The organism is Flectobacillus longus (genome assembly GCF_030056705.1).
Lineage (GTDB): Bacteria > Bacteroidota > Bacteroidia > Cytophagales > Spirosomataceae > Flectobacillus > Flectobacillus longus.
In genome coordinates this window covers 1-45970 of sequence record NZ_JASHIC010000041.1, presented here as the reverse complement: position 1 = coordinate 45970, position 45970 = coordinate 1, and the positions used below count along the sequence as shown (strand labels likewise).

The following is a 45970-nucleotide window of genomic DNA, read 5'->3' as shown; positions in this document are numbered from 1 at the left end:
TAGTTATAGATCTTTGTTAAATCGCTTCGACACAACGATTTCAAGTTGGATGGGGTTTAACTTTATAGCATTCATTATCATGGCAATTAAGAAAATTAAAAAGTCAAGATGACTTCAATGTTAAAATGTGTTTCTGGCAAAAAAATATAAATATTTGCTTCTAATAAGTATAGTTTATTGCCTGAAGCGTAATCATGAAATGGTTTAAGGAGTAACACTAAAATATACTGTTTAAAAAAGTATTCTAAAAAAACACCTGAAAATACTACATTTAGCCCGCTCTATACCGTTTGATTGCAAATTTTAATTAAAATTATTACAAAGGCATTTAGTAAATACGGAAATCTTTTTGTTTTTTTGGCATGGATTTTTTTTAGTCCAAATTATATTAAAATAAGAACACTGTCCCTTTTATTAATCTTAAACCCTTTAATCAATTATGTCCCAAACAGTTAATAATAATCGATTGTTTTTGGCGAGTTGCTTTGCACTAATCACTACTTCAATGGCATTTGGTATCCGTGCGGGTGTACTCACACAGTTAGGTGATACTTTTAAGCTCGATGCCGAACACTTAGGTTATGTAAACCAAATGGCTTTCTTAGGTTTTCCGATTGCAATGATTATCGGTGGCCCACTTTACAATGTATTAGGTCCTAAAAAAATTATGTGGGTGGCTTTTGCTACGCACGTGTTAGGGTTAGTGATGACCATTTTCGCAAGTGGTTTCTGGACATTGTTGATTTCGACTTTCTTTGTTGGGTTTGGTAATGGAACCGTTGAGGCTGCCTGTAACCCAATGATTTCTGATATGTACGAAGGCAATCAAAAAACCAAAATGTTGAACCGTTTCCACATGTGGTTCCCTGGAGGTATCGTTATTGCGAGTTTGATTTCTGAATTTATGACTTCGGCTGGTATGGGCTGGCAGTTGCAAATTGGTATTATTTTGATTCCTGCTGTAACTTATGCTGCTTTGATTTTGGGACAAGCATTTCCTGAAAGCCAAGACGAGGGTGCTGCTTCTACAGGTCAAAACTTCAAAGCGATGCTTTCGCCATTGTACTTATTCATGTTGGCATGTATGGCTTTGACAGCTATTTCAGAGTTTGGTCCTGAGCAATGGATTGGTCCAGTATTGGGTCATGCAGGAGCAAGTCCAATGTTGATTTTGGCTTTGGTAACTGGTTTGATGGCAGTAGGTCGCTATTTTGCTGGTCCAATTGTACACAACCTAAACCCAACGGGCGTATTGTTAGGTTCGGCTATTTTTGCTACTATTGGTGTAGTTTTGATGAGCCAAGCTGAGGGTGCAATGGTATATGTATCGGCTGTAATCTTTGCGATTGGTGTATGTTATTTCTGGCCAACTATGATTGGTTTTGTAGCTGAATATCTACCTCGTACTGGTGCTTTTGGTATGTCAATTATTGGTGGTATGGGTATGTTCTCTACCTCAATTTTCCAACCAATCATTGGTAAATGGTTGGATGACGAAAAAGCTGCTGCTGCTGCCAAAGGTTTGACGGGTCAAGAGCTTGATTTAGCTGCTGGACAAGCAACTTTGGACAATATGGCGGTATTCCCATTCATTTTGATTATCGCTTTTGCCGTATTGTATTTTATTATGCGCAAACAAACTCCATCAGGAGCAAAAGCACATTAAGAGTAATATTATCATAAACACCAATGCCGTAAGTAGATGTCTGCTTACGGCATTGGTGTTTATGGTAAAGATAAAATAGAATATTTTGATTACACGAAAGATACAGCTTACATTTTATGTAGGCTTTTCTTTTGCTTGACTGAGCGTTTTCTTGAAGTAGCTGGAAGGGTATTTTGAAAAAATCTATATAATTAGCGAACTATAATTCCCTAAAAAGAAACCCCACCAATATCATATCGGTGGGGTTATCTGTGCTAACAATCGCAATATTTAAGAGTAGTTTGTTTTATGCCTAGTTTAGAAGTAAGCCAAACCCGAAACGGTAATAAATAATCAAATAATGTCTTCTTGCTAGTGAATTTATTATCATTACTTTAGATAATAATGGCATTAGCTCCTCACATTTTTAGTAAAAAATCTTGGTAAAGACCAATGAAATAAGTTCGTAATACTACTGGTTTTAATAAAAATCAAAGTGCTCAAAATACCTGAGGTAAGTGATGCTATAATGACCCCAATTTTGATAAAATCTTTTACCTGTGAATGAAGGTAAGAATGCTCTGTCATAAAGATTGCCATGGTTACACCTGTGCCTGCCAATATTCCCATTCCTAAAATATGTATCCAATTAATGTTGGGAGGAAGCTGTGCTATATTCAAACGAACAGCAAGCCATGTAGCAATCATAATCCCAACAGGTTTACCTAGTAGCAGCCCAATCAAAACACCTGTTACATGAGATTCCTGTAAGAATTCTAAGCTTTCAACATTGATAATAACTGCTACATTGGCAAATACAAATAGCGGAACTATCAGATAGTTTACAGGCATGTAAAGCCATCTTTTTAGCTCTTCTATTCGATTAATAGGGATAGAAAGGGCTGTAAAGATTCCTGATAAAGCAGGTGGTAATCCTGCTTGTACCATATTCCACCAAACAAATACTCCTATCAAAAAGTAAGGAATAATGTGAGTGGGTTTAAAATATCTTAATCCAAATAATGTCAGCACACTTAGTAAGGTGAGAACGATTTTTAGGCTTGCAACGGTTGGTAAATAAAATACGACTAATAATGAAATAGCTAATAAATCGTCTATAATAACAAGAGCAATAAAAAAAACCTTAATAAAATTGGGTACTTTATTTCCCAATAGTTTTAATATGCCTAATGAAAATGCAATGTCTGTAGTAGTGGGTATAATCCAACCAGCATAGTTACTTTGTTTTTGATTAAAAAAACAAAAAATAACAATCGGAACAATAAGTCCTCCGATAGCTGCTATTAATGGCAAATTGGCACGTCTATAAGTTTGTAATTCACCATAAACAAACTCTTTTTTCAAATCGAGACCAATCTCTAACATAAACAATGTCATTAATCCTTTATTGATAATATCTAGTGAGGAAATACCTCCCAATTCTGGTATTAATGGTGATGACCAGAACTGAATGTAGGCTGTCCCACTAAGAGGAATATTTGCAAATAAAAGAGTCAAAAACAAGGCGTTGAGTAGTAAGAATCCACTTAGTTGACCTGTCTGCTCTATCTCAACAATAGGGCTCGACACCTCCTTGATAGGCTCAACTAAAACTTTGTGGATACGCTTTTTCATTTATATTTGGCAAGCAACTAAAACATGCCCTTAAAGATTACTAGCTCAAAAGTAATCGTGTCTCAACAGACCTGAATACTTGTAAAATTATATGAGAATAGAGTGATGCAAAGTGTTTTAAACACCATCTCTTCAAAATTACTAATTGCTCGGTTGTACATTCTTGTAAACCTTTCTGTAATTCTTTTTTAAATAATAGAGGCGAAAAACTTACCTTTTTTAAAATCAACTTAATATAGTTTAAGCGAGAAATTTTCGTTCTCTTCACAGTTACTTCCATAAGTCAATAAATTTAGTAAATTGATTTTAGGAGAATTTCCTAATAAGACAAATAGGTAGAGTCATTGCATAGGCGACACAAAATCAATAGCATGTTTGTTGATAAGAAAGCACAAAAAAAGCTTAACAAAGAAGTAAGGGGGCAACTGAGATATCAGACGAGAGCCAGTCAGTAAGCTAATGCCTCATATCTGCCTGCCCCACAACTTCGTTAAACTTCAACATATATTTCTCTTTCCGCTACAAAGTTGTAACTATAAAGTTAAAACTTTCTTAGACAGATATTAGAAAATGCTTAGAATGTGATATTACTTGGCAAAATGAGGGTAAAAGTAGTGCCAATATTAGGCGAAGACTTGACATCGACGGTGCCACCGTGCATACGAGCAATGCGTTCTACCAACGAAAGCCCAATACCATAGCCTTTGATGTCGGCAGTTTGGCTACTTCGGTAAAATGGTTGGAAGATATAAGATAAGTCAGACTCTTGAATGCCAATTCCTTTGTCTTCAATGGCTATTTGAATTTCATCAGCAAGGCAGCGTAGGCGGATAATGGCTTTTTTATCAAATGAAAATTTGCAAGCATTTTCTGCTAAGTTAACAATTGCCGTTTTTAATAAGGCTGAGTTACCCAACATACAAAGCCCATCAGGATCTTCAGGGAGCTCATCAAAAAGAATATCTATTTGATATAAAGCATTACTTTTGGTCAAAAGCCCACGAACTTCCCATAAAAGTTCATCAACACGAACTTTGTCAACAAGCAAATCTTGCTTAGCACCGTCAACCTTGGTCAGTTTTAGCAAATTTTGGGTGAGGGCAATGAGCTCTTGAATATCGTCCAGAACCGAATACATTGTTTTTTGATATTCTTGGGGCGTACGAGTTTTGATGAGACTAACTTCTAATTGCGAAGACATTTTGGTCAAAGGGTTCCGAAGCTCGTGTGAAACATTCGAAACAAACATCCTTTGAAGCTTAAAGGTATCCTCAACACGGTCAAGCAGTTGGTTGATGGTATGTGTTAGGGTGTCAATTTCATCTTGGTTATCTTGTTGGGTAAGCCGTAGGTGCATATTTTTGGGAACAATACTATTGAGTTTTTGACCCATATCGTCAATCGGAGCAATAGCCTTGCCTGCATAATACCACCCTGCTGCCGAAACCCAAAGAATAACAATCAAAAATAATAAGACCATGATGAGCCTCATTTGTGCCAAAAACGCTCTCCCATAATCATCAACTGCACTTGCTACAATAAAATAAGGTTCAGGTGTTTGCGCATAGTATAAACCTACCCCGTGATATTTACCATCTTTAAAACGATACTTTTTTTCCAACTGAATCTTAGTCATCAAGTCTTCTGTAAGAGGTAGCCCTTTGCGATCGTTGGTGGTAAAGACCTTTTTTTTGTTTTGGTTATAAATCGTGATATTCTCGCTGTGAAGAACGTTTTTGTTACGGTCGGTAATGGTTCTCAAAAGGGTAGAATCAACATCGTCTACCACAAAATAGAGTTCAGCCGTAGTTTCGGTACGGTTGGAAAGTCGGCGATAAAAACTTTCGCTCAGGTAATATTGCGTATAAAGGTATATCGACAACAACACCGCTAGGAGTATTGTTGAAACGATAAAAATAAATCTTATGGTAAGACTAACCCTTATTTGCATATTATTCTTTCTTCAGTACATAACCCATTCCAAATACGGTGTGAATAAGCTTTGTATCAAAGTTTTTATCGATTTTTTTACGTAAATAATTAATATAAACTTCCACAAAATTAGTGCCTGTATCAAAGCCAATATCCCAAACATTTTCGGCTAATTGTACTTTTGATAGTACTCTGCCCTGATTGCGCATCATATATTCCAATAAAGTGAATTCTCTTGCAGTAAGTTCAATTATTTGCTCATCTCTAGTTACAACTTTGGTATCAAGATTCATTTCTAGTCCCTCAAATTTAAGTGTTTGATGAGTCATTAGAGTACTTGACCCTCTTTTTGTGAGTGAGCGGACACGTGCTAGTAGTTCAACAAATTGAAAAGGTTTAACCAGATATTGGTCTGCCCCTGAGTCAAAACCATTTACTTTATCTTCTGTTTCACCAAGCGCAGTTAGCATCAAAATTGGTGTTTGAATTCCTGATTCGCGAAGTTCGCGTGACAGTACAAAGCCGTTAAGTCCAGGCATAATAATATCAGTAATAATCAATGAATAATTATTACGCATAGCCAACTGTCTGGCAATGAGTCCATCATAAGCAATGTCTACCTCATAAAGGTTTTCTTCAAGACCTTGTTGAATAGCATGTAAGGTTTTTGGTTCGTCTTCAACAACTAAAATTCTCATAGTTTTAAAATTTGATTGATACTAAGTAAAAGAAGTTAAGTAATAATGCAATCTTATTTTGCATTATTACGCTTTATGCAATAGGCAGAATGTGACCATTCTTTCATAAGAAACACTTTTCAACTTTTAGCCTATGGCATAAAGCATAATGCCTGATACTGGTAAAATTATACAATTTCACCAATGGCTTCATCATTGAAACTGCTCGAATTCCCTTTTTTCTCAGCAGTCATAATTCCAAACATCATTAATACACTGGTAATCAGAATGACAAAAAATAAAATACCATTGTTAAATGTATTGAGCTTGAACTGCTGTGGAATACTATAAAATAACAATATAGTAATCAAGCCCCTTGGCATAAGTAATAACTCTGGCATGGTGTTTTTTTGAGATTGAATAAATCGAAGAAAAATAAATCGAATCACAAGTAAAGCTAATACCACCATTGACCCTGTTACCCAAACTTCTTCTTGACTAAAAATACTAACATTCATTGAGTACCCAAAGAGTATAAAAAAGAAAGTTCTAATCAAAAATGCTGTTTCGGCAGTAATTGATTTGAGGTTATTTTCTACTTCATCAAACATGTGTTGAGGTACTCCTTCTACAATGATTTTGGGACGAATGATTTTTCGGTTATTGATAAATAATCCAAAAAATAAGATAATCAACAAAGAAGGTAAATGCAATAATTTACCCGCCGCATACAGTACTAATAATACAGCAAACAAAAGAAAATATTTCAGATGCAAGGTAATCCTAGACAAAAGATAAATTAATCCAAGTGCAACTACCACTGAAAGCAGCAACGACCAAACAATATTGAACCCATACATGATACCCGATTCTAATGAGATACCTTCTTCGGCAATGAGATAATTGAAAAATAAAATCCCTAAAATATCCGAAAAAGATGCTTCGTAAATAATGAATTCTCGTTTATGTGGAAGTAAGTTTTCGACACTCGGAATCACAATTGCGCTACTTATAATCGACATGGGTGTGGCATAAACTAGGCAGTTACGAAATGTTTCGCCCGTTGCTTGCTGTATAATCAAAGCAATAGAAAAAGAGGATGCCAGCAATATAAGTAAGGCAGCAAAAAATGCTTGGGCAATCATTTTGGATTTATCCCGACTAAGTTCCAAGTCAAGACTCGCCTCCAAAATAATCATAATTAACCCCACTACGCCCAAAATTTCAACCGTCTTGTTGACAAACGTAGTTGGCAATAAGTTTTGTCCAAAAAACTGCCCGACCAGAATACCCGTTCCTAGAAGTAATAACACCGACGGAATCGCAAATTTCTTGGCTATAAGATTAAAAATATACGATATAATTACACCGCCCGAAAGCAATAAAACAATTTCATACGTATTCATAAATGTAAGATGGTTAATAGTGAAGTGAAGTGGTAATTAGAGGTTACTAGTATATTCATTATTTGCAGGTACTTATAATCATACGAATACCCACAGATATACGATTAACTTAACCTTTCCTGTTACTTAGAATCTATTGTGTAAAAACAAGCAAATACTTCCTTAAGTTTTGGTTTAAGAATATCTAAATGCTTCATAGCATGCAAGAAGTCCACATTTGTTTTAAAAATCGTTAAGAAAAAATTAGAAATTACTTAGAGAGGCTTAGGTAAATGGGTTCCTATAAATTTATTAAATCTTTATAAAAGACATACACAAAGATTGGTAAATTTGGTATCTTGAAAGTTTAAATAGTGGCTTTTGAATGACTAAGCCTTATTAAATCGTAGCATAATGAAAAAAAAACTGTATCAGTATGGGATTTTGTTAGGACTTCTTGCTTGTGTAAGTGCTTGCCGAAAAGATATGCGTTTATTTGATAAAGAAGTACGCCCAACCTTAGAAGAGTATGGTAAACAAAATCCTGAAACAAAGCTACAAGTAACTACACGTTTAGGAAACTTCACGATACAACTATACGAAGGCACACCGTTACACCGAGCCAATTTTGTTCGTCTGGTAAAAGGTGGTTACTATACCGATTTGTTCTTTTATCGAATTGTCTATGCAACAGCTATTCAAGGAGGTGCCGAATGGATGTATCGCCTCGACTATGATTTGCCAACTGAAGTAGATACCTCCAAGTTTAGACACAAGCGTGGAGCAGTTGCCATGGCACAATATGACCCCAGCATGAATCCCGAGGGTAATACGTCTCCCAGTGAATTTTTTATTATTACCAATGCGGAGGAGGCTCGCAAATTTGACGGAATTTACACCGTAGTAGGAGAGGTAACAGAAGGAATGGAAGTGGTCGATAAAATCAAGGAAGCAAGAGCTTTCAACGAAAAACCTGTGGATCCTGTAAAATTTTCTATTCGTATTTTAGATTAGGTATAGGAGCAAATAGACACAATTTTTCCCAAATTTAGAGAATAGCGAATTTCTTCTTAAAAAGAATCACTCATTCACAAAATCACTAAATTTGGGATGACTCATGTTTGATAAATAGCCTATCATATACGCTTCATCAAAGTTCTAATTGGTTTAAAAGCCAATGGGCTCTCGTTGTTTTTGCTGAAGAATACGATAAGCTTCTAAATATAGTTGCTGCTCAAATTTTTCTTTCCAAAATTTGAGTTCTATTTCCAAGCGGAGATTTTCGGATTTTAGATATTTGTTTTCTTCTAACAAAGTGTCTATTTGTGGAGATACGCTCAATTCGTTTTCTTCCCAAAGTACAGGAATATCTAGTACTTTAGATAAATCTTGAGCACGTTTGATACTAAGTTCCGTTTTACCACGCTCAATATCGCCATAAGCCGTAGTTGAAATTCCCAACATATCGGCTACATTTTCTTGGGAAAGCCCTTTGAGTACACGAGCTTTTCTGATTTTATCAGGAATAGAATCTTGTTGTTTCATATACATTGTTAGGTTGAGTTGAATATCCTTAACCAAGAGATTATAGTTGGTAGCTCAGTTAAATTTTGTCAAAAAATATCATGTCTGTTATCTACTGCACAGTTAGAAGGTTTAAATTATATAATCCTTTGATTTACAAGAAAGTATTTTTAAAACTTTTTGCAGAGTAATAAAAATCATAGTGAAAAATCGTATTTTCCGAGAATTTATCTGAAAATCTGATTAGGTTTTTTTCATAGATTTTGCATCTTTGTTTAAAAGAACTACCTCTTAGTTGCAAAACACTGTAAGATGACTTGAAAGTTCAACGACGATTTGCCTCGAACCATTTTACAGATTTTGAAGTTTACAGTTTAAAATAACGGTTATAAAATTATGTTTCACAAAGATTTAAGTTCAGAAGAATTCAGAAAATATGCTGTTCATCACAGAGGTTTGAATGGCTTGGCAGTAGATCAGTACATGAATCAGATAGGTGGGCAGAGCCGTCCATTTATTGAAGACATGACTCAATATATCATTGAAGAGCGCCCAATGCGTTTTGCTCAAATCGACGTATTCTCACGTTTGATTATGGACCGTATTATTTTTATGGGCGTGCCAGTAGATGATTATATGGCCAATATCATTGTAGCACAAATGTTGTTTATGGAGTCGACAGACGCTCGTAAAGACATTATGATGTATATCAATAGTCCTGGTGGGTCGGTATATGCTGGTTTGGGTATTTATGATACCATGCAGTATATCCGTCCAGAAGTAGCTACGATTTGTACATCATTGGCTGCGTCTATGGGTGCAGTATTGTTGGCTGGTGGTGCAGCAGGCAAGCGTTCGGCTCTTCCTCATGCACGTATCATGATTCACCAACCATCGGGTGGAGCGCAAGGTCAGTCTCGTGATATTGAAATCACTGCTCGTGAAATCGTGAAAATCCGTAAGGAATTGTACGAAATTTTGGCACAACACTCAGGAAAATCATTCGAAGAAATCGAACGTGATTCTGACCGTGACTACTGGATGCGTTCAGAAGAAGCTAAGGAATATGGTTTGATTGATGAGATTTTAACTCGTTAATCTTCGAAAACTTGAAGTGCTGAGTGATTTACAGAAATTCTGTTATTCCCACAAATCACCATATAAATGCTTACTCCTTTACGATAGGGGTAAGCATTTTTAGTATAAATTCAGTACTTTTGTGAATGGTTGTACCAAACAGTTGCCTGAAGTATGTTGAAACAACTGCCATTGCGGGAACCCTTCTTTTTCAAATTGTATTTTACAAGAGTTGAGATATCGTAACAATTACACAACTCTCTTATTTTTTACATAGAATGAAACAACAACAACAGCCTCATTGTACGCTATGTGGTCGTGGCCAAAAAGATGTGCCATTGCTATTACAAGGTATGGAGGGTCATGTATGTAGTGAATGTGTCACTCAGGCTTATCAGGTAGTTCAGCAAGAAGCAAGTCCTTCGTCACGCAGCTTTAAGGGTGATAAAAAGAAAGGTGGCGCTCGCTTCGAATTGGTAAAGCCAATAGAGATGAAAAAGTATCTTGACCAATATGTAATTGGACAAGATGAAGCAAAAAAACACCTTTGTGTTGCTGTTTATAACCACTACAAAAGATTGATGCAGCCTAAAACTGATGATGATGTACAGATTGAGAAATCTAATATTATCATGGTGGGCGAAACAGGAACAGGTAAAACGTATTTGGCTCGCACGATTGCCAAAATGCTTCAAGTTCCATTCTGTATTGCCGATGCCACTGTGATTACTGAGGCAGGTTATGTGGGCGAAGACGTAGAAAGTATCTTGACTCGTTTGTTGCAAGCAGCTGACTATGACGTTGCCAAAGCCGAAATGGGAATTGTCTTTATTGATGAAATAGATAAAATTGCACGTAAATCTGACAATCCATCAATTACACGTGATGTATCGGGTGAAGGTGTACAACAAGCGTTATTGAAATTGTTGGAAGGTGCTGTCGTAAACTGTCCGCCACAAGGAGGTCGTAAGCACCCAGAGCAAAAAATGATAGCGGTAAACACCGAAAATATCTTATTTATCTGTGGTGGTGCTTTTGATGGTATTCAACGTCACATTGCTAATCGTCTGAATACTCAGCCAGTAGGCTTCAAAAAAGGAGCTAACTTTGTAGATGAGTTTGACGAACAGAATTTATTACGTTATGTTTCTTCTCAAGATTTGAAATCATTTGGTTTGATTCCCGAATTGCTGGGACGTTTACCAGTACTCACTTCTTTGAATCCTCTGGATGCAGAAACACTACTTTCGATTTTGAAAGAGCCCAAAAATGCAATTACGAAGCAATACGAAAAGCTCTTCAAAATGGAAGATATAGATATTCATTTTGACGACGATGCTTTGCAGTATATTGTTGAACAAGCAATGGAATTCAAATTGGGTGCTCGTGGGTTACGCTCCATTTGTGAAGCAATTATCACCGACGCCATGTTTGAGTTGCCTTCGCAAGATGAAATAAAAGAATTTAATGTGACGCTTGAATATGCTAGATCGAAGTTTGAAAAAACGGCTTTGCATAGAATGAAGAAAGTTGCATAAAAAATAAATTGCGAATCCCCGAACACATTGTTTGGGGATTTTTTGTTATATAGTAATATTAGCTTTCGGACTTTGGGTAAAAGGTTTTGGGATTGAGTATTTTTAAATTCATAGTCTTTTTTTCGATTTCGGATTACAAATCCTATTTTATAAACAATTAAAGAATGAAGGTATTTCCAAAATCAGAAATCCCCAATAGCTAATAGTCATTCAATTATTCTCAAAACATAACGGACATGATACAGAAAAAAATAGTAGTATTATTACATGGGTTTGGTGAGGACTCGACTGTATGGTTGGGAATAGTACCTTACTTACAAAAGAGTTTATTGGTATTTACGCCAGATTATGCCAAGGAAACTACCTTGAAAACAATGGATGATTATGCCGATTTTGTAGCACAACAGTTACAAGAGGCAGGCGTGAATCAATGTACCCTGATTGGGCACTCGATGGGAGGGTATGTTGCATTGGCATTTGCTAAGAAGTACCCCGATATGATTTCAGGTTTGGGGTTATTTCATTCTACAGCTTATGGAGATTCTGAAGAACGAAAAGCGCTACGTTTGAAAAATGTTGATTTCTTGAAAACACATGGTACCGAGGTTTTTATCAAAAACTTTACACCAAATCTTTATAGCGAAGAGTTTAATGCTCAAAACCCAGAAGTTGTTCAGAAACATATCAATTATTCGTCTCAGTTGCCAGTAGAAGCATTGATGGTGGCTATGGATGCTATGCGTATTCGACCAGACCGTAGAGAAGTATTGGCTAATGCTAAATACCCTATTATGATGATTATCGGCAAAAAAGATAAAAGTATTCCAGTGGAAGATGCGCTTGAACAATTGTCTTTGGCTGGTAATACTAGTTCATTGGTACTTGATACTGTTGGGCACATGGGGATGTACGAAGAACCAGAGGAATGTGTAAGATTTATCAAGAAATTTTTATTGAAGTAAGTGATATGTTACAAGTATATATGTTATGGGAAAGTTACTTCTGTTGAAGCTTAACACGAATTTTACTTTAAAAGTAACAATATGACTATTTCTTAAGCAGTGATTCCACTTAGGGGGTGAATTTATTCACCCGTGATGAAAAAGTTTAAACAGTATTGTTATTCTTAAACGCCAACAAAAATTGAATATCTCAAATATTTTGCTCATGGCTGAAAGCAAATAGCCAAATACTCAATAAAAAAAAGCTGACTCTTTCGAGCCAGCTTTTTTATTACTGTACTTTTCAGGAATTAGAATTTATCCCAGAAAAGTTTTGTATTGATTTTATCAGAACCGATAGCCGTTGAAGCAGCTTTCCAGTTTACGTTGTTCAGAGTTTGTTCTCCTACAGGATACGTAAAACGAGTTGGAATATCAGCATAAGTTTTGTTAGCAGGCACATTGAAGATTGGATAATCCAAACGTCTCCATTCTGTCCAAGATTCAAAACCACGGTTATATAATGCAATGTACTTTTGAGTAGCAATTTTTTGCTTGTAAGTACCAGTTGCAGTAGCATAAGCTACTGTACTTTTTGCAAGATACTCTGTAATAGCCGCATCGCTCATACCCCAATAGCTCATCGAAGCTTTGATACCTTGGTTATAGAATTGTTCGGCAGTACCACCTACATTATAACCACGAGCCGCTGCTTCAGCAAGGTCGAATGAAATCTCTGCATAGTCCATAATCAAACCTTCTAAGTCTGGCTGTTGGAATTTTTCGCCAATAGCTGAGAAGTTGGTATAGTTACCACCAGCAGCATACGGACCACCCACATATTTGCCATCTAATTGACCGAAGAAAACAGCACGACGTGGATCCGACAAATTATTCATCAAGTCAACTACTGTATTAGCAGGCACATAATCCTTACGACCACTCTGAATCAAGTCAACCCAGATAGGGTTTGTATTTGGTACTGAAGCATAATACTTTAACGCAGTGTTATCACTGTTTGAAGTAAATACACCTTTTACAGCTGATTCAACCATTGTTTTTGATGTAGTAGCATCAACGTCAGCTAAAGTCAAACCCATTTTCACTTTTAAGCCATAAGCAAACTTCAACCATTTGGTCATGTTGCCACCATATACTAAGTCAGCAGCACCAAAAGAACCAGCAGAAGTATTGATACCCGCAATAACAGCATCCAAACGCTTCGCTAAGTCAGCATAGATTGTTTTTGCGTCGTCGTATTTAGGGTTAACATTTTGAGGATCTAAAGATTGAGAATAAGGAACATCTCCAAATGTATCTACCAATTTTTGGTAAGAATAGATGTTCAATAATTCAATAAGAGCCAACTTGTTTGCCTTTTCGATAGTTTGTTGGGCACCAATTGGAGTTTCAGCAGTAACTAACGCTTTAGTCTCTTTCAAGTTGTTCAAGATGTTGAAGTAGAAACGCAACCATACAGCATCAGGAATTTTACGAGTAGCAATATCGTAGTTACTTTCGTCTGTATAAGTAGTTTCAGTCCATTGCTGAGCAAACAAACGGAACACGTTACGGTTCACGTTTGTGTTCACCATTTGGTCAAAAAGGTTTGTTTCTGCTGCGGCAAATACGGTAGCAGATGGCACAGAACCCGAACTTGGGTGTTTTTTGTCGGTATTCAAATCTTCGAGATTGCTCTCACAAGACATCGACAACAGTGCTATAGATAGGAATGTTACAATTTTTTTCATTGGAATAATATCGTTTTTCGTTTGATAAAAACCTTAAATCAATAAGTTGTAAAGGTTTTGATTAGAACGAGAATTTAAGGCTTGCTCCGATTTCTCTTACTGAAGGATATACACCTGATTGGAAACCAGAAAGGTTACCTGATGTCAACCCATCTTCTGGGTCAGCATAAGGCAAGTTTTTGTGGATAATCCAAAGGTTACGACCTACTGCAGACAATGTAGCACCTTTAATGAAGTTGCTTCCGCCGAATAGATTTGCAGGTAATTTATAAGAAACAGTTACCTCTCTCAATTTAACGTAGCTAGCATCATAAACGAAAGCACCAGCAGGGTTTCTTCTATAACCAAAGATACCGTAGTTTTCGCCACTTACACGGATAGTGTTTGCAGTACCATCAGCTTTCACACCTGGATATATCCAGCCACCACCATCATTGTTTGAAGCACGTACAGATACTCCTTTGTCGTTCAATACGTCTGTTTCAGCATACAAACCTGTAGCTAAACCATAGTATTGGTCAAGAGAGAATACGCTACCACCTTTTTGAATATCAATCAAGAAACTGAAAGAAAGTGCCTTGTAATTGAAGGTATTAGTAATACCCATTTTCCAGTCTGGAGTGATGTTACCAATTACGCTAGTTGCATCAGATTGTGCATAGTAACCAGTTGTAGCAACTACTTTTTGTCCGTTTAAGTAAACAAAGTTAGTTCCTTTCAATACACCATAAGGCTCGCCCACAGTAGCGTTCAATGTAACACCACCTTGGAAAGAACCTAACTGCAAGTTGCTTACGCCATCATACAATTCAACCACTTTGTTGCGGTTCAAAGTAAAGTTAGCATTCAATCTCCATGAGAAATCGCCAGTTTGAACTGGTACAACAAACGCCGACAATTCGATACCTTTGTTTTCGATAGTACCAGCATTTACGTATTTTTTGTCATAACCAGTAGCTTTTGAGATAGAAACAGGCATGATTTGATCCACTGACAATGTACGATATGCTGTAACATCAAATCCTAATCTATTTTTCAAGAACTTCATTTCTAAACCAATTTCAGCACTTTTTGTACGTTCTGGCTTCAAGTTAGGGTTGTTCAATACAGAACCCGTTACGAATAATGTTTGTCCACCGAATGAGTCTCTTGTATCACCGTTCAAGTTGGTTGGTTTTACGTAGGTATTCAACAAACTCAATGCAGGAGCAGTGTTACCTACTTCAGCATAGTTTACACGAACTTTACCAAAGCTCAATGCAGGCCAGCTTTCTCCTAATTTGTTAGAGAAAATATAGCTCAAAGAAGCAGATGGATAGAAATAAGTGTTGTTTGATACAGGCAAAGATGAAGAAACATCACGACGAGCTGTAAGGTCTAAGAACAATTCATTGTTGTAGCCCAAAGATCCACTAGCAAAAACACCCTCTTGGTAAATAGCACTTACGTTTTCTGTTGGTGCACTAGCAGCTGATGCAGAGTTTGCTAAAGAATAGATTCCTGGTACAACCAAACCACCTACTGTAGTTGCATACATTGTGCTAACTTCAGTTTTACGAACGTTGGCACCAATCATACCTTTCAAGTTGAATTTCTCTGACAAATCTTTGTGATAGTTTGCAAAGAAGTCATAGTTCATCTCTCTGAAGGTACGATCATAACGAGAGTATTTAGCAGTACCGTTGTTGTTAATAGAACCAACTGCTACGCGTTCCTCTTGTTGTTCTGTATAAGTATCCATTGAGATACGACCTAGTACATCAATATCATTTGTGATTTTGTAAGTAGCTGTTACGTTACCAAAAACACGGTTTCTCCAGTCTGTTTCGTAGTTATTAGCACGTTGCCAGTAAGGGTTATCCCAGAAGATAGGCTTAATGTCACTAGGGTCAGTCCAGTTCCAAGTAATGTTTTGTCCAGTTCTATCAAAAGCTGATTTCAAATCTAAGATATCAACGTTTGTTTGATACCATTGACGGAAGCTAGACATGATGTTGTCTGAATAACCATTGCTATAACGACCTTTTGCATCTTGACGAGCAAAGTTGATATTTGTCGTAATTGTAAACTTTTTGCTGAAATCGTGGCTACCAGCAAACGAGAAGTTATTTTTCTGAATGCTAGAGTTTGGAAGAATACCAGTTTGGTCAAAACGAGTATATGATACACGGTAAGAACCGTTTTCGCTACCACCATCCAAAGAGATAGTTCCGTTGAATGTTTTTGCGTCGTTGAAGAATTTAGCAGGGCTGTTTTGAGCAGCTACCCATGCGCTAGTTTTACCATATTGTGGTGACGATGGGTCAAATGAACGCCAGTCATACACTTGTTTGTTAGGGTCAAATTTAGCACCCCAAGAAGCATCTTCTGACATAGGAACAACAAGATCGTCTATTCCATCACCGTTGATATCTCTGTACAAGAATTTAGCACTAGGATCTTCATAGTAGTTACCATAACCACCACCGTAGCTAGATTGGTATTTAGGGAAAGTAGATTTGTCGATAGACCCTACAGAATATCCCATGCTCACGTTTACTCCTAATCCTTGGTTTTTCTTACCTTTTTTAGTCGTAACCATTACAACACCATTGGCAGCTCTTGAGCCATAAAGGGCAGTTGCAGCAGCACCTTTCAATACGTTGATCGACTCGATGTCGTCTGGGTTAATATCTGAAGCAGCGTTACCGTAGTCATAACCACCACCACCTTGAGCTGTCGAAGAGCTAGTAGTGTTTGAGTTATCGATAGGTACACCATCCACAACGAACAAGGCTTGGTTGTTACCAGTCAATGATTTGAAACCACGAACAACGATGTTTGTCGATGCACCCATGTTGTTGTTACGTTTGATTTCAACCCCTGATACTTTACCAGACAATGAGTTGATGAAGTTACTTTCCTTGGCAGTACTTACTTGGTCGCCTTTAACTTCTTGAGTTGCATAACCCAAAGATTTTTTGTCACGAGATACACCAAGGGCTGTTACAACAACCTCTGAAAGAGTGGAAGTACTAGGAACTAGCTTTACATCAATGACAGATTGAGAACCAACAGCCAAAGTTTGTGCGTTGAATCCAACTGAAGAAAAAATCAGGGTTGTGCCACTACCCACAGAGATACGATAAGTACCATCTGTAGTAGAAGTAGTACCTTTTGAAGTACCCTTCACTGAAATACTTACGCCTGGGATAGGAGAACCGTCTTCGGATGAGGTTACCTTCCCTGTAATTTGCCTGTCTTGAGCAAATGTGCTACCTAACTGAGCCAACAATAGCAAAGCGGTTAGCAGTAAGAGTTTTCTCATAATGATTATTGGTTAAATTGTTGGTAAAAACTTTTTATATACACGCTTTCTTGAAAAGGCGTGAATAGTGGTTCAAGCATATAATTATCACTATCATACCACAGGCAAATAGTGAAGATTATTCATTTTATTAATAATTTATATAAGAGCGGTAAAGTTAGAGCTCAAGCTCAACTTGCAGATAAGAGGAAATAAATAGTTAATTACTAGCAACAAAATCAGCTAGGTATGACGCTAGTGGTGCGATAAATCCTGAAAAGCGTTAGGAAATTTGCTGTACGGAATTACATCAGGGCTGAAGTCAAACCCTATTCCATGAGATTTTTTAGTCAAAGAAGACGTTGTGTCCACTTTTAGTTTGATTGACTCTAGTGTAAAATTTTTCAAAATAATATACTATTTAGTTAATCTAGCATTTTCAAATAATGTAGGTTATCCGAAAATGCTATAGTTTCTTTTAGTTTTGTTTCGATGAAGTTATTCTTCCAAAGATGTTAACTCAAATCGCTCGCCATCAAAAAGGCCAAGGTCTGAAAGCTTTAAATTTGGAATAACTAGGAGAGCCATAAATGAAAGACTCATAAAGGGTGATTTCAATGTGGTTCCTAATTCTTTTGCAAATTTATCAATTTCCGAATAATTATTTGCTATATCATAGCCATTTTCTCCTGACATAAGTCCGGCAATGGGTAATGGAAGTATTTTATTTTGTCCATTGCCCGATACTGCCGACACCCCACCTTGTACCTCAATAATTAGGTTTACAGCGTCAGATATTGCTTTTTCGTCGACACCAACTACCACAATATTATGTGAATCGTGGGCTACAGAAGAGGCAATAGCACCTGATTTTAATCCGAAATTTTTTATAAAACCAATAGCAGGAGAGGTATCTTTATAGCGATTTACTACCGCAATTTTCAAAATATCACGCTCAACATCCGAAACAATCTCACCATTTACGACCTTCGCTTGGTGTTCTGACTTCAAAGTTATCAATTGACCGTCCAGTACTTCTATGACTTTAATCATAGCATTATCAGGATTTTGCGCATTTATTCTGAAATCTTCCGAAGTTTTCAATGTACAGTTGAATTGATTTTGTAGTTCACTGTCAAGATTTGGAATAAAGGATACGCCATTTTCTGCAATTTTTTCTCCATTCAGATATGTTGCCAAAATGTTAAAGTCATCAGGATTGTCTATCAATACAAAATCGGCAGGATCATTTGCTCGCAACAAACCTACAGGCAGTTGATAATGTAATGCTGGATTGATGCAAGCCACTTGTAAAATCTCAAACAATGAATCTGGGTATAGTGCAAGTGCTCGTTTCACTAGCTCATTGATATGCCCTTCTACCAAATTGTCAGGATGTTTATCATCAGAACAAAACATCATATTGTGGTAGTGCTCTGGTAATAATCCAATCAAAGCATCAAAATTCTTTGCCGCAGATCCTTCACGAACAAGAATCTTCATGCCATATTTGAGCTTATCGAGCGCTTCTTCGGCTGTAAAGCATTCGTGATCTGTTTGACAACCTGCTTCTATATAGCGTTTGGCTGCTTCTCCTCTTAAGCCAGGAGCATGACCATCAACAGGTTTGTTGTATCGTTGTGCCAAACTAATTTTAGACAACATATCAGGGTCGCCGTGTAGTACACCCGGAAAATTCATGACTTCGGCCAAATATCCAACTTCAGGATAATTATCAAACAAATAAGTAATGTCTTCGGGTGTAATAGTTGCTCCCGCAGTTTCAAAAGTGGTAGCTGGTACGCATGATGGCGCACCAAAACAAAACTTAAATGGTACTTGACGGGCATTTTCAATCATGTATTCTACGCCTTTAACACCCAATACATTGCCAATTTCGTGCGGGTCGGATATTGTAGAAACAGTGCCATGAACAACCGCAAGTCTAGCAAACTGTACAGGCGTAAGCATGGAGCTTTCGATATGCACGTGTGCATCGATAAAACCAGGGATAATATATGGCGTATTAGGATGAGCTTTTGAAGCTAATTCAATGATTTCTTTGATATGACCGCCTTCAATTGTAATTTGACAGTACGAAATATTTCTATCAAGTATGTTGATGAGGTTTGCTTGAATCTGCATAAGACTATAATTTTGATATTCAGATGTTTATAGAGTAAATGAGTTTAATCAACTTTGGAGATTCTCACAACTCTGGTTCAAGTTACTTATCTTTGTACAAAATATCTATTCAATGAAGAAAATCATTATTGCTCTCGACGGCTATTCAAGTTGTGGAAAAAGTACCACCGCAAAGCGTGTGGCTGCTCAATTAGGATACGCTTTTATTGACACCGGTGCGATGTATCGTGCGGTTAGTTTGTACTTCTATGAGCATCATATTAGCCTTACCAATCCTAAGGAAATCGAGAAGGCACTTAGCGATATTCATATTACATTTCAGTTCAACGAACATCGTGGCGCCAGCGATGTGTACTTAAATGGATTGAATGTTGAAGACGAAATTCGTAAAATGTATATTTCACAAATGGTAAGTGAAGTAAGCGCTATTACTATAGTACGTAAAGCCATGGTAGCTCAGCAACAGAAAATGGGTAAAAGCCGTGGCGTAGTAATGGATGGTCGTGATATCGGGACAAAGGTATTTCCTGATGCCGAAGTAAAAGTGTTTATGACTGCCGACCCTGTGATTCGTGCCGAAAGACGCCAATTAGAGCTTTTGCAAAAAGGAGAAATGATTGACCTTGAAGAGATTTTAGAAAATCTTAAAAAAAGAGACATTATCGACTCTACACGTGAAGAAGGCCCTTTAGTACAAGCTGAGGATGCTATTTTGATGGATACCTCCTTTATGACTTTAGAAGAGCAAGTGGATTTTGTGATTCAGTTGCACGATGCAAGAGTGGCATTGTTAGATTAATAGTAAAATATTGAACAATGTAATCTTCTAAAACCAAACAATACGATTGATAGTTAGTACTTTAAATAACAAAACCATTGATGCCGAATGATTAAGAAGCTTTCTGCATCAATGGTTTTTAGTTTTTATGAAAAATTTAGTTTTATAGTGACTATCTATCTTCTGAAAAACCTTTTTCTAGAACTAATACTTTATAAATGACAACAAAACATTACGATTATTTATTGGTAGGACAAGGACTTGCGGGATCTTTATTAGGGTATAGCTTGGCAAAACGTGGATGCTCAGTCATGGTATTGGATAATTACGAACAACCGTCATCTTCGCGAGTTGCTGCTGGCATTTACAACCCTGTTACTGGACGGAAACTTGTAAAAACATGGTTGGCCGATACGATATTTCCATTTCTCAAGACATACTATACAGAACTAGAAGAGAAATTAGGAGAAAACTTCTTTCATCCAATGCCGATGTTTCGTCCGTTTCCCAATCAAGAAGTAAAGGATTTTCTTTTGCAAGAAACGGCTGTGGCAAATTATGGCGATTTTGGGAAATATCACACGCCCGACGAATCACTCAAGAGTGTCGTAAGAAGCGAACTAGGTGGAGTAATTACCAATCATTCTGGTTGGGTAGATTTACCGCGGATGTTGGATGCTTTTCGAGAATATTTTGAAAAAAAGCAATGTTTGCTGCAACACTTATTCGATTATCAGGGTCTTCATCTTGAAAACAATACTTACCAAGTAAGTAACGAATTGACGCTGACCTACAACAAGTTGATTTTTTGTGAAGGTTTTTATGGACGAAATAACCCATATTTTTCTTGGTTGCCATTCAATCCTGTAAAAGGAGAAGTATTTCGAGTAAAATTTAAAGAAGATATTTCATTGAATGAAATGGTTAATCAAGGAGTATTTGTGATACCACTTCCCAATGGGCGTGCTAGAGTAGGCGCTACTTATAGCTGGCATGAACTGGATTGGATACCCACCGAAAAAGGAAGAGGGGAGCTTCTAGATAAATACAGTAAGCTCATGCTTGCTGATATCGAAGTAGAAGAACATCTTGCAGGGGTACGTCCTGCTACCAAAGACCGTCGTCCCATTGTAGGGTTACATCCAATATACCCTAATTTGGGAGTGTTTAACGGACTTGGCTCCAAAGGCGTTTCGTTAGCACCGTATTTTGCCGAACAATTTGTTGACTTTTTGGTCAATAAAAAAGAACTTGACCCAGAAGTCAATATAAATCGTTTTGGTTCGTTATATTTAGGCCAAAAGCAATCTTAATAAGTTGCCCTAGGCGATAAGCAATGAGCGCTAGGCTTGGATTCATGAAGGATAATCCAAGTAGTCTGACTTTTCGGATACCACCTAAATCTAAGCTTTTAGTAGCAACAATACCCAAGCTGAATCAACAATGAAAAAAACTATACTAGTACTATCTCTGCTAGCCTCGTTTTATGCTGATGCCCAAACTACTTTTCCCACTCAGGAGCAGTTTGGGAAAAATAGAATTCAATACCGCCCATTTCACTGGAAAGTTTTAAGTACCCAAAACTTTGAGGTATATTACTATGAAGGTGGCCAGCAAACTGCAACATTAGCGATTCAAATGGCCGAATCTGAATTCGACCGTATTACCGACGTGCTGGGTTATTCTCCGTTTAATCGTACAAAAATTTTTGTGTACAATGCCACTTCTGACCTTAATCAAAGCAATGTCGGTTTAAGCTTGTCGAGCGAAAAAGAAATTCGTGAAGAAAACTTGGCTAAATCTCGTGTTGAAATCGCTTATTCTGGAAATGCAGCTATATTTCGCAAAGAGCTCACTCGTGAGATTTCTAGGGTGTTTATTCATGATATGTTGTACGGAGGAAGCATCAAAGAATCTCTCCAAAACTCCTTGTTATTGAGTGTACCAGAATGGTTTATTTCAGGTATTTCACAATACATTGCCGAAGGTTGGAGTACCGAGTTGGATTCATACATGAGTGATGCAATTATCAATAAGTTTATCAAACGCCCTAACCAAACCGCTGGACGTGAAGCGGGCTTAATAGGGCAATCGGTTTGGAACTACATTGCTGAGCGCTATGGTCGTGAAAACATTTCCAATATTCTTAATCTAACACGTATTATTCGTAATGAACAGACTTCCATTTCTAGTACACTAGGCATGCCTTTTTCTAGATTTCTAAAAGAATGGAGAGAGTTTTACGCTAGTAATGCCGAAACCACAATAACCAATTATACGCTTCCTCAGTACGACTTTAAGATAGGACAACAGGCCTTGAATGCCCCCAATCGCCTTAACCAATTCAAAATAAGTCCTGATGGTAACTTTTTGGCTTTGACTCGCAACGATTTAGGTCGTTCGAGCGTGGAAGTAATTAATCTTAAAACAAAACGTAGCGAAACTATCTTATCAAGTGGTTTCAAAACACTCAATCAGTCAATTGACCATACTTTGCCTTTAGTATCTTGGACAAAAGGCGGTTCGTTGGCGGTTATTTTTGAAGACCGAGGAGATATGATTTTGTATCTGTTTTCGGATATTACTGAAAAAGATCTTTCAGGAAAGTTACAGACTAAAAGAGTCCTAAAGAATTTTGCTCAAATCAGTGATTTCGATGTTTCGGATGGCGGTACACAAATCGTATTTAGTGCCGAAAGTAAGGGACAAAATGATTTGTTTTTGATGGATATTGCTCGTTCGTCGATAAGCCAATTGACTAATGATTTATATGACGATTTGAATCCGCAATTTGTTGGAAGTGCAGGGAAAGTCGTATTTGTCTCTAATCGTCTTAAAGATTCTTTAGAGGTAGACAAAGGAACTCATAAGTCCGTGTCAAATCCTTTCAAATTGTTTTTGCATGAAGGAAAACCAAAGACAGAGACAGTAAAGATTTTAGTTGATTCATTAGGAAATATTTCTCGTCCTGTGGTTGCTGATGGCAATACAATCTATTTTTTGAGTGATGAAAAAGGTATTCGTAATATTTATAAACTAATTGCAGGCGAAAATTCTCCTAACCTAGTAAGTGCTTTTCGTACCGATATTGTAGATTTTGACTATTCTTTGTCTAGCAATAGCTTGGCATATCGTTTTATCGATAATAATCAAGATATTATTGCATATCAGAAAAATGCAGATTTGGGTATTAAATCTAATATCCCATTTACCAACCGTAATGTCAGGTTGTTTGGGGCACCAATTGTCAATACAACCAAACCAACCAGCTCTGGTACAAAACCTGTAGAAGTTACCAAAGACGTGACTAGCCAACCAAGTATTAAGCTATTGCCTGGCGAAATAGATACAGATAATTATCAGTTTGATGATAATGCAACGGTCAAATCGCCTGCATCAAATACGACAGATAAAAAGAATGATAGAAAGGCTCGCACCGAACGAATTTTGTCATCTAAGCAAGCCAGAAAAGATAATATCAAAATCAAAGGCCCAACCGATTATAATAATGCTTTTGTAGTAAATGGTACAGAGACAGATTTTGTAGTTGATCCACTACCACAGCGAGGATTTGGGCTGAATGCTAATCTGAAGATGAATGATTTGTTGGAGAATCATTTATTGAAAACGGGATTGTTTTTAACACCTAATCTCAAAAACTCAGACTTGTGGGCAGAATATTCGTATCTAGCACAAAAGATTGACTACTCTGTAAGATTTGATAGAAGAACTACCAGCGACGACGGTGAAGTACAGGATACCAAATACCGTTTGAATAAAGTAACTTTTAGCGCAGCATATCCTATCAATACTAATTCAAGAATATCAGTTTCAACTAATTTTATTACGACTCGTTATTATGAATTTGACTTAAATACGAGTGTAATTGCACCATACTTGCCTACTATCAATGCCGATTATGTAGGAGCAAGAGCTGAGTATGTGTATGATAATACGATTAGTCATGGACTGAACCAATTAGAAGGTACACGATTTAAGGTTCGTTATGACCACTACTCTGGTGTAACGTCGGCATCTGATGGATTTGAGAAAATCAACATCGATTTTCGTCATTATATTCGACTTGGAAAAGGAACAATTTTAGCATTACGTGGAGCAGGAGGGCATTCTTTTGGAAATGCGCCAAAGGCAACTGTAATGGGTGGTGCCGACAATTGGATTGGTCGTACTTATGAGGCTACTAACAACAAGAATAATCCATTTACCTCAAGTTCCATCGAAAAAGATTTATTCTTTTTAGATTATGCAACGCCTTTAAGAGGTTTTAATATGAATAAAATTTCGGGTAATAGCTTTATGGCATTGAATGCCGAGATTCGTTTCCCAATAGCGAAGTACTTGTACTCTGGACCAATTTATTCGAATTTCTTTAAAAATTTACAATTAACTGGTTTTACAGATGTTGGTACTGCTTGGACTGGTGTTGGCCCTTTTTCTCGAAGAAATGCGTTCAATACCTATGTATTACCCAATCTTACTCCAGCACAAATTGCTAATGGTGAAAATATACCATTTCGAGCAACAATCACCGACTTTCGTAGTCCATTCTTAGTAGGCTATGGAGTAGGGGCACGAACAACATTTTTGGGCTATTTTGTGAAGTTTGATGTTGGCTGGGGATTAGAAAACAAAGAAGTAAAAGCACCAATCTCTTATTTGACTTTAGGATATGATTTTTAATCTAGATTTTACTTGTAGAGACGCAATGCTTTGCGTCTAAAGAGGTGTCATGTTGAAATATAGTATGAAAACATGAGTCTTCCCGAATTTTTATGATTGGGATTATTCTCCAAGTTTTTATCAAAAAAAGGGGGCGAAAAATATTTTTCGCCCCCTTTTTTTGATAAAAACTATGCTAGAAATGACTTGACTTAAGACGCAATCATTGCGTCTCTACTGATGGAATACAAATTTTCACATAATCACTCACTCGCTAAATTCGAGATGACTCATGTCTGTTTTATTAGTTTTTGTGAGAAATTTGAGCTTCATAAATTTGAAACAATCTATCTCCACATGAGTTTTTGATGAGTTTTGTTGGCCAAATCTTGACTCCTTTTTGCTCTAAATAATGAATAAAAGCGTCTGATTTTTTCTCTTCCATTGTGACATTATAGTCATATCTTGTTTTTTTAGCAATATCTGTGGCTATAGCTTGTACAATAATCACAGGTTTGTCGGCATTGAAGAAGTCTTGATTTTTGACCCACCATTTTGATAGTTCAGAAGGATAAGGGAACAGTCGATAAGGCTCTGAAAATTTATTTCTTTTGTTATCAATACCTAATAACTGAGTGTGTGTACCCCAATCTGTAGAGATAACTAAGCGATTTTTGTCTTTAGTAACATACGATATGACTTCATTTATTTCTGGTATGAAAATTTCAGTGACACAACTTTGGTTATGAATGTTTTGAAAGAACAAGATATTTGTAAAAATATTCCAACCCACTCCAACCATCGCTACTCCAACAAAGGGTACAAGTCCTCCTAGGTATTTTCCAAGTTCATAAAAGCTACTGAGTACAATAATGGGAAGCATAGGGTACATCACAAAACTATGCCAAACGTGCGTTGCAGCAGGAGTAATAATGTATTGTAGAAAAATTAGCAATATCAACAAAAGTCCTTGTGTATGTGACGAGTGGAATGCAATACGTCTTTTCAGATATAACCAACAATTGGTAAGTAGACAGCTTAGTATAACCACATTCATCAAGGTAGAAGAAAGAACCCCTGCAATACTCCAGCCAAAAACCTTGAAAATACTATTTTGTAAAAGCAGATATTTGGTTTCTTTTAAACAAAATGATAAACGCTGTTTTAAAGCAACAAGAGTTAAGCCTTCTCCTTGTCCATCGATATGGAGTTGTTTTAAGGTAAATAAAAATAGAAACACAAATGCCATATAACCAAGCCCATAGCGGAAAAGATTAGATTGTAGCAGACCTTTGAAATCTGATTTTTTAAAGATAAGCACCATACTTGGAGCTTGCTGTAGCACATATACACCAAACACGGCATTGGTAAACCAGATAAAATTAAATTTATTATACACTCCTACAAACATCAGAAAGAATATCACTAGTCCGTAACGAAACCAATGTTTGTTGGGGTATGTTAACCATTGGAGGATTAATAATTTGATAAATAACTCAATACAAGAAGGGCCTTTGTCGAATCTTTGTAAAGTAAGAAATGTTAAATCAACAGATAAAATCAATAGCGTAGCAAGAGCTATACTATTATTGAAATATTTTGCTGTAATCTTATAACTAAGCCACAAGTTAACACAAGCTAAGAAAAGCATTGGTAATCTAACACTGAGTGTACTTACACCAAAAACTTTAAAAATAGGTATATAAATCCATGCTTTTAAGGCGCCAATATAGAGATAGCACAGAATGACCCAATCTTTAATTTTATAGCTTACAAAAGTCTCTCCATCAAGGTCGCCTAGCGCAGCATTAATAAAAAGGGTCTCATCGTATTCCAATCCGAAATACTGTAGTTTGTATAGCCCTAAAAAGATAAAAATAAGACTTGAAAAAGTGATAATGGATTTACTTAGTGTCGTATGTTTATTTAGCATAAAAGTGTAAGTATATAGACTGATGTTATTAGTCGCTTAGATTTATTGAAAAACACGCTAAACGTTAAATATAAATTGTATTGCGATGAAGGGTTACGAATCACAAAGATATTATACGTTGAATCTATTACTACAATAAAGCTTACAAAAACACTTGAAAATAAAGGAGATTGCCAATACTTCCTTCATGAGGCGAATTATGTTGGCATTTACTTATTTCTAAATTTTAAGAGGAGATTCAGAAAATCTTTCCGAAATTTGACCTCAAAATAAAAGTTAACCAATTTATGCAATTTGAAACAATCGAACTAACGTCTATTGTGCCAGTTTTGGCCAAGACACATGCGGCTTCGGCGGAAGTACGAAGACTCAGCGACCAACAGAAAAAAGACATTCTCTATCGTTTGGCAGAGGTATTGGTAGCCAATACTGCACAAATTATTCTAGAAAATGCCAAAGATTTGTTACGCATGGACCCCGCAGACCCCAAGTACGATCGTTTGATGCTTACCGAAAAACGTATTGCTGATTTGGCCGAAAGTATGAAGGATGTTGCTAATTTGAGCGATCCTACAGGCGAATTACTTTTGTCTAAAGAATTACAAAATGGCTTAAAAATTAAAAAAATAGCAGTGCCAATGGGCGTTGTTGGGGTAATTTTCGAATCTCGCCCAAATGTAACAGTTGATGTAACTGCACTTTGTTTGCGCTCGGGTAATGCTGTAGTATTGCGTGGAGGTTCGGACGCCTTCGATACAAATACTTATTTGGTAAGTCTTATACATGAAGTTTTACGTGAATTTGGTGTCAATACAGATGCAATAACACTATTGCCAACCAATAGAGCTTTTGTGAAAGAATTACTAACAGCCACACGATTTGTAGATTTAATTATTCCTCGTGGGTCGGAGTCATTGATTCAGTTTGTACGCCAAAACTCTTTAGTACCAACTATCGAAACTGGCGCAGGTGTATGTCATACTTATGTGGAAAAAACGGCTGATTTGACTAAAGCTACCGAAATCGTAATTAATGCCAAAGTTTCTCGTCCGTCGGTATGTAATTCTTTAGATACAGTTTTGGTAGATGAAGCAGTTGCTGAAACATTTTTACCAAGCTTAATCGAAGGATTTAATAAATGGAATGTAGAAGTTTTTGCAGATAATACAGCTTACAAAATTTTAGCTGAAGCTGGTTTCAAGTCTTTACAGGAAGCTACAGAGGCAGATTTTGGACGTGAGTTTTTAGATTATAAATGCTCTATTAAAGTTGTTTCGGGCTTAGAGGAGGCATTAGACCATATTACTAAATATTCTTCTCGTCACTCTGAGGCGATACTTTCACAAAATACGGAACTTTGTCAGCGATTTGTACAGGAAGTAGATGCCGCCGCAGTATATACCAATGCCTCTACGCGTTTTACTGATGGCGGACAGTTTGAACTAGGTGCAGAAATCGGTATTTCGACCCAAAAACTTCATGCCAGAGGACCATTCGCACTCGAAAAACTCGTTACCGAAAAATGGATTGTAGAAGGTGATGGTCAGGTAAGATGGTAACCAATGAGTGAATTGAGATTGAGTGATTATTTCTTATGATCTATCAGTAGAGACGTAATGTCTGCTGGGATGTAGTATCAAAAAGGCGTTCGAAAAACTCATTTCGAACGCCTTTTTTGATACTACAATATAAAATATGACTTGGCTCCAGACGTAAAGTATTACGTTTATACAAGTAAAATAAAAAAAATCACTCATTCACTCAATCTCAATTCACTCAATTAAAGATGATTCATGATTTTGAATCCCTCGTTTGTCAAATCGTCTTACAATTCCTAACTTGCATCTATGGAAAACTTCGTAGTCTCGGCTCGGAAATATCGCCCTGCTTTGTTTGATTCCGTAGTGGGTCAATCTCATATTACAACTACTCTCAAAAATGCTATCCGAACCAATCACTTGGCTCAGGCTTTTTTGTTTTGTGGGCCTCGTGGTGTTGGTAAAACTACCTGTGCAAGGATTCTTGCCAAAACGATTAACTGTCAAAACCTTACGCACGATGCGGAGGCTTGTGGCGAGTGCGAATCGTGTAAAAGCTTTCAAAATAATGCGTCTTTCAATATTCATGAACTAGATGCGGCTTCCAATAACTCTGTCGACGATATTCGTAATCTAATCGACCAAGTACGTTATCCACCTCAGTCTGGACGATATAAAATTTATATCATCGATGAGGTTCACATGCTTTCGACAAGTGCCTTCAATGCTTTTTTGAAAACGCTCGAAGAACCACCTTCGTATGCCATTTTTATTTTAGCAACTACCGAAAAGCATAAAATTCTTCCTACGATTTTGTCGAGATGTCAAATTTTTGACTTCAATCGTATTCAAATCGGAGATATGACCAAACATTTGGCCAATATTGCCGCCAAAGAAGGTATCATTGCAGAGTGGAGTGCCCTCGAATTGATTTCGCAAAAAGCCGATGGTGGTTTGCGTGATGCTCTTTCGATGTTTGACCTCAATGTGACGTTTTCCAAAGACAATACTTTACATTATGCTGAGGTATTGGAAAATCTCCACATTTTGGACTATGACTATTATTTCAAAATGACCGACGCTCTCATGGAGTCGAAGGTGGCTGAGGCGTATCTACTTTTTGACGAAATCTTAAAGAAGGGATTTGATGGGCATCAGTTTGTCGTAGGACTATTAGAACATTTCCGAAATCTTTTAGTGTGTAAAGACGCCGTAACGATAAAATTGTTACAGGTGTCGGAGAGTGTTCAACAAAAATATTTAGAGCAGTCGGCTAAAGCTAATTTTTCATTTTTGGCGTCTGCATTGAGCATTGGGTCTCAATGTGACTTGAACTATAAGTCAGCCAAAAACCAAAAATTACATGTAGAAATCACTTTGCTTAAGTTGGCGCATATTCCTCATGTGCTCAATTTGAGCGCACTCCCTGCTGTGGAGGGTGGGGCTGCGGGAAAGCCTAATACTGATAGCTCTGCTGTGGTTCAGCAGCCTATCAGTTCGCCTGTGGCTACGTCTCAGGGTACAAACGCTGTTCCTGCTCAATCAAGTAATACCCCAGCTGAATCTGTTCCAACCAACACTGCACCAATAGGAAGTATTCCTAAGGTAAATCTTGGAGGACTAAAAAGTACTGCTAATCTGGGAAAATCTGCTGTAGCAACTACCAAAGTACCTTCGGCGCCAATGCCAGTACTGGAAGAAATGCAAATAGTACAGAACAAAACGTTTACGAAAGAACAACTTAAAGTACAATGGGATTCTTTTGTGCAGTGGTTGAAATCTCGTGAGCGTTTTAGTGAATTTGTGATTCTCAATAGAGACTTTACACTAGAAGGGACTACAATTCATTTGGCTGTCGATAACGAAATTCAGGTAGAGTTACTCACAACAGCTTTGCGTACCGAGGTACTTACACATTTACGTAAAGCCATGCAAAATAGTACGATTCACATTGAGGTATCGATTTTGAAAGAAGAAGAGAAACCAATGATTTATACACAGGCTGAAAAGTTTAAGTTTCTAGCTTCTAAAAACCCTGCGCTTAACGATTTGAGAAATGCCTTAGGTTTAGATTATGACTATTAAGGATTAATTTTTTAACAGTTTAGACACTGATTTCAACTATAGTCCGATACTTAGTATCGGGCTATACAATTTTTCTAAGAATGAGTATCAGGAAATAATAAATTAATAATAGAGCTTCAATACAAATTGATTATATCCTTCTGATGATAAGTCTATTCTAATAACTTCCTTTTATTCCTATCTGAGCCATTCTAATAATTACCTACAAACACAACCGTCTCATCGCTAATTTCCTATTCTTTCTTCTTTTTTGAAAAAAAACTAATCAAATAGTTGTTTAACTAAAATTTTAGTTTTAATTTCAACTCAATAAAAAAAGAGTACTCAAACAACAGGTATCTAATTATAAGTAATAAAGCAGTAAGGAAATATCTTTTGGACTCTGAGGTGTTAGATTAATGAAAATCAAATTTTTCAAATTCCTCAATTCCAAAATGTTATATTGAATTTTGCATGCCAGCTTATAAACTACAATTATGCAAGAAATAGACAAAGAGTTAACTCGTGCCGAAGAGCAGATTATGCAGGTACTTTGGCAAATCGAAAAAGGCTTTGTGAAAGATATTCTAGATTATCTACCAGAGCCAAAACCTGCTTATAATACCGTTTCAACAATTGTTAGAATTCTTCAGGAAAAAGGCTTTGTGAGCCATAAGGCCTACGGCAAATCCCATGAGTATTTTCCTGTAGTAAGCAAAGAACAGTACAGTACTTTTGCAACCGAAAAATTGGTTGAAGGCTATTTCGAAAATTCCTTTTCAAGTTTGTTTTCTTTCTTCTCTAAAAAAGGAAAAATAGACGTAAAAGAAGCTGACGAGATATTGAATTTAATTAATAGCATGAAAAAATAGGAGTTTAGTGTATCAAAACACCAAGGTTTCGATGTTTAAGCTCTAAGCATAATAATCGAAACCTGATAACCAAATGCTAGGCTATGGCTGAAATTTCTACATCCGACAAAGGGGGCTCGCGTCGCTCTCGACAATCTACACGTGTTGATATGACACCGATGGTTGACTTAGGTTTTTTATTGATAACGTTTTTTATGTTGACTACAACCTTATTAAAACCCGTTACAATGCAGTTGAGTATGCCAGAAAAAGACACAACTGAGTTTCCTGATATTCGAGAAAGCGAAACGTTAACTGTGATTTTGGATAAAGAAAATAAAGTGTATTATTACCAAGGAATCCCTACTGACCCCAACGTTGTGCTTAAATCAACTGATTTTTCGTACAAAGGAATCCGTCAAATTTTATTTAATTATAAAGCTAAAATTGGAAGAAACTTCACGGTAGTGATTAAGGCAACTGACCAAGCTCATTATCGTAACATGGTAGATTTGTTAGACGAACTGACTATTACCAATAATAAGCAGTATGCCATCGTTAATACATTGACAACCAACGAACAGAATTTATTATCGCTTCAATCTCGACCATCAATTTAACATTAACTGCGTATGAACTGGCTGCACTATTTACTCCAAGTGAATCTGTATCTGATTCTATTCTATGGATTTTACCATATCGTCTTGCGTAAAGAGACTTTCTTTTATCTCAACAGAGCTTATTTGTTGGCATCATCGGCCTTGGCGTTTTTTATTCCGATGTTGCAGTTTACTTGGATACGTGAGCAATTGGTGAGCGATAGTGTGTATCATACCATGAAGTATATCTATGACCCACAAATGTATTATACACCAACCGAGACTTTTGTGCAACAAGGCTGGACTTGGGGAGATATGATTGCTGTCGTATATATAACAGGCGTTCTTATTGGTATCGGTCGAATGGGACTTCAAATGGCTTATTTGGGAAACCTATTACGAGGGAAATCCCAAAAGAAAAATGTTAATAAAAATGCCTTTTCTTTTTTCAACTTCTTATTTGTAAGTAAGGATATGCCTATGCGTGATGTGATTATGCGACACGAGCAAGTTCATATTCGTCAATTGCATTCGGCTGATATTATGTTATTTGAGCTGTTAGCGATATTTAATTGGTTCAACCCCGTTATTTATTTATACAAAAAAGCAGTTCGTTATATCCACGAATTCATTGCTGACGAAATCACCAGTCAATGGGAAGAATCTAAGGAAGAATATGCGATGTTGTTATTTCATGAGCAATTTGGTGTACAGACTGTCCCTTTGACCAACAATTTTTTTAATGATTCTATGCTGAAGCAACGCATCCAAATGTTGATGAAAGACCGTTCGGAAGCAGATGTTCAGTGGAAATACTTGTTAGTAATACCTTTACTAGGGACGATGTTAATTTTGGCATCATCTAACTTGAGAGGTTCAGAAATGGAACAAAGTCTTAATACCAAATGGAAGGCGATTGTCGAAAAAGGAGGGCAACCATACGGCCCAAGTAAAACAGGCAGACAAGTATTAGCCGAATCAGGAATCAGTATTTCGAGTGCGACGATTATCAGTCCAGCTTTAGCCGAAGAACTACAAATGGAAGCCGATTCTATTATGAATGGCGTTGACCATCAGCCAGAGTTTAATGGGGGTATGCCTGCTTTTGTGGACTACTTGCGTGCCAATTTGAAATATCCAGAAGAAGCCCAAAAAGCAAATATGGAGGGAAAAACATATATCCAATTTGTGGTAAACAAAGACGGCTCTGCTGAAGATTTTAAAGTGCTAAAGTCTGCTGGAGAACCACTTGATAATGAAGCTTTAAGAGTATTGAAGTCTGTTCCAAAATGGGTTTCAGGAACGCATCAAGGCAAATTAGTAAGATGTACTTTCGTCGTACCTATTTCGTTCAAAAAAGCATAAACATAGTAAGTTGTTTTACACCAATATAAGCTTTAGGTCATAAGCTGTATGCATTAAGCAATCAATTATACGATAAACTTAGCTTACAGCTTATTGCCTAAAGCAACCTGAGTACAACTTCACCTCTTTTGAGGTATTTTTTTACTAAATTATAACTAATGAATTAGTTCTGCTATTGGAAAAGTGTGTAAGCCGTCAATAACTAGTTCGAGGCTTTGTCTCGGACTAGCTATTGCTTCAGTTTTCAAACTGTTAAGAAAATGAGTCTAGTACAAAGTCTTGAACTTGTTATTTCGAATAAAGGCATTTTCCTGTTTCTAAAATCTGAAATCTGTAATAGTTGTGAAAGTCCTAATATTGAGTAATCGTGCAAAATAAAGTTGCATTAATACGCTTTATGCAGTAAGCATTAGGCAAAAAAGTTTCTATTACTTCATGAGAAATACTATTTAACTTTTAGCCTACCGTATATAGCTTAGTGCCTAAAGTATAAAAGTGTTTTTAAAAAAGCATGAATACATTTTTGGCCTAATGCTTACGGCTTATAGCCTAAGGCATAAGTAGTACACCAACCTCTTATGAGGTAATTTTTTTCAATACAATAACTAAAAATTTAGTTTTAAATTCTTTTAAACTTCTCAATATCATGAACAGTAACTCATCAAATCAACAACACGAGACTTTAGATGATATTATCTTCGAAGGTCGTAATAAGCTATATGGTGCTTATTTTCTAAGACAAGAGTACAAACAGATTGTCAAAAGAGCCACTTTGATTGGAGTAGGGGCATTTGGGTTGGCATTATCGACTCCTTTTATTTGGGCATCACAGAACTCACGGGATAAACGTGAGGTAGAAATCACCTTACAAGATGTAAAACTACCACCTGCGGAGGAAAAGAAAATAGAATTGCCAGAGCCACCCAAACCTGAAACACCTGTTGAACCTGTAAAACAAATCAAGTATCTGGCACCAGAAATTGTCACCGATGAGAGAGAAATCGAATTGCCTCCAACACAAGAGGAGCTAGCCGACAGTAAGGCTGCGATTGGTCCTGAAAATGTGGACGGTGCCGAAATCGAAATGCCTCCAGTCGACCCTGATTTTGCCAATACAAAGCCTGCCATAGAAGCGCCTGTGCATGTCGAAAAAACTGAGGAGAAAGAGTTTATAGTCGTTGAACAAATGCCCGAGTACAAAGGTGGAATGAGAGCTTTGGGTGATTTTTTGAGCAAAAATCTGAAATTCCCATCTCAAGCTCAGCGTGCGGGTATTAGTGGAAAAGTATATGTTTCCTTTATAATTTCAGGCGACGGGAGTATCTCTCAACTATCTGTAGCTAAGGGAATTGGATTTGGATGTGACGAAGAAGCTATGCGAGTAGTGTCGAAAATGCCTAAATGGATTCCAGGGAAACAGTCAGGTCGACCCGTTTCTGTACGCTTTACTTTACCGATTACTTTTCAGATTATGGAGGAATAGTTCTAATTTGAAAACGTATGAGTTTTACACCTATAAAATGTCAGTTCTATACTGTTTTTAGTAGATAGATTAGTTAAATTATAATTATTTTAATATAATTATTAATTAATTGTCTGGTTGTTAGGTTTTTATGAAAATATTTTTTGAATATTTGCGATAAATTTTTATCTTAGTTAAATAGATAAAGTACAATTCGAGTGTTTGGTAAAGACTATTTCACTCATTCGCAAAAGAAAAAAGAAATCTAGAAATAACTCCTAAAAACTTATTATCATTATGGCAATTACAAAACAGTATTTGAAATCAAAACCAGTATGTAAAGTAACATTTGCAGTTCCTGCCGATGCAGTAAACGGTGCAAAAGCAGTGAACGTGGTAGGTGAGTTCAATAATTGGGATGCCTCGGCTACAGCCTTGAAAAAACAAAAAGATGGTACTTTTAAAGGTACGCTTGAATTAGAAGCTGGAAAAGAATTTCAATTCCGTTATTTATTTGATAGCGCTATTTGGGCAAACGAAACAGAAGCTGATAAGTTTGTTCCAAACGGTATCACTTCTGACGAGAATTCGGTAGTAGTATTGTAATCATTCGAGCAGTAAGAAGGCGCCTCTTACTGCTCGAGTTGTTTACAGGAATATACATAGTAAATAAGGTCGTTTGCAGTCAAACTGTGTTGGCCTATTTACTATACTTTGACAAAGATTTTTTTATTGTGCATGATCCAAAGTATGCCACACCATAAGCTTACGAGGATAATTGCTCCTGCAAGGGAAGCATTATAGGGGCTATCAAACCATGGCGTAATCCATGATTTGTATAACCAGACTTGAAGATTGACTTCTTCGCCTTCGGCATTCTGTAGTTTTATCATGCGTAAAATACGCGGAATCAGACCCGATAAGAAGAATACTGTGATAGCGTTGACACCGTACACCACGAATGGCTTGGTCCATCGTTGGTGGCCTTTGACATCAATAAGCCAGTACAATCCCACCCAAAAGCAAGTTGCCATACCAGCAGTCCAACACACGTATGAGCTTGTCCATAAGGACTTATTGATGGGAAATCCCGCACTATCCCAAGCCCATCCGACTAGCATGCCCATGCATCCTATTAGACAGAGATTGAGAAGTTTTTTACTAACTTCTTGATCTCTGTTTTGCATATAATACCCTGCCAACATACCTGCAATACCATTGCCAATAGCTGGTAAACTACTCAAAAGCCCTTCAGGATCCCAAACTTTTGCCGCTTTATAAAGATGAGGAATACCCAAAATCATGCGGTCAAAATAGGCTCCAATGTTAGTTTCAGCATATAAATTGGCAGCGCCAATGCCTGGCACAGGTACCATTGTCATAAGAATATAATACAAAATCAAAATACCAGCCAATACTCCTATTTGAGTACGAGGTTTGGTATAAAGAAAAAGGATAGAGCTAAAGAAAAACACAAGACTTATGCGTTGCAAAACGCCCATGATACGCACTACCGATATATCAAATTTTGGAAAAAGTGATAAAAATAACCCTAATCCAAAAAGTTTTAAACTACGCTCAAGTATCTTCAGAAGGGTCTTCGAATCGGGTTGTTTATCTTTAAACGCATAAGAAATAGATACACCGACGATAAAAAGGAAGAAAGGAAATACCAAATCCGTAGGAGTGCAACCATCCCAAGAAGCGTGTTCGAGAGGCCAATAGATATGTCCCCAATCGCCTGGGTTGTTGACCAAAATCATCATGGCTACCGTGAGCCCTCGAAAGGTATCGAGCGAGAGTAAGCGTTGTTTCATAAAATGTTGTTAGAAGTGCAATTCTAAGATAGTTGTTATTGAGTGATTTAGCGAATGGTGGTTTAGTGATTTTTGAAAAAATCTAGTTTTTCAAAATCACTAAACCACAACTCCTTCATTCACACTTACTCACTTTGGGTGCTATTTCAACCTTCGAAATCTGTAACTCTGGCTTAAACTGCAATATCCATGCGAGCACTTCGTCCATCACGGTCATATTGAGCGAGTATTCGATAAATTGCCCTTTTTTGATAGCAACGACCAATTCGGCCTGTTTGAGCAGGTCGAGATGATGCGAAATGCTGGGTTTCGACATATCGAATTGCTCGGCGATTTCACCAGCATTGAGGTCTTTGTCTTTGAGGAGCTCCAAAATTTCGCGACGTGTGGGGTCGTTGAGAGCTTTGAATAATGTATTCATAAAAGGATAATTAACGACGTTTTTTAGTCCACTCGACTATACCTTCTACCAATTGAGGTGCTAAAGGTAAATCTGGATTTTGATAATTTCGTTGTGATTCCTGAGGGTCTAGTGTACCTAGTTTTAGTACATGGTTCATTTGTGGAATCATCAAATAAGTAGACTTTGGAGCAGCTTGATGTAAAGCTTGTCCTTCTTTTTCACCAACTTGAATATCGGCACTGCCTTGAACAATCAAAATAGGCGTTGTGATTTTAGTGATTTCCTGACTAGGATTATAACGCAGCCACGAAATCATATACGGCTGAATACTCGTGCGAAACAAGCTAAAAATCACCATGTTTTGCATGAGTTTGGGAATTGTTTTGCCTTGTTTGAGTGTTGCCAAATAATTTTTGACAGTATCTTTCACCGAATCAGGAATGGTTTGTGGACGAAGTTGCTCGTTGATTACCTCATCTATGCTTTGGGCAATACCAGATACCGAAATATAACCATCTACCTTTCTTTTTTGTGCTAAAAGCATTCCTAATAGTGAACCTTCCGAATGTCCAAGAACAAGCACTTTACTAAATCGAGGATCTTTGCGAAGTGTATCCAAAAATTGAGCTGCATCGTCGGCACCTGTTTCAAAACGCATATCTATTTCTTTGACGGCCGTATTACTACTTTGTCCAATCCCTCGCTTGTCATATCTTAAGCTTGCTATTTGATTTTTTGCCAAACCTTCTGCCAGTAATTTATAAGATTGAGCCTTTACGCCCAAAGGATTATTGCCGTCACGGTCTGTGGGGCCAGAACCTGCGATTATTAATACGACTGGCATAGGTTTGGTGGCTTGAGGAATCAACAAAGTACCTTCAAGATTACCTTTGGTTTGTGGTAAAACCACGATTTGTTCTTGATTTTGGGCAAAAAGGTTGAACTGGGTAAATGCAACCGTCAGCCATAGATAGATAAGTTTTTTTGTCATGATAAGAAAAAGCTTGAGCATTCGGGTTTTAGCTTACAGCCTTATTGTTAAGCTATGAATACTGAATTGAGGCTTGTTGATTTATATGTAAGTGTTTGATTTTAAATTGTTTGTTGTTTGGTTGATATGCTTGCTGATTTTATCAATCAGCGCCATATTTTTTTCGAAAAACGATTTTTGCATACCAAAAACTAATAATCATTTTCGAAAAATTAATCATCGAAAAAATAACGACGAAAAGAAACCCTTTTAAAGGTACAAAACTAAAAACAATCAAAGTTAATCCTGTCACAATACTTAAGCGAGCCAGAAATCGCAAGGTTTTTTTGCCAACATATTCATCATCTGCGTATACACTTATACCTCGGAAGGCAAAGGCACTATCCCAAGGGAGTCGATTGATTTGATTGCCGTATATGAGGAGGTGAATCCCAATCGGAATTATTGATAAGGTTTGAAGACTAGAAGGTTGGTCTATGAACCAAAGCATTCCTGATAGAGAAAGAAGGTGAACTATACAGGAAGAAATAAAGATAACTTTATGAATTTTTACTTCTATTTCATTCGGTTCATTCGAAAATATAGATGCCATAGAAAATATAATTCCGAGTATTGTTCCTAAAGAATACCCAAGTATATGAGAAGAATTATCAGGAATTTTTTCTAACAAATACCAATACAAATAACTAGATAGAATCAAGTTTGCAACAAGAAGTGTTTTTTCGGAAATCGTAAAGTATTTCATCTTTAGTAAAATGTATGCTGATAGTGAATGATTTATTAAAGGTGCTCTATTTTATTGAACAAGTAGCTTATTGATTTTCTGCTACGGCTACTCATCCATCAACTGAGTAAAGGCATAAAGTAAGACAAACGCAGAGATATAATACATTATACCGAAGATAATCAACGCTGGAAGAGGCGTTAAAAAAATAAACAGAATGAGTCCCCAGAAACCTAAGCCTACTCGCATTTTACCTTCTAAACGGTGAGAGTTTTGGAGTTTCTCATCTCCATAAGGTTGCATCCAAAAGTCAAAACTATTAGTATCGAAATGGTATAGAGATTTGAAGTTGCCATATAAAATCAAATTTGTACAGGCTATTAATCCCACAATTTGAAGTAGGTCAATATCTTTTTTTAACATATAAATCCAAGCTGACATGACTATCAAAAAATTGATACTTCGAATAAATCGAATGATTTGGAAGTTTTTTTCTGGGACTTCTTCAATAGAATATTTTCGAAAATTAAGGGTGTAATTCAGAATTCCACCTATAACAAAAGGAATGTATAGATACCAATCATAGGTTTTTATGAGAGAAGAGTCATAATCAATGCCGAACGGAATGAGGTGTATTCCAATTAATAATCCCTCAAATAAGTGAGATTTTTGCATAGAATTTATTTGTTTAAATATTTAGATAAATGTCTAAATATTATTTTGAATATCCAAAAAGAATAGAAGGAAAATTTATGAATAAGTAGTGTTCTGTGATTATAATCATCACACTTACATTTTCAAATTATCAAATCTTCAAATTGTAAGAATCCCCCCAAAGCCCCGTCAGAATACAATAAGTTTTTCTGTATATTAGAACCCTCAACTATTTAACGCCCTTTTACCATGCAAAGACGTGATTTTACCAAAAATCTATTAGCAGCTTCTGCCGTAAGTACTCTTTCGAGCGGTGTTTTGGAAGCAAAAAATACTTCGGCTCAACCTGCTTTCAAACTCAAATATGCACCTCATTTTGGAATGTTCGAAAATTCCGCAGGCAAGGATCCTATCGATCAACTTAAATTTATGCATGAAATGGGTTTTCGTGCGCTTGAGGATAATGGCATGATGGACAGATCCGTAGAAGTACAAACAAAAGTGGGAGAGACCATGGCGAAGCTAGGAATGACCATGGGAGTTTTTGTGGTAAACTTTGATAACTGGCCTCTACAAACCTCTTTGGCTTCGGGTAAAAAAGAATGGCGTGATAAGTTTTTGCAAAGATGTAAAGAAGCCGTAGAAGTTGCCAAACGTGTAAATGCCAAATGGATGACCGTGGTGCCAGGGAATTACGACCGTAGTATCCCCATCGGAATCCAGACTGGACATGTAATTGAGTCATTGCGTATGGCAAGCGCCATATTCGAACCGCATGGCTTGGTGATGGTGTTGGAGGCATTGAGTGATACCCCAGATTTGTTTTTAAGAAATTCAGATCAAACTTATATGATTTGTAAGGCTGTCAATAGCCCATCGTGTAAGTTTTTGTTTGATATGTGGCACATGCAGCGCAACGAAGGACATATTATTTATAACATTGACCAAACGTGGGATGAAATCGGTTATTTCCAAATTGGCGACGAGCCTGGGCGTAAGGAACCAACCACAGGTGAGATGAATTACAAGAATATCTTCAAACATATTAATGCAAAGTCACAAGCTTCAGGACGAGACTTTGTTTTTGGCATGGAACACGGCAATTCAGTAAAAGGCAAAGAAGGTGAAATCAAATTGATTGAAGCCTATCGTGCTTCTGATTTGTAAGGTGATCTAAATTGAGTGATTTAGTGGTTTAGCGAATGAGTAATTATTTTTAAGATAAATTTCTCTTGCATTAAAGCATCAAAAAAGCGGTCGAAAATTGTTTTTTCGACCGCTTTTTTGATGCTTTAATGCAAGTATTACTCATAGAGACGCAATCATTGCGTCTCTATGAGTGAATACAAATTGTGACATAATCACTCATTCGCTAAATCATTAAATCACTAAATTAGGGATGACTCATACACTTTTCAAAACTCCACACTCCAAATTCAGCACTCAATATTCCTACTTAGTTTGCTTTTACACGGTTAGATTCCGATTCGGAGCCTGTTTGACGTGAGCGACTTGCTTTTAATTTCTGATTACCAAAGCTATAGCTAAACCCTAATCGAAGGTTTTGCGATGCTTCACGGCTGAAATATTTGAGATTAATGTCTTGGTATTCAATAAGTCCTCTTGTTTTTTCAGTGTAAAATACGTCGTTCATAGCCAATGAAATCTTGCCTTTTCCTTCCAATACCTTGTACTGTAAACCAATCGTTAATGCTCCTAATGGGTTTAACGTCAAGAACTCTTGTTGCGAACGAGTCATATACCAACCGCCCATTTCCATGCTTAGTTTGTTGGTAAATTTGGCGTTAATGTTAAAGTACGCCAACCAGTTTACGCGAGACTGATCAAAAGTACCTCCTAGATAATTGGCATTATAGGCATTGTATATCAATTGATTACCACCGTATCCCGAAATTTTCTTTCCAATTTTGATAGGGAAGTTTAGTTCTACAAAGTAGTTTTTGTAAGTCGCTAAGTTTTCGGCAGTGGTATAAGTACGCTTTGTAGCAGGGTCTTGCTTGGGCGCATTATCCACTATGACATCGTTGGTATTGTTGTAGCCAAGCGCAAAGAATGGCTGTCCATCAAATGTCAACTGCAACTTGATTTCGTTGGTCAACTGGGGTTTCAACAATGGATTTCCTCTTGTAAAAGTCAGAGAGTCAATCTGGAATTCAAATGGGTTTTGTTGTTGATAACTCGGGCGGTCGATACGACGGGTAAATGAGGTCGTAACGGCCAAGCTTTTGTTTAGTTTATGCGTCAAGAAAATACTTGGGAAAAACTGCCAATAGTTACGTTCCAACACATTTTTGTTTTCGACCTGACTAAAACCTGTTGCAACGGTTTGTTCTGTACGCAAACCCGTTTGAAGTTCCCATTTTTTACCAAAACTGGTATTGTAATTGACATAAAGCGCATTGATGTTTTCTTTATAGTTAAAAACATTGCTTCGTTTGGTATCCAACACCTGTTCACGATAAAAACGCAAATCGTTGTCAATCGTCGCAAAACTCATTTTACCACCAGCTTCCAACTTGCTGTCCTTAGAAATAGGATGTGTATAGTCCAATTTCGCTGTCATAAATTGAACAGGATTATCCACACTCTGTGAGTTATTACGACGTAGACCGTTATCCAAAATCGTAATCAAGTTCTGATTTTTGAGTTTGTATTGCACATAATCCAAATCCACATTGAGTTCACGACCTGTACTATCAAAAGTATGTTTCCAGTTGAGGTTATAACCAATATTATTACGAGTCGTAGGTTGGTCGTTAAGGGTTTCGAACTGACTAGTCTGTTGTTTAGTTTCTGTCGAAAATACTTTTGTAATAGCTGTACTGTTGTTGCTACCCGAACGGTCAAAACCTGTGAGTAATATCCCGATGGTATTTTTCTTATCTAAATAATAATCAGCACCTAGACGTGCATTATGAACTTTGGCATCGCCAGGATTCATCATGATATTCGAAAACTCATCTTTACCAATTACACGGTCAATTTGGGTGAGTTGAAAAAACGTTCTGTCCGAATACGTATAGCTTCCAAATACGTTCCACTTGCCTTTGCGGTGATTGAGCGAAAAGTTGGGAGAATATCCGCCAAAAAAGTCATTTTTACTACGATTTACGACCGTATTATCAACCATTGCACCTCTAAAGTTGAGGGCAACCGAGCCGTTTGTGCCAAGATTAGCATTGCGTTTCATAATAATATTAATCACAGCACCACCTGCGGCATCATATTTGGCAGAAGGATTTTTGATTACTTCTATTTTTTCGATGCTATTACTTGGCAAGTCTTTCAATACCTGATTCATATCGGTGTACTGCGACGGTTTTCCATCAATCATAATAGATACCGAAGCTTTACCCGCAATCGTGATGCGGTCTTGAGCAATAATTAGCCCAGGTACTTTTTGTAAAACCTCGATAGCAGTGCTTCCCACAGAGGCAGGACTATTAGCCACATTTACGACTAGTTTGTCTGCTCTTTGTTCTAAAAAAGGCTTTTGTGCGGTTACTGTTACCTCATCTAAGGTCTTTGAACTAGTTTTTAACGTAATAGTTTCGATTGTAACAGGTGATTGGTCGACCGAGAAAACAGCACTAAAGGCTTTTTGATAGCCCATCATCGAGATACTAATGAGGTAGCGACCTTTATTGACTGATTCGAAATGATAAACCCCAGCAGCATCTGTCAAATTGGCTTTTACCATACTCGAATCTTTGGCTGAAAGTAACGCGACGGTAGCAAATTCGGCAGCTTGATTTTTTTCGTCGAAGACTTTACCCGAAATTTTTTGTTGAGCCAAAGCTCCAAATCCACAAAAGATAGATAGTAGTAGTGTTTGTAATAGTTTCATTGGTTTAAATTTGTTAAAAGCACGTAGCCAAGCTCACTTGTAGGTTTAAAGAAGTTTAGATAAAAAAACTATGGCAACTAACGATAGGGCTTGGCGATGTGGCGGAATTTTAGCGCAAAAGTTCAATAGAAATCGAAGATTCGGTGTAGCCAATTACTGCTCTTGAACCTAGTACAAATGTTCCATAAAAGCACTTCAGTAGCCATATTGCCAACCTGATGTTAGCTGCGGTTATTTTAGGTAGTCAAATGTATTTTCAAGTTTAAATTTTGGACTTCTTTTCAAAAAATCCATAAAGAAAGCAGTGTGAGTTCCTCCCATTAAAATAAAAACTCTATCATCTTTTGTCATTGGAATTTGATTTAGATTAGAAAACATTACTAAATTTCTATGGTAAAATTTTCCTGCTTCGTCCGCTCCTTGAGAATTATTTTTACTTGAATTGTATAATAACAAATCCGCATTAAAGTTTATAAGACTTTCCAAATATTGAGGATGATTATTCAATTTGAATAAATCATAAAAAGGAATTCCTTTTTCAGGATTTTTTGAATCATTTTCATCACTTAACACGGAATATTTGTTTAATGTAGTTGTATCTACACTATTCACAACATTAATATTGTAGTTATACTTTTCTTTAAAGTCGATTCCATAAATCTTTTTTGCTCCACTAAGTCTTCCAACTTCATAAGCTAACAATTCTATTTCGTCTGGATTTACAAACTTTCTCTTTGGATTTTTTAGATAATCTGAATATGAGATTTGTCTTAAACTATCATTTTTAGGTAAATCTTCAATAACAATTATTGTCGGCTTAAATTCAGCTAACATCTTAGCTAATTTTTTAATTTCTTGCTGATTTTTTTTGTTGTTTTCATCAAAATCTGTTGCGTTTGCATCAGAAGTTTCACCCATGTGAAAAGTTGCAACATTTAATACAGGTATTGCATCATCAAATTTAGTCTTGTATATATTTTTCTTTTCGTAAGGTACATTTTGTGCAAAAATGTTTATAGTTGTCACAAAGAATAAGAATGTCAAAAGCTGTTTCATTTTATACAGGTTTGTTTTATAATCGCCGCTAACAGCTACTAGATGCACTATTATAAAGAAAGGTTGCAACCTCTGTAATAAAATTAGTAACTTGAAGAAAAGAAATATAGATAGCTAGGGGGTAATATTGCGACTTCTATGTTAGCAGTTTCTACTCAATTTAGGAACTCTCTGGAGGAATAATTGTTTATTCTATAGAACTTATAGATTAAATTTCTAATTTTAAAAAAATAAGTTTCTGACGATAGATAAAGGGAGTAAATATCCGTTTACAGTCTATTCGTAAGAGTAATAAAAATTACACGACAACTAAAATCTAAAATATGAAATTGTATAAAATTGTAGCTTCAGCGGCGTTAGCTATAGTAAGCTTTGGTGTTACAAAAGCACAAGTAGCCCCCAAGCAAGGAGTTTGGAGGGGAACATTTAGTTTGTTTGAAGGAAAAGAGTCTCCATTCAATTTTGAGTTAAAAGGCAAAGACGCCTATTTATTAAATGCTTCGGAGCGATTTGAGCTAAAAGGCGTTACACAAAAAGGCGATTCATTATTTATTCCAGTAGAGGTTTTTGATGCTGTCTTAGCAGCCAAAATCGAAAGTCCAACTAACTTATCGGGCGTATTCAAAAAAGGAGCTGTTCGTATTCCATTCAAGGCATCACAAGGTAGTCGTTATCGTTTCTTCGAAAAAGTAGCGCCTTCGAAAGCAAGTTTGGCAGGTAAATGGGAAGTGTATATGGGTACAGCTACTACGCCAGTGATTGGAGTATTTGAACAAAAAGGACAAAAAATTACAGGAACGTTCCTATCAAAAACAGGGGATTACCGCTATTACGAAGGTGATATCAAAGGTAATGAGTTTTATCTTTCTGCCTTTAGCGGTTCAAGTCCAGCGTTGATTATTGGTAAAATTGAAGGAAATACAATTACTGGTCAAAGTATTGGTGCTACAAGTTCACGACCATTGAAGGGCACTAAGAATGACCAAATAGAATTACCAGATGCGTATTCATTGACTAAGGTAAAAGATGGGAAACAATTTGATTTTACTTTTCCAGATGCCTTTACAGGGCAAAATATATCATTGAGTGATGCCAAATACAAAGGCAAAGTGGTGATTGTAACGATTTTGGGTAGTTGGTGTCCAAACTGTATCGATGAAGCATCATATATGGCACCATGGTACAAAGCCAACAAAAACCGTGGCGTAGAAATCATTGGTTTATCTTTTGAACGTAAAAATGATCCAGCTTTTGCCAAAACTCGTTTAGAGGCTTTGAAAAAACGTTTTGACATTCAGTATGATATCTTGTTTGCAGGTTTGGCAGACACTCAATACGCTTCGTCAGTATTGCCTGCTTTGTCAGAGATTATTTCTTTCCCAACTACTATTATTGTAGATAAATCTGGGAAAGTCGCTAAAATTCATACAGGATATTCAGGTCCAGCAACAGGAAAATACTATGATGATTTTGTCAAAGAATTTAATCATGAAATTGATGAATTATTGAAGCAAGATTTGTCGACAGGAAAATAGTGATGAACTGTATTAAAAATCAAACTTTCAGGCAAATATTATTTTGTGAGCGCAATTTTATTTGCCTGAAAATCATTCTGAAACACAGTATTGTTTTTGACGATAGCGAAAGCTTG

The 45970-nt window shown here is 36.8% G+C and carries 33 protein-coding genes; 17 read left to right on the top strand and 16 right to left on the bottom strand.

Features of this window, described 5'->3' with window-relative positions; genetic code table 11:
* Nucleotides 1-439 precede the first annotated feature (439 nt).
* Nucleotides 440-1666, top strand: coding sequence for an MFS transporter (locus QM491_RS24100; protein ID WP_283330112.1), 1227 nt, complete (start codon nt 440-442; stop codon nt 1664-1666).
* Nucleotides 1667-2056: 390 nt separating this feature from the next.
* On the opposite strand, the gene nhaA is transcribed toward QM491_RS24100, so the two are convergent.
* The 4 genes from nhaA to QM491_RS24080 all read right to left on the bottom strand — a co-directional run bounded on the left by nhaA (nt 2057) and on the right by QM491_RS24080 (nt 7295).
* A complete protein-coding gene (gene nhaA / locus QM491_RS24095; protein WP_283330111.1) occupies nt 2057-3280 on the bottom strand; it encodes a Na+/H+ antiporter NhaA in 1224 nt (407 codons plus the stop codon).
* A 574-nt stretch (nt 3281-3854) separates the two neighbouring features.
* A complete protein-coding gene (locus tag QM491_RS24090; RefSeq protein WP_283330110.1) occupies nt 3855-5231 on the bottom strand; it encodes a HAMP domain-containing sensor histidine kinase in 1377 nt (458 codons plus the stop codon).
* A gap of 1 nt (nt 5232) precedes the next feature.
* Complete coding sequence (locus QM491_RS24085; protein ID WP_283330109.1) at nt 5233-5910, bottom strand: response regulator; 678 nt, start codon at nt 5908-5910, stop codon at nt 5233-5235.
* Between the two features lie 167 nt (nt 5911-6077).
* Nucleotides 6078-7295 carry a cation:proton antiporter domain-containing protein gene (locus QM491_RS24080; RefSeq protein WP_283330108.1) on the bottom strand — a complete coding sequence of 406 codons (1218 nt, stop codon included), beginning with the start codon at nt 7293-7295 and terminating at the stop codon, nt 6078-6080.
* Between the two features lie 393 nt (nt 7296-7688).
* Between QM491_RS24080 and QM491_RS24075 the strand changes: the two genes are divergently transcribed.
* The gene (locus QM491_RS24075) at nt 7689-8288 is read left to right on the top strand and encodes a peptidylprolyl isomerase (protein ID WP_283330107.1); all 600 of its coding nucleotides are present in this window, start codon (nt 7689-7691) and stop codon (nt 8286-8288) included.
* Nucleotides 8289-8441: 153 nt separating this feature from the next.
* On the opposite strand, the gene QM491_RS24070 is transcribed toward QM491_RS24075, so the two are convergent.
* Nucleotides 8442-8819 carry a helix-turn-helix transcriptional regulator gene (locus QM491_RS24070; RefSeq protein WP_283330106.1) on the bottom strand — a complete coding sequence of 126 codons (378 nt, stop codon included), beginning with the start codon at nt 8817-8819 and terminating at the stop codon, nt 8442-8444.
* A 375-nt stretch (nt 8820-9194) separates the two neighbouring features.
* Between QM491_RS24070 and QM491_RS24065 the strand changes: the two genes are divergently transcribed.
* The 3 genes from QM491_RS24065 to QM491_RS24055 all read left to right on the top strand — a co-directional run bounded on the left by QM491_RS24065 (nt 9195) and on the right by QM491_RS24055 (nt 12375).
* Nucleotides 9195-9896 (top strand): ATP-dependent Clp protease proteolytic subunit, encoded by a 702-nt coding sequence (locus QM491_RS24065; protein ID WP_283330105.1) that lies wholly within the window; start codon nt 9195-9197, stop codon nt 9894-9896.
* A 257-nt stretch (nt 9897-10153) separates the two neighbouring features.
* The gene (gene clpX / locus QM491_RS24060) at nt 10154-11413 is read left to right on the top strand and encodes an ATP-dependent Clp protease ATP-binding subunit ClpX (RefSeq protein WP_283330103.1); all 1260 of its coding nucleotides are present in this window, start codon (nt 10154-10156) and stop codon (nt 11411-11413) included.
* Between the two features lie 236 nt (nt 11414-11649).
* A complete protein-coding gene (locus QM491_RS24055; RefSeq protein WP_283330102.1) occupies nt 11650-12375 on the top strand; it encodes an alpha/beta fold hydrolase in 726 nt (241 codons plus the stop codon).
* A 290-nt stretch (nt 12376-12665) separates the two neighbouring features.
* Here QM491_RS24055 and QM491_RS24050 read toward each other — a convergent pair whose 3' ends face one another.
* The 3 genes from QM491_RS24050 to ade form a co-directional block, all read right to left on the bottom strand.
* Entirely contained in the window at nt 12666-14105 is a 1440-nt protein-coding gene (locus QM491_RS24050; RefSeq protein WP_283330101.1) for a SusD/RagB family nutrient-binding outer membrane lipoprotein, read from the bottom strand.
* 61 nt (nt 14106-14166) lie between these two features.
* Entirely contained in the window at nt 14167-17412 is a 3246-nt protein-coding gene (locus QM491_RS24045; protein WP_283330100.1) for a SusC/RagA family TonB-linked outer membrane protein, read from the bottom strand.
* Between the two features lie 477 nt (nt 17413-17889).
* Complete coding sequence (gene ade, locus QM491_RS24040; protein WP_283330099.1) at nt 17890-19536, bottom strand: adenine deaminase; 1647 nt, start codon at nt 19534-19536, stop codon at nt 17890-17892.
* Nucleotides 19537-19648: 112 nt separating this feature from the next.
* Between ade and cmk the strand changes: the two genes are divergently transcribed.
* From cmk to QM491_RS24025, 3 genes are all read left to right on the top strand, one after another.
* Nucleotides 19649-20335, top strand: coding sequence for a (d)CMP kinase (gene cmk / locus QM491_RS24035; RefSeq protein ID WP_283330098.1), 687 nt, complete (start codon nt 19649-19651; stop codon nt 20333-20335).
* Nucleotides 20336-20532: 197 nt separating this feature from the next.
* Entirely contained in the window at nt 20533-21627 is a 1095-nt protein-coding gene (locus QM491_RS24030) for an NAD(P)/FAD-dependent oxidoreductase (RefSeq protein WP_283330097.1), read from the top strand.
* Between the two features lie 130 nt (nt 21628-21757).
* Complete coding sequence (locus QM491_RS24025) at nt 21758-25015, top strand: hypothetical protein (protein WP_283330096.1); 3258 nt, start codon at nt 21758-21760, stop codon at nt 25013-25015.
* A gap of 283 nt (nt 25016-25298) precedes the next feature.
* Here QM491_RS24025 and QM491_RS24020 read toward each other — a convergent pair whose 3' ends face one another.
* Complete coding sequence (locus QM491_RS24020) at nt 25299-26927, bottom strand: ArnT family glycosyltransferase (protein WP_283330095.1); 1629 nt, start codon at nt 26925-26927, stop codon at nt 25299-25301.
* A gap of 287 nt (nt 26928-27214) precedes the next feature.
* Here QM491_RS24020 and QM491_RS24015 point away from each other — a divergent pair, with 287 nt between their 5' ends.
* The 7 genes from QM491_RS24015 to QM491_RS23985 all read left to right on the top strand — a co-directional run bounded on the left by QM491_RS24015 (nt 27215) and on the right by QM491_RS23985 (nt 35412).
* On the top strand, nt 27215-28486 hold the full coding sequence (locus tag QM491_RS24015; protein WP_283330094.1) for a glutamate-5-semialdehyde dehydrogenase: 1272 nt from the start codon (nt 27215-27217) through the stop codon (nt 28484-28486).
* Between the two features lie 288 nt (nt 28487-28774).
* A complete protein-coding gene (locus QM491_RS24010; RefSeq protein ID WP_283330093.1) occupies nt 28775-30550 on the top strand; it encodes a DNA polymerase III subunit gamma/tau in 1776 nt (591 codons plus the stop codon).
* A gap of 476 nt (nt 30551-31026) precedes the next feature.
* Nucleotides 31027-31401, top strand: coding sequence for a BlaI/MecI/CopY family transcriptional regulator (locus QM491_RS24005; protein WP_095161546.1), 375 nt, complete (start codon nt 31027-31029; stop codon nt 31399-31401).
* Nucleotides 31402-31484: 83 nt separating this feature from the next.
* Entirely contained in the window at nt 31485-32000 is a 516-nt protein-coding gene (locus tag QM491_RS24000) for an ExbD/TolR family protein (protein WP_283330091.1), read from the top strand.
* A gap of 12 nt (nt 32001-32012) precedes the next feature.
* On the top strand, nt 32013-33344 hold the full coding sequence (locus tag QM491_RS23995) for a M56 family metallopeptidase (RefSeq protein WP_283330090.1): 1332 nt from the start codon (nt 32013-32015) through the stop codon (nt 33342-33344).
* A 646-nt stretch (nt 33345-33990) separates the two neighbouring features.
* The gene (locus QM491_RS23990) at nt 33991-34827 is read left to right on the top strand and encodes an energy transducer TonB (RefSeq protein WP_283330089.1); all 837 of its coding nucleotides are present in this window, start codon (nt 33991-33993) and stop codon (nt 34825-34827) included.
* A gap of 276 nt (nt 34828-35103) precedes the next feature.
* Complete coding sequence (locus QM491_RS23985) at nt 35104-35412, top strand: isoamylase early set domain-containing protein (protein WP_166550393.1); 309 nt, start codon at nt 35104-35106, stop codon at nt 35410-35412.
* A 101-nt stretch (nt 35413-35513) separates the two neighbouring features.
* Here the strand turns inward: QM491_RS23985 and QM491_RS23980 are convergent, their stop codons facing one another.
* From QM491_RS23980 to QM491_RS23960, 5 genes are all read right to left on the bottom strand, one after another.
* The gene (locus tag QM491_RS23980; RefSeq protein WP_283330088.1) at nt 35514-36623 is read right to left on the bottom strand and encodes an acyltransferase family protein; all 1110 of its coding nucleotides are present in this window, start codon (nt 36621-36623) and stop codon (nt 35514-35516) included.
* Between the two features lie 115 nt (nt 36624-36738).
* Nucleotides 36739-37044: an autorepressor SdpR family transcription factor gene (locus QM491_RS23975; protein ID WP_283330087.1), complete on the bottom strand. Its 306-nt coding sequence runs from the start codon at nt 37042-37044 to the stop codon at nt 36739-36741.
* A 10-nt stretch (nt 37045-37054) separates the two neighbouring features.
* Nucleotides 37055-38017 (bottom strand): alpha/beta hydrolase, encoded by a 963-nt coding sequence (locus tag QM491_RS23970; protein ID WP_283330086.1) that lies wholly within the window; start codon nt 38015-38017, stop codon nt 37055-37057.
* A 142-nt stretch (nt 38018-38159) separates the two neighbouring features.
* Nucleotides 38160-38762, bottom strand: a complete 603-nt coding sequence (locus QM491_RS23965; RefSeq protein ID WP_283330085.1) for a hypothetical protein — start codon at nt 38760-38762, stop codon at nt 38160-38162.
* Between the two features lie 87 nt (nt 38763-38849).
* On the bottom strand, nt 38850-39416 hold the full coding sequence (locus QM491_RS23960) for a hypothetical protein (RefSeq protein ID WP_283330084.1): 567 nt from the start codon (nt 39414-39416) through the stop codon (nt 38850-38852).
* A 228-nt stretch (nt 39417-39644) separates the two neighbouring features.
* On the opposite strand from QM491_RS23960, the gene QM491_RS23955 reads away from it, so the two are divergent.
* Nucleotides 39645-40562, top strand: a complete 918-nt coding sequence (locus tag QM491_RS23955) for a hydroxypyruvate isomerase family protein (RefSeq protein ID WP_283330083.1) — start codon at nt 39645-39647, stop codon at nt 40560-40562.
* Nucleotides 40563-40851: 289 nt separating this feature from the next.
* Here the strand turns inward: QM491_RS23955 and QM491_RS23950 are convergent, their stop codons facing one another.
* Nucleotides 40852-43263 carry a TonB-dependent receptor domain-containing protein gene (locus tag QM491_RS23950; RefSeq protein WP_283330082.1) on the bottom strand — a complete coding sequence of 804 codons (2412 nt, stop codon included), beginning with the start codon at nt 43261-43263 and terminating at the stop codon, nt 40852-40854.
* A 231-nt stretch (nt 43264-43494) separates the two neighbouring features.
* Nucleotides 43495-44319, bottom strand: coding sequence for a DUF5694 domain-containing protein (locus tag QM491_RS23945; protein ID WP_283330081.1), 825 nt, complete (start codon nt 44317-44319; stop codon nt 43495-43497).
* A 323-nt stretch (nt 44320-44642) separates the two neighbouring features.
* On the opposite strand from QM491_RS23945, the gene QM491_RS23940 reads away from it, so the two are divergent.
* A complete protein-coding gene (locus QM491_RS23940) occupies nt 44643-45854 on the top strand; it encodes a peroxiredoxin family protein (RefSeq protein ID WP_283330080.1) in 1212 nt (403 codons plus the stop codon).
* The last annotated feature ends 116 nt before the right edge of the window (nt 45855-45970 follow it).

Excerpts from the sequence above, each read along its gene's own strand:
- QM491_RS24100 (WP_283330112.1), top strand. The coding sequence starts at position 440 with ATGTCCCAAACAGTTAATAATAATCGATTGTTTTTGGCGAGTTGCTTT.
- nhaA (WP_283330111.1), bottom strand. The coding sequence starts at position 3,280 with ATGAAAAAGCGTATCCACAAAGTTTTAGTTGAGCCTATCAAGGAGGTG.
- QM491_RS24090 (WP_283330110.1), bottom strand. The coding sequence starts at position 5,231 with ATGCAAATAAGGGTTAGTCTTACCATAAGATTTATTTTTATCGTTTCA.
- QM491_RS24085 (WP_283330109.1), bottom strand. The coding sequence starts at position 5,910 with ATGAGAATTTTAGTTGTTGAAGACGAACCAAAAACCTTACATGCTATT.
- QM491_RS24080 (WP_283330108.1), bottom strand. The coding sequence starts at position 7,295 with ATGAATACGTATGAAATTGTTTTATTGCTTTCGGGCGGTGTAATTATA.
- QM491_RS24075 (WP_283330107.1), top strand. The coding sequence starts at position 7,689 with ATGAAAAAAAAACTGTATCAGTATGGGATTTTGTTAGGACTTCTTGCT.
- QM491_RS24070 (WP_283330106.1), bottom strand. The coding sequence starts at position 8,819 with ATGAAACAACAAGATTCTATTCCTGATAAAATCAGAAAAGCTCGTGTA.
- QM491_RS24065 (WP_283330105.1), top strand. The coding sequence starts at position 9,195 with ATGTTTCACAAAGATTTAAGTTCAGAAGAATTCAGAAAATATGCTGTT.
- clpX (WP_283330103.1), top strand. The coding sequence starts at position 10,154 with ATGAAACAACAACAACAGCCTCATTGTACGCTATGTGGTCGTGGCCAA.
- QM491_RS24055 (WP_283330102.1), top strand. The coding sequence starts at position 11,650 with ATGATACAGAAAAAAATAGTAGTATTATTACATGGGTTTGGTGAGGAC.
- QM491_RS24050 (WP_283330101.1), bottom strand. The coding sequence starts at position 14,105 with ATGAAAAAAATTGTAACATTCCTATCTATAGCACTGTTGTCGATGTCT.
- QM491_RS24045 (WP_283330100.1), bottom strand. The coding sequence starts at position 17,412 with ATGAGAAAACTCTTACTGCTAACCGCTTTGCTATTGTTGGCTCAGTTA.
- ade (WP_283330099.1), bottom strand. The coding sequence starts at position 19,536 with ATGCAGATTCAAGCAAACCTCATCAACATACTTGATAGAAATATTTCG.
- cmk (WP_283330098.1), top strand. The coding sequence starts at position 19,649 with ATGAAGAAAATCATTATTGCTCTCGACGGCTATTCAAGTTGTGGAAAA.
- QM491_RS24030 (WP_283330097.1), top strand. The coding sequence starts at position 20,533 with ATGACAACAAAACATTACGATTATTTATTGGTAGGACAAGGACTTGCG.
- QM491_RS24025 (WP_283330096.1), top strand. The coding sequence starts at position 21,758 with ATGAAAAAAACTATACTAGTACTATCTCTGCTAGCCTCGTTTTATGCT.
- QM491_RS24020 (WP_283330095.1), bottom strand. The coding sequence starts at position 26,927 with ATGCTAAATAAACATACGACACTAAGTAAATCCATTATCACTTTTTCA.
- QM491_RS24015 (WP_283330094.1), top strand. The coding sequence starts at position 27,215 with ATGCAATTTGAAACAATCGAACTAACGTCTATTGTGCCAGTTTTGGCC.
- QM491_RS24010 (WP_283330093.1), top strand. The coding sequence starts at position 28,775 with ATGGAAAACTTCGTAGTCTCGGCTCGGAAATATCGCCCTGCTTTGTTT.
- QM491_RS24005 (WP_095161546.1), top strand. The coding sequence starts at position 31,027 with ATGCAAGAAATAGACAAAGAGTTAACTCGTGCCGAAGAGCAGATTATG.
- QM491_RS24000 (WP_283330091.1), top strand. The coding sequence starts at position 31,485 with ATGGCTGAAATTTCTACATCCGACAAAGGGGGCTCGCGTCGCTCTCGA.
- QM491_RS23995 (WP_283330090.1), top strand. The coding sequence starts at position 32,013 with ATGAACTGGCTGCACTATTTACTCCAAGTGAATCTGTATCTGATTCTA.
- QM491_RS23990 (WP_283330089.1), top strand. The coding sequence starts at position 33,991 with ATGAACAGTAACTCATCAAATCAACAACACGAGACTTTAGATGATATT.
- QM491_RS23985 (WP_166550393.1), top strand. The coding sequence starts at position 35,104 with ATGGCAATTACAAAACAGTATTTGAAATCAAAACCAGTATGTAAAGTA.
- QM491_RS23980 (WP_283330088.1), bottom strand. The coding sequence starts at position 36,623 with ATGAAACAACGCTTACTCTCGCTCGATACCTTTCGAGGGCTCACGGTA.
- QM491_RS23975 (WP_283330087.1), bottom strand. The coding sequence starts at position 37,044 with ATGAATACATTATTCAAAGCTCTCAACGACCCCACACGTCGCGAAATT.
- QM491_RS23970 (WP_283330086.1), bottom strand. The coding sequence starts at position 38,017 with ATGACAAAAAAACTTATCTATCTATGGCTGACGGTTGCATTTACCCAG.
- QM491_RS23965 (WP_283330085.1), bottom strand. The coding sequence starts at position 38,762 with ATGAAATACTTTACGATTTCCGAAAAAACACTTCTTGTTGCAAACTTG.
- QM491_RS23960 (WP_283330084.1), bottom strand. The coding sequence starts at position 39,416 with ATGCAAAAATCTCACTTATTTGAGGGATTATTAATTGGAATACACCTC.
- QM491_RS23955 (WP_283330083.1), top strand. The coding sequence starts at position 39,645 with ATGCAAAGACGTGATTTTACCAAAAATCTATTAGCAGCTTCTGCCGTA.
- QM491_RS23950 (WP_283330082.1), bottom strand. The coding sequence starts at position 43,263 with ATGAAACTATTACAAACACTACTACTATCTATCTTTTGTGGATTTGGA.
- QM491_RS23945 (WP_283330081.1), bottom strand. The coding sequence starts at position 44,319 with ATGAAACAGCTTTTGACATTCTTATTCTTTGTGACAACTATAAACATT.
- QM491_RS23940 (WP_283330080.1), top strand. The coding sequence starts at position 44,643 with ATGAAATTGTATAAAATTGTAGCTTCAGCGGCGTTAGCTATAGTAAGC.